Annotated in this window: 52 protein-coding genes (1 of these 52 cut by a window edge); 20 read left to right on the forward strand and 32 right to left on the reverse strand. The window is 62.7% G+C overall.

The window, feature by feature from the left end:
* The first annotated feature begins 420 nt into the window (after positions 1-420).
* Complete coding sequence (gene ilvD, locus P3T20_RS08280) at positions 421-2,283, forward strand: dihydroxy-acid dehydratase (protein ID WP_074263145.1); 1,863 nt, start codon at positions 421-423, stop codon at positions 2,281-2,283.
* A gap of 147 nt (positions 2,284-2,430) precedes the next feature.
* Here ilvD and P3T20_RS08285 read toward each other — a convergent pair whose 3' ends face one another.
* Both P3T20_RS08285 and P3T20_RS08290 read right to left on the reverse strand, forming a co-directional pair.
* Positions 2,431-2,877: an SRPBCC family protein gene (locus P3T20_RS08285; RefSeq protein ID WP_074263146.1), complete on the reverse strand. Its 447-nt coding sequence runs from the start codon at positions 2,875-2,877 to the stop codon at positions 2,431-2,433.
* A 212-nt stretch (positions 2,878-3,089) separates the two neighbouring features.
* Positions 3,090-3,902 carry a mechanosensitive ion channel family protein gene (locus tag P3T20_RS08290; protein ID WP_429286683.1) on the reverse strand — a complete coding sequence of 271 codons (813 nt, stop codon included), beginning with the start codon at positions 3,900-3,902 and terminating at the stop codon, positions 3,090-3,092.
* A gap of 336 nt (positions 3,903-4,238) precedes the next feature.
* Between P3T20_RS08290 and P3T20_RS08295 the strand changes: the two genes are divergently transcribed.
* Together P3T20_RS08295 and P3T20_RS08300 are read left to right on the forward strand one after the other, a co-directional pair.
* A complete protein-coding gene (locus P3T20_RS08295; RefSeq protein WP_074263148.1) occupies positions 4,239-4,577 on the forward strand; it encodes a DUF190 domain-containing protein in 339 nt (112 codons plus the stop codon).
* An 86-nt stretch (positions 4,578-4,663) separates the two neighbouring features.
* Complete coding sequence (locus tag P3T20_RS08300) at positions 4,664-5,005, forward strand: DUF190 domain-containing protein (RefSeq protein ID WP_074263149.1); 342 nt, start codon at positions 4,664-4,666, stop codon at positions 5,003-5,005.
* Here P3T20_RS08300 and P3T20_RS08305 read toward each other — a convergent pair.
* Positions 4,983-6,650, reverse strand: a complete 1,668-nt coding sequence (locus P3T20_RS08305) for a hypothetical protein (protein WP_429286684.1) — start codon at positions 6,648-6,650, stop codon at positions 4,983-4,985. The two genes, P3T20_RS08300 and P3T20_RS08305, sit on opposite strands and share 23 nt — an antisense overlap.
* Here P3T20_RS08305 and P3T20_RS08310 point away from each other — a divergent pair.
* The 4 genes from P3T20_RS08310 to P3T20_RS08325 all read left to right on the forward strand — a co-directional run bounded on the left by P3T20_RS08310 (position 6,631) and on the right by P3T20_RS08325 (position 9,921).
* Positions 6,631-6,924: a hypothetical protein gene (locus P3T20_RS08310; RefSeq protein ID WP_429286685.1), complete on the forward strand. Its 294-nt coding sequence runs from the start codon at positions 6,631-6,633 to the stop codon at positions 6,922-6,924. The genes P3T20_RS08305 and P3T20_RS08310 overlap by 20 nt on opposite strands.
* A gap of 768 nt (positions 6,925-7,692) precedes the next feature.
* Positions 7,693-8,265 (forward strand): TetR/AcrR family transcriptional regulator, encoded by a 573-nt coding sequence (locus P3T20_RS08315; protein ID WP_074265910.1) that lies wholly within the window; start codon positions 7,693-7,695, stop codon positions 8,263-8,265.
* A gap of 58 nt (positions 8,266-8,323) precedes the next feature.
* On the forward strand, positions 8,324-9,187 hold the full coding sequence (locus P3T20_RS08320; protein ID WP_429286686.1) for an SDR family NAD(P)-dependent oxidoreductase: 864 nt from the start codon (positions 8,324-8,326) through the stop codon (positions 9,185-9,187).
* Between the two features lie 17 nt (positions 9,188-9,204).
* Complete coding sequence (locus P3T20_RS08325) at positions 9,205-9,921, forward strand: epimerase (protein ID WP_429286687.1); 717 nt, start codon at positions 9,205-9,207, stop codon at positions 9,919-9,921.
* Positions 9,922-10,012: 91 nt separating this feature from the next.
* Here the strand turns inward: P3T20_RS08325 and P3T20_RS08330 are convergent, their stop codons facing one another.
* The gene (locus P3T20_RS08330; protein WP_429286688.1) at positions 10,013-11,416 is read right to left on the reverse strand and encodes a GGDEF domain-containing protein; all 1,404 of its coding nucleotides are present in this window, start codon (positions 11,414-11,416) and stop codon (positions 10,013-10,015) included.
* Between the two features lie 388 nt (positions 11,417-11,804).
* Here P3T20_RS08330 and P3T20_RS08335 point away from each other — a divergent pair, with 388 nt between their 5' ends.
* From P3T20_RS08335 to P3T20_RS08355, 5 genes are all read left to right on the forward strand, one after another.
* On the forward strand, positions 11,805-13,316 hold the full coding sequence (locus P3T20_RS08335; RefSeq protein ID WP_429286689.1) for a sensor domain-containing diguanylate cyclase: 1,512 nt from the start codon (positions 11,805-11,807) through the stop codon (positions 13,314-13,316).
* 132 nt (positions 13,317-13,448) lie between these two features.
* Positions 13,449-14,063 (forward strand): DUF2239 family protein, encoded by a 615-nt coding sequence (locus P3T20_RS08340; protein ID WP_429286690.1) that lies wholly within the window; start codon positions 13,449-13,451, stop codon positions 14,061-14,063.
* Positions 14,064-14,079: 16 nt separating this feature from the next.
* Positions 14,080-14,250, forward strand: a complete 171-nt coding sequence (locus P3T20_RS08345) for a hypothetical protein (protein WP_429286691.1) — start codon at positions 14,080-14,082, stop codon at positions 14,248-14,250.
* Between the two features lie 287 nt (positions 14,251-14,537).
* On the forward strand, positions 14,538-16,088 hold the full coding sequence (locus tag P3T20_RS08350) for a methyl-accepting chemotaxis protein (protein WP_429286692.1): 1,551 nt from the start codon (positions 14,538-14,540) through the stop codon (positions 16,086-16,088).
* A 226-nt stretch (positions 16,089-16,314) separates the two neighbouring features.
* Positions 16,315-17,622 (forward strand): solute carrier family 23 protein, encoded by a 1,308-nt coding sequence (locus tag P3T20_RS08355; protein WP_429286693.1) that lies wholly within the window; start codon positions 16,315-16,317, stop codon positions 17,620-17,622.
* 99 nt (positions 17,623-17,721) lie between these two features.
* On the opposite strand, the gene P3T20_RS08360 is transcribed toward P3T20_RS08355, so the two are convergent.
* Positions 17,722-19,386, reverse strand: coding sequence for a Na+/H+ antiporter (locus tag P3T20_RS08360; protein ID WP_429286694.1), 1,665 nt, complete (start codon positions 19,384-19,386; stop codon positions 17,722-17,724).
* A gap of 381 nt (positions 19,387-19,767) precedes the next feature.
* On the opposite strand from P3T20_RS08360, the gene P3T20_RS08365 reads away from it, so the two are divergent.
* Positions 19,768-21,036 carry a sensor domain-containing phosphodiesterase gene (locus tag P3T20_RS08365; RefSeq protein WP_429286695.1) on the forward strand — a complete coding sequence of 423 codons (1,269 nt, stop codon included), beginning with the start codon at positions 19,768-19,770 and terminating at the stop codon, positions 21,034-21,036.
* Positions 21,037-21,080: 44 nt separating this feature from the next.
* Positions 21,081-21,803, forward strand: coding sequence for a copper homeostasis protein CutC (locus P3T20_RS08370; RefSeq protein WP_429286696.1), 723 nt, complete (start codon positions 21,081-21,083; stop codon positions 21,801-21,803).
* Between the two features lie 45 nt (positions 21,804-21,848).
* On the opposite strand, the gene P3T20_RS08375 is transcribed toward P3T20_RS08370, so the two are convergent.
* The 9 genes from P3T20_RS08375 to P3T20_RS08415 form a co-directional block, all read right to left on the reverse strand.
* Complete coding sequence (locus P3T20_RS08375) at positions 21,849-25,442, reverse strand: indolepyruvate ferredoxin oxidoreductase family protein (protein ID WP_429286697.1); 3,594 nt, start codon at positions 25,440-25,442, stop codon at positions 21,849-21,851.
* 204 nt (positions 25,443-25,646) lie between these two features.
* Positions 25,647-26,633, reverse strand: a complete 987-nt coding sequence (locus tag P3T20_RS08380; protein WP_429286698.1) for an ion channel — start codon at positions 26,631-26,633, stop codon at positions 25,647-25,649.
* Between the two features lie 190 nt (positions 26,634-26,823).
* On the reverse strand, positions 26,824-27,069 hold the full coding sequence (locus tag P3T20_RS08385) for a hypothetical protein (protein ID WP_074263162.1): 246 nt from the start codon (positions 27,067-27,069) through the stop codon (positions 26,824-26,826).
* Between the two features lie 89 nt (positions 27,070-27,158).
* Positions 27,159-27,380 carry a hypothetical protein gene (locus P3T20_RS08390; RefSeq protein WP_074263163.1) on the reverse strand — a complete coding sequence of 74 codons (222 nt, stop codon included), beginning with the start codon at positions 27,378-27,380 and terminating at the stop codon, positions 27,159-27,161.
* A gap of 110 nt (positions 27,381-27,490) precedes the next feature.
* Positions 27,491-28,402, reverse strand: a complete 912-nt coding sequence (locus tag P3T20_RS08395; protein ID WP_074265912.1) for a carbohydrate kinase family protein — start codon at positions 28,400-28,402, stop codon at positions 27,491-27,493.
* 5 nt (positions 28,403-28,407) lie between these two features.
* A complete protein-coding gene (locus tag P3T20_RS08400) occupies positions 28,408-29,700 on the reverse strand; it encodes an AGE family epimerase/isomerase (protein ID WP_074263164.1) in 1,293 nt (430 codons plus the stop codon).
* Complete coding sequence (locus tag P3T20_RS08405; protein ID WP_074263165.1) at positions 29,697-30,683, reverse strand: LacI family DNA-binding transcriptional regulator; 987 nt, start codon at positions 30,681-30,683, stop codon at positions 29,697-29,699. Before P3T20_RS08405 ends, P3T20_RS08400 begins: the two co-directional genes overlap by 4 nt.
* A gap of 339 nt (positions 30,684-31,022) precedes the next feature.
* Positions 31,023-32,870, reverse strand: coding sequence for an EAL domain-containing protein (locus P3T20_RS08410; RefSeq protein ID WP_074263166.1), 1,848 nt, complete (start codon positions 32,868-32,870; stop codon positions 31,023-31,025).
* Positions 32,871-33,165: 295 nt separating this feature from the next.
* On the reverse strand, positions 33,166-34,191 hold the full coding sequence (locus tag P3T20_RS08415; RefSeq protein WP_074263167.1) for a bile acid:sodium symporter family protein: 1,026 nt from the start codon (positions 34,189-34,191) through the stop codon (positions 33,166-33,168).
* 485 nt (positions 34,192-34,676) lie between these two features.
* Between P3T20_RS08415 and P3T20_RS08420 the strand changes: the two genes are divergently transcribed.
* The 3 genes from P3T20_RS08420 to P3T20_RS08430 all read left to right on the forward strand — a co-directional run bounded on the left by P3T20_RS08420 (position 34,677) and on the right by P3T20_RS08430 (position 37,977).
* Complete coding sequence (locus P3T20_RS08420; RefSeq protein WP_254368752.1) at positions 34,677-35,213, forward strand: hypothetical protein; 537 nt, start codon at positions 34,677-34,679, stop codon at positions 35,211-35,213.
* 559 nt (positions 35,214-35,772) lie between these two features.
* Entirely contained in the window at positions 35,773-36,867 is a 1,095-nt protein-coding gene (locus tag P3T20_RS08425; RefSeq protein ID WP_074263168.1) for a porin, read from the forward strand.
* A 171-nt stretch (positions 36,868-37,038) separates the two neighbouring features.
* Positions 37,039-37,977, forward strand: a complete 939-nt coding sequence (locus tag P3T20_RS08430) for a LysR family transcriptional regulator (protein WP_074263169.1) — start codon at positions 37,039-37,041, stop codon at positions 37,975-37,977.
* A gap of 16 nt (positions 37,978-37,993) precedes the next feature.
* Here P3T20_RS08430 and P3T20_RS08435 read toward each other — a convergent pair whose 3' ends face one another.
* Positions 37,994-38,953 (reverse strand): NAD(P)H-dependent flavin oxidoreductase, encoded by a 960-nt coding sequence (locus tag P3T20_RS08435; protein ID WP_074263170.1) that lies wholly within the window; start codon positions 38,951-38,953, stop codon positions 37,994-37,996.
* 317 nt (positions 38,954-39,270) lie between these two features.
* Between P3T20_RS08435 and P3T20_RS08440 the strand changes: the two genes are divergently transcribed.
* Positions 39,271-40,161, forward strand: coding sequence for an alpha/beta fold hydrolase (locus P3T20_RS08440; RefSeq protein ID WP_074263171.1), 891 nt, complete (start codon positions 39,271-39,273; stop codon positions 40,159-40,161).
* A gap of 11 nt (positions 40,162-40,172) precedes the next feature.
* On the opposite strand, the gene P3T20_RS08445 is transcribed toward P3T20_RS08440, so the two are convergent.
* Complete coding sequence (locus tag P3T20_RS08445) at positions 40,173-40,643, reverse strand: Lrp/AsnC family transcriptional regulator (RefSeq protein WP_074263172.1); 471 nt, start codon at positions 40,641-40,643, stop codon at positions 40,173-40,175.
* Positions 40,644-40,755: 112 nt separating this feature from the next.
* Here P3T20_RS08445 and P3T20_RS08450 point away from each other — a divergent pair, with 112 nt between their 5' ends.
* Positions 40,756-41,670, forward strand: coding sequence for a DMT family transporter (locus tag P3T20_RS08450; RefSeq protein WP_074263173.1), 915 nt, complete (start codon positions 40,756-40,758; stop codon positions 41,668-41,670).
* 227 nt (positions 41,671-41,897) lie between these two features.
* On the opposite strand, the gene P3T20_RS08455 is transcribed toward P3T20_RS08450, so the two are convergent.
* The 7 genes from P3T20_RS08455 to P3T20_RS08485 are packed head-to-tail and all read right to left on the reverse strand — an operon-like array spanning position 41,898 to position 46,452.
* Positions 41,898-42,833 (reverse strand): MBL fold metallo-hydrolase, encoded by a 936-nt coding sequence (locus tag P3T20_RS08455; protein WP_074263174.1) that lies wholly within the window; start codon positions 42,831-42,833, stop codon positions 41,898-41,900.
* Positions 42,827-43,306, reverse strand: coding sequence for a MaoC family dehydratase (locus P3T20_RS08460; protein WP_074263175.1), 480 nt, complete (start codon positions 43,304-43,306; stop codon positions 42,827-42,829). The genes P3T20_RS08455 and P3T20_RS08460 overlap by 7 nt, the downstream gene beginning before the upstream one ends.
* Positions 43,303-43,536, reverse strand: a complete 234-nt coding sequence (locus tag P3T20_RS08465; RefSeq protein ID WP_074263176.1) for a DUF1289 domain-containing protein — start codon at positions 43,534-43,536, stop codon at positions 43,303-43,305. Before P3T20_RS08465 ends, P3T20_RS08460 begins: the two co-directional genes overlap by 4 nt.
* Positions 43,533-44,054, reverse strand: a complete 522-nt coding sequence (locus P3T20_RS08470; protein WP_074263177.1) for a YbaK/EbsC family protein — start codon at positions 44,052-44,054, stop codon at positions 43,533-43,535. The genes P3T20_RS08465 and P3T20_RS08470 overlap by 4 nt, the downstream gene beginning before the upstream one ends.
* 25 nt (positions 44,055-44,079) lie before the next feature.
* Positions 44,080-45,006, reverse strand: a complete 927-nt coding sequence (locus P3T20_RS08475) for a hydroxymethylglutaryl-CoA lyase (RefSeq protein WP_074263178.1) — start codon at positions 45,004-45,006, stop codon at positions 44,080-44,082.
* Positions 45,007-45,047: 41 nt separating this feature from the next.
* Positions 45,048-45,989, reverse strand: a complete 942-nt coding sequence (locus P3T20_RS08480) for a 2-hydroxyacid dehydrogenase (RefSeq protein ID WP_074263179.1) — start codon at positions 45,987-45,989, stop codon at positions 45,048-45,050.
* Positions 45,990-46,005: 16 nt separating this feature from the next.
* The gene (locus tag P3T20_RS08485) at positions 46,006-46,452 is read right to left on the reverse strand and encodes a VOC family protein (protein WP_074263180.1); all 447 of its coding nucleotides are present in this window, start codon (positions 46,450-46,452) and stop codon (positions 46,006-46,008) included.
* A 210-nt stretch (positions 46,453-46,662) separates the two neighbouring features.
* Between P3T20_RS08485 and P3T20_RS08490 the strand changes: the two genes are divergently transcribed.
* A complete protein-coding gene (locus tag P3T20_RS08490; protein ID WP_074263181.1) occupies positions 46,663-47,265 on the forward strand; it encodes an RBBP9/YdeN family alpha/beta hydrolase in 603 nt (200 codons plus the stop codon).
* A gap of 3 nt (positions 47,266-47,268) precedes the next feature.
* Here the strand turns inward: P3T20_RS08490 and bioB are convergent, their stop codons facing one another.
* The 9 genes from bioB to can all read right to left on the reverse strand — a co-directional run.
* On the reverse strand, positions 47,269-48,345 hold the full coding sequence (gene bioB / locus P3T20_RS08495) for a biotin synthase BioB (RefSeq protein WP_074263182.1): 1,077 nt from the start codon (positions 48,343-48,345) through the stop codon (positions 47,269-47,271).
* A gap of 34 nt (positions 48,346-48,379) precedes the next feature.
* Complete coding sequence (gene bioD / locus P3T20_RS08500) at positions 48,380-49,099, reverse strand: dethiobiotin synthase (RefSeq protein ID WP_074263183.1); 720 nt, start codon at positions 49,097-49,099, stop codon at positions 48,380-48,382.
* On the reverse strand, positions 49,096-50,280 hold the full coding sequence (gene bioF / locus P3T20_RS08505; protein WP_074265915.1) for an 8-amino-7-oxononanoate synthase: 1,185 nt from the start codon (positions 50,278-50,280) through the stop codon (positions 49,096-49,098). Before bioF ends, bioD begins: the two co-directional genes overlap by 4 nt.
* Entirely contained in the window at positions 50,280-51,662 is a 1,383-nt protein-coding gene (gene bioA, locus P3T20_RS08510; RefSeq protein ID WP_429286699.1) for an adenosylmethionine--8-amino-7-oxononanoate transaminase, read from the reverse strand. The genes bioF and bioA overlap by 1 nt, the downstream gene beginning before the upstream one ends.
* Before the next feature lie 1,108 nt (positions 51,663-52,770).
* Positions 52,771-54,063: a dienelactone hydrolase family protein gene (locus P3T20_RS08515; protein WP_074263184.1), complete on the reverse strand. Its 1,293-nt coding sequence runs from the start codon at positions 54,061-54,063 to the stop codon at positions 52,771-52,773.
* A 616-nt stretch (positions 54,064-54,679) separates the two neighbouring features.
* Positions 54,680-55,117, reverse strand: coding sequence for a YchJ family protein (locus P3T20_RS08520; protein ID WP_174567501.1), 438 nt, complete (start codon positions 55,115-55,117; stop codon positions 54,680-54,682).
* Between the two features lie 5 nt (positions 55,118-55,122).
* Positions 55,123-55,800: an SDR family oxidoreductase gene (locus tag P3T20_RS08525; RefSeq protein ID WP_074263186.1), complete on the reverse strand. Its 678-nt coding sequence runs from the start codon at positions 55,798-55,800 to the stop codon at positions 55,123-55,125.
* A 120-nt stretch (positions 55,801-55,920) separates the two neighbouring features.
* On the reverse strand, positions 55,921-57,126 hold the full coding sequence (locus P3T20_RS08530; RefSeq protein ID WP_074263187.1) for an acetyl-CoA C-acetyltransferase: 1,206 nt from the start codon (positions 57,124-57,126) through the stop codon (positions 55,921-55,923).
* A protein-coding gene (gene can / locus P3T20_RS08535; protein ID WP_074263188.1) for a carbonate dehydratase crosses the window boundary here: on the reverse strand, positions 57,119-57,301 show its end. It continues 594 nt past the right edge of the window; only the last 183 of its 777 coding nucleotides appear in the window; its start codon lies off the right edge, out of view — the gene reads right to left on this strand; its stop codon occupies positions 57,119-57,121. The genes P3T20_RS08530 and can overlap by 8 nt, the downstream gene beginning before the upstream one ends.

Raw genomic sequence — 57,301 nt, forward strand, 5'->3', positions numbered from 1 at the left:
GACCCAGACACCCACCGTATAACCCGCAAAGCTGGTCCAACGGGTGGGTCAGAATTCAGTGCAAATCGCGGGTCAGGATTCCATGCAAATCAACAGGCATGAGGGGCGGAGCCGCGTTCAAGGCACCGTTCAATTTCTCAGGGAAGGGCCAATTTGGGCAGGTCACCCTCTGTAGCGCGGCTCGACTCGTGGGACACCGATGCACGGATACACTGCCCACCTCTCCCGTCAATTAATACTCCCTGCGACCTAATCCCACCTCAAAAATATATTGGACGTCTCACCGCTCCTCTCGCACTATTCACACATTCCCGCTTTAAACCCGCGCAGGCCATCGCGAGCCACCGCCCGCACCGCCGCCTCGCTCGCATCACCCAACCCAAATTCCAATAACCCCCGTCCCCAAGCACAAACACAACCATGCCTGACTATCGATCAAAAACCTCGACCCACGGCCGCAACATGGCCGGCGCCCGCGCCTTGTGGCGTGCCACGGGCATGAAGGACGGCGACTTCGGCAAGCCGATCATCGCGGTGGTCAACTCCTTCACGCAGTTCGTCCCGGGCCACGTGCACCTGCGCGACCTCGGCGCACTGGTCGCAAAAGAAATCGAAGCAGCCGGCGGCGTCGCTAAAGAATTCAACACCATCGCCGTCGACGACGGCATCGCCATGGGCCACGGCGGCATGCTGTACTCGCTGCCGTCGCGCGAACTGATCGCTGACTCGGTCGAATACATGGTCAACGCGCATTGCGCCGACGCCATGGTCTGCATCTCCAATTGCGACAAGATCACCCCCGGCATGCTGATGGCTGCCATGCGCCTGAACATCCCCGTCGTGTTCGTCTCCGGCGGTCCGATGGAAGCGGGCAAGGTGAAGTCGCCAACGGACGGCCAGGTGATCGCCAAGATCGACCTGATCGACGCGATGATCAAGGCGGGCGACTCGAGGGTCAGCGACGCGGAAGTGGCGGAAATCGAACGCAGCGCCTGCCCGACGTGCGGCTCCTGCTCGGGCATGTTCACCGCGAATTCGATGAATTGCCTGACGGAAGCCATCGGCCTGGCGTTGCCCGGCAACGGTACGATCGTGGCCACGCATGCATGGCGTAAGGGTCTGTTCGAGCAGGCCGGCCGCCTGGTGGTGGACCTTTGCCGTCGCTACTATCAGGAAGACGACGCTTCGGTTCTGCCGCGCAGCATCGCCAGCAAGCAGGCATTCGAGAATGCCATGGCGCTCGACGTCGCTATGGGTGGTTCGACCAATACCGTGCTGCATCTGCTGGCAGCCGCGCAGGAAGGTGGCGTCGATTTCACGATGTCCGATATTGATCGCATCTCGCGCAAAGTGCCGTGTCTGTGCAAGGTAGCGCCCGCCACCGACAAATTCCATATCGAAGACGTGCATCGTGCCGGCGGCATTCCCGGCATTCTTGGCGAACTCGCGCGTGCGGAACTGCTGGACCTGTCGTGCGGCAACGTGCATAGCGGCACGCTGGGCAATGCGATCGCCAAATGGGACGTCGCCGGTGGCGCGGGCGAAGAAGCACAGAAGCTTTTCCGCGCGGCCCCGGGCGGCATTCCTACCACCGTCGCGTTCAGCCAGGAAGCCACCTTTACTTCGCTGGATACCGATCGCAAGACCGGCTGTATCCGCAGCAAGCAGAACGCATATTCGAAAGACGGCGGTCTCGCAGTGCTATACGGCAACCTCGCGGAGAAGGGCTGCATCGTCAAGACCGCGGGCGTCGACGAATCGCAATGGGTGTTCTCCGGCCGCGCGCGCGTCTTCGAGAGCCAGGACGATGCCGTCGAAGCCATTCTCGGCGACAAGGTTGTCGCGGGCGATGTGGTCGTGATCCGCTATGAAGGTCCCAAGGGCGGTCCCGGCATGCAGGAAATGCTTTACCCCACGTCCTATCTGAAATCCAAGGGGTTGGGCAAGAGCTGCGCGCTGTTTACCGACGGCCGTTTCTCGGGCGGTTCGTCCGGGCTGGTGATCGGTCACGCGTCGCCGGAAGCAGCTGAAGGCGGCACGATAGGTCTGGTGGAAGAGGGCGACGTAATCGAGATCGACATCCCCAATCGCAAGATGCACCTGGCTGTGTCGAATGAGGAACTCGCACGCCGTCGCGCAGCCATGGAGGCACGTGGCGCTCAGGCCTGGCTGCCGGCGAATCGTGAACGCGTGGTATCGCAAGCGTTGCAGGCTTACGCCGCGCTGGCGACCTCGGCCGATCGCGGCGCGGTGCGGGACATCTCGCAACTCAAGCGCAAGTGATACGCAAAGGCCCTGTCGTCAGTCACAACACGATCAGGTAAAGCGGTCGGGGCAAAGCGATGGATAGGCCGAGTACGGCCTATCCATCGTTTATCTTTGGGCCACCGCCGGCGCCACGCGAAAACAGCCCGTTCGCTCCGCTCGCCTTCACTGCCGAATCTCAGCTTCCACCAGCATGATCAGCAACGTAAGCGACTCTTGCCATCCGAGATAGCAGGCCTCAGCAGGAATCACTTCGGGTATCCCTTCCTGGATCACGTTCAGTTCGGTTCCGACAATCACGGGCCGTAGGGACACCGTTGTCTGCATCACGCCCGGCAAGTTTGGATCATCGAATCTGCCGGTGTATCGAATGCGTTCGTGCGGCACCAGTTCGAGATACTCCCCACCGAAAGAATGGCTGTCACCCGTCGTGAAATTCGTGAACGACGCATGGTAGCTGCCGCCCTCCCTGGCATCCAGTTGATGAACCTTGCAGGTAAATCCATTCGGTGGAAGCCACTTGGCTAAGGCATCTGCGTCCAGGAACGCACGGTAGATACGCTCGGACGTGGCACGGATCACGCGGTGAAGGCGGACAGTCTGGTTAGGCATCATTGGCTCCGGAAATGGAGGGAGGACCCCTCCGATCCTATACGACGCGTGAAGCGTCGTGGAATCGACATGCGCGATCCATTTAAGGTACACGGAACATTATTCGGGGCGCTTAAAACCAGCAGAAATAGGGATTTGAGGTATTTTTTCTAGGTTACGAAAGGGCGGTCTGGTTCAACGTCTCCAGGCACCAAACGACACGTCGACGCGATTCACTGCGCCGCAACCGCGCATCCAGCCTCCATGAGCGCCGTGCGGGCATGGCTGCGCAGATCGTCGCTGGCAAGCGGTGCATCCGGACTACGCACCCACGCCGCGATCCTGAGCTTTGCGCCGCCCGACTGCGGATAGCTCGCCACCGTAACAACCGGAGCAAGCGTCGTCCCGCTCAACACGCGCGGTTCGTCCGCCACCAGTTTTTTCAGTTCGCCAATCGCCGCATCGACGTCCTTGCGCTGCGCCAGGTCCACATCCACTTCAATACGCTGCGTGCCGCCGCTGCTGTAGTTGATGACAGGGTTACTCCAGATCGTGCTGTTCGGCACGAACACGGCATTGCCGTCGCTACGTTCGATGCGTGTGGTGAAGAGTCCAACCTCCCGCACGATGCCGGCGGCGGCTCCACTGCCTTCGATCACGTCACCGGCACGGAATGGCCGCAGCATCAGCAGCATGATGCCCGCGGCAATGTTCTGCAGCGTGCCCTGCAGCGCCAGCCCGATTGCGAGGCCGGCGGCGCCGAGTACCGCCAGCACGCTCGCGGTCGCAATGCCTACCTCGCTCAACGCCGCGATGAATACCACCACCCGCACCGCCCACGTTCCCATTGCCTTGAGCATGGGGCCGAGGGTGGGATCTGCCCGAGTGTGCGCAAAGGCCTTGGCGAACATCGAGCCGATCCGGTTCGAAAGCCACCAGCCGACGGCGATGATCAGGGCGGCAACGACCAGGTGCAGCATGTCGTGTGCGACCGTCACGATCAGTGACGGCTGGAAATGCAGGAGTCTTGTCAGGAAATCGTCCATCGCTCGATCTCGCTCTTTTCGCAGGGGATACATACCCTGACGCGCTTTACGCGAATATGTTCCCGCCTAAGGAGCGCGAACCTGTATACACGCCACGCATCGCGCGCGTTGCGCCATCTTGCGCGAGAAAAAGCGGAATCTTATGGTCAGCTCTACCGCGCGGTAAGCATTGCGCGTCAGGTTGACCGGTCCGCCCGAGAAGGGCAGTCGTTCTGAGTGACGCACTCAATGCACATAGCTGCTTCGATAGCCTGCATCGAGATCAATGCGTCCAATGCATAGTGCCGCACAATTTCCTATGCTTAAGACGTCACTTCGGCGCGTGCGGAGATCCCTATGAAAGGCAGTCAATTGACCGTGTTTGCGGACAACCAGAGTCGTCGCAAAGGTCATATGACGGTCGCAAGGTGGATACTCGATCAAACGACGCGGGCCGGCATCATCGGTGCGACGGTGATCGATGTGAGTGAGAGCGTCGATGTGCGCGGCAAGTATCATGCGGCGGGGTTCTTCGAGCTGATCGACCAGCCGGTGGTCGTCACGGTGGCCTCGGATGATGGACGTATCGATGCGCTGCTCGAGCGTCTGCGGGAAGGCGGTGTGCGACTCTTCTACACGCGCTGTCCGGTCGAATACGAAGTGCTTGGGGTGAGTGAGGCAGAAGGGCGCGAATAACGGATCTGGTTGTGCCTGCTAGCGGCTGCCGTGGGTAAGCCGCGATTGTGCAACGCGCTTAACGAACTTGATGACGTGGCAGCATCATGAACGGCTATCAACTGACGTTCTACACAGAGAAGAACCGCAAACACGGCCATCAGACCGTGTGCGAATGGCTGCTGCATCAGGTCCGCGAACTGGGCATCTGCGGTGCAACCGTCATCAGTTGTTCGGAGGGCATCGGCCATGCCGGAGCACGTCACGCTGCGCACGTGCTTCGGCTTACCGATCAGCCGCTCCAGATCATTCTCGCCGTGACCGAAGAGGAAGCCGGGAAACTGCTCGATCTCGTGCGGGCCGAGCGGGTGCACGTGTTCTACGTGCGCTTCCCGGTCGAATTCGACATCATCGCGGGCGACCCGCTCAGTTCGCAACATACCCCGTAGGCGTCGTGACATTCGCCTTGGCGACCGTCGCATTGTTCGACACCACATACACCGGCGCTTCGGTCAGATTCAGCGTCAACGTGCCGTTGGTGTAGCTCATCGTCAGCGGATTGCCCATCATGTCGATGACTTTCACATTGCCGCTGGTCCCTGGCGCATCCACGGTGAGGCTGTAAGGCACGCTATACGTCGAGCTGAATCCGCTGCTCGCGCTCCACACGTTGTTGTTGTGAGTCCAGAGCGCCGTGATCACTGCACCGTTGCCGAGTTGCTGGAAGGAGTACGCGTAGACACCGGATGGTGTGCCGTTCACCGGCCCCAGTGTGTTGGTGCCGTCCAGAACGTGCGTCAGCGCGCTCACTGCCATTGCGGCCGGCTTCGGGCTGATGTTGGTGGCACCGAACGCGCCTTGCGCGTCGGCGAGATCGAAGAACGTGCCGTAGCCCACCTCATTCGGGTAGTCCGCGCCATAGAACACGTAGGTCTGATCGACGCCTTCACCCAGCATGATGATGTGTGTGCGGGCAACCACCGCCGCTTGCGCGAACAGGACGTTGGCGGTCGGGTAGTTCGGGCCGTACGACGACCCAAGGTCATAGCTGATGCCGACTTCGGTCTGGAACAGCTTCATGCCGGGCTTATAGTCCGTTGCCATCTCCGTGCGCAGCGCGCGAATCTCGTTCATCAGCGCGTTGGCGGCGTTCGCAGGCGTCGGGTCCGTTGCAAGGCGCTCCGGCGGATGCGAAGGCGAAGTGCCCGCATCGTAGTAGCCGTGGGTCGAAATGCCGTCGATATAGTTGCCGAAGCCAAGCGACGCGATGCGCTGCAGGCGCGTGGTCGTAAGCGACGGGAACGCGTCGGTCGGCCCCATCACCACCGCATGCGGGTCGGTGGAGTGAATGCCCTGATACACCGATTGATACAGCGCGACGAAATTGGCGTCGGTGTCGTTCCATAACGAGTTCGGTTCCCACGTCACCTGGTAGTAGTTGTTCGACTGGGTGGGGAAATACGTAGTGCGAATCGTATTGGACTCCGTACCCACGCGGCTCATGTAGTTTTGATAGTACGAGAGGCTGGTCGGCGGGTTGGTGTCGTCCTCGAACGCACCGGTCGGGCTTGCCCAGGCCGGAATGCCGTCCAGACGGATCAGGCGCATTACCTTGCCCGACGTATAGAACGGGTCGAGGTTATTCGCGGCCGGGTTGAACGTGTTTGCCGCGTTTGGCTCCATCGTCGAGAGCTGGCGGCTGTCGATCGTCGACGAAATGCCGAGGTCGGCCAGCAACGGCCCGTTGTCGTTCTCACCCTGCATGCCGAAGCGATGCTCGTCCTGTGACGCATAGGTCACCGCGGGGACGGTGCCGGACAGATTGGGAAGGACACCGAACGAGGCGATACCGGTGGGACGTGTGCCCTCTGAAGGCAACTGGCCGCCGTTGGCGGCTAGCGTCGCGGAAGCCGCGAAATAGCCGGCGAGCGTCGAGGTGCAGTTGAGCGTAGTGGTGACCGGTCCGCTCGCGACGGCAAAACTGCCACTCGCCGCGACGTCGCCCAGCTGGTCGCTGACAGCCCAGTTCACTTTGTCCGCGGACGGTGCGTTGGTGGTGAAGGCAAGCTGGAACGTGCTACCCGACGCAAACATACGGGTGGCATCGGCGCTCGGCGTATCGGCGGAAATCAGGGCGCTACTTGCTGCTGTGTTCGAGCTGGTCGGCGATTGGCAGGACATTGTTTCGCCCGCGCTGGTGTTGGCGGTCAGCGAGGTGCTGGCGGTGCCGCTGGTGCTGGTGCCGTTGCTGGTGCTAGTGCCGTTATTGTTGACGGTGGCACTCGTTCCGCTGGATCCGCTGCCGGATCCGCCACCGCCGCCGCAGCCTGCGAGTACCAGTAGCAATGAGGAGAGCAATAACGAATGAGATTTCATCTGTGAGGCGAAAATTTAGGAATACTGATCCATCGGGCGTTTCGCGTCGTGCGAGGCGCTTCGTGGATCCAATTCGGGTTTGACGTCAGGCACGCGATGTCGAGGCTGAACCTCGTCCGACCGCTGCCCGCAGATATCGGGTTCGAGACGTGGGGGGACCGACAGTTAGCGCGTCATACGTGCGCCGGCGTGGCATTCGTATGAACGATCGAAGTAGCGCCGGATGTCGTCGCGGACGCATCTGGCGTGTAGCCAAACGTTTGCGCTGCTAGGCCGAAACCGCCGTGCAAAGTAAGGTAACTATCAACCCAATTGCGCGGTAGACCACATACTCGAACTTACCGATGTGTTAACGGCTCGTCTTTCGCGAAGTGAATCCTACCGAATTGATTTTTTTAGGTCTGCAAAAAATACGTAACGAGCTGTAACGTATGAACAATGACTGCTTTATGGGCCTAAAAATGCACTAAGGCCGTGAATAAAGGGTCAAGCGCTATTCATATCCTCCGCTATTAGAGATGTTTTGAGAGGAAACTGGTGCGCCACTTTTTATGTTGGATACCTAAATATAATGCCGGGTTCACGAGTGGCATTTTCATCATATTTCAACTCTCTTTCAGTCGATTTGAAACTGTCAGGTTATGGCCGCTTTTGGCTAGTGAAAAAGAGACTCGTGCCAGCTTCACATTTTTCTTGAAAAAGTCGCTCCTCGTGTTTATGATTGAGTGTTCACTCATTTATGAAGCCCGACCGTTCCCGCATGGCCCGTCCGAAAAGCGAAGACAAACGCAACGCCATTCTTGCTGCTGCTACCCAGGTGATCGCCGAACAGGGGCTCGGCGCCCCGACCGCGCGGATTGCCAAAGTCGCGGGGGTGGCAGAAGGCACGCTCTTCACTTATTTCGAAAGCAAGGACGTTCTGCTGAACGAGCTGTACCTCGACATCAAGGCAGGCATGGGAGAAGCAATGATGGGCGCCTACCCGAGGACGGGGAGCATCGAGAAGCGCGCCCGCTATGCGTGGCTGCAATACGTGAACTGGGGTGTCGCCTTCCCCGACAAGCGGCGGACTATCGCGCAACTGTCCGTGTCCGACCGTCTGAGCGAGCAGACACGGGCCGCGGGCATGCGCCCGTTCGCCGACATCAACGAGATGCTGGAGGCGAGCATCGCCAGCGGGGTTTTGCGGGATCAGCCGCCGGCCTTCGTGGCGGCGATCATGGGTTCGCTAGCGGAGACCACGATGGAGTTCATCGAACGCGATCCTGCTCACGCGGAGCGGTATCGCGAAGCAGGCCTGGAGGCGTTCTGGAACGCCATCGCCAAGAAGTGACATTTTTTTATGCAGTTAATGAGTGATTACATGCTCATCTAATCGGAAGGAGTACATCATGGCAAAAGTCTGGCTGGTTACCGGTAGCGCACGCGGACTCGGGCGCGATATTGTCGAAGCGGCATTGGCGGCGGGAGAGAGCGTCGTTGCGACAGCGCGCGATCCGCGTCAGCTCGACGATCTGGTCGCGCAGTATGGCGACCAGGTGCGCGCGGTCGCACTCGATGTCACGGATGCGGCCGCCGCGCGTGCAGCCGTGCAAGCGACGCTCGACGCGTTCGGGCGGCTCGACGTGGTTGTTAACAATGCGGGCTTCGGACATCTGTCGCCGTTCGAACAGGCGAGCGAGGAGGATTTTCGTGCGCAGATCGATACCAACTTCTACGGCGTGGTCAACGTGACGCGCGCGGCCATCCCCACCCTGCGCAAGCAGCGCAGTGGCCACATCATCCAGATTTCCTCGGTGGGCGGTCGTCTCGGCATGCCGGGGCTCGCGGCTTATCAGTCGGCGAAATGGGCCGTCGGCGGTTTCACCGAAGTGGTGAGCCAGGAGCTGGCGCCTATCGGCATCAAGCTCACAGCGCTCGAGCCGGGCGGCATGAAGACCGGGTGGGGCAACGAAGCAAGCAGCGCGCTACCCGAACTCCTGGAGGACTATGCTCCTTCTGTTGGCGCGATCGTCGGGCTGCTGGAACAGCACGTCGGCAACGAGACAAGCGATCCGAAGAAAGTGGCGCAGGTCGTGCTCAAGCTGGCTTATCACGATCAGCCGCCGGTGCATCTGCTGCTCGGCAGTGACGCGCTTCACTACGCGGGCGAAGCGGAAAAAGCGCGCGCAGCCAGTGGCGAAGCGTGGCGCGAAGTGAGCGTCGCGACTGACTATGCTGCGCCTGCGACGCTGCCCAACTTCCCGAAATCCTGAAGACAGGGAACATGGCTATGAGAGTCTTGCTGTTTGGGGCAACCGGGATGGTGGGGCAGGGCGTGCTGCGCGAATGCCTGCGTGCCCAGGACGTCGAGTCGGTTCAGACGGTGGGCCGTTCGCCCACCGGCCAACTGGACCCGCGTCTCACCGAGATCGTCCACCCGGACATGATGGACTACCGCACGATTGAGGCCTCGCTGCAGGGCTTCGATGCGTGTTTCTTTTGTCTTGGCGTGTCGTCGTTCGGCATGAAGGAAGCCGACTACACACGTCTCACCTACGACTTGACTCTCGCAGCCGCTCGCACGCTGGCGCGTCTGAATCCGCAGATGACTTTCATCTACGTCTCCGGTAGCGGTACCGATAGCAGTGAGCAGGGCCGCAGCATGTGGGCGCGTGTGAAGGGCAAGACGGAGAACGCGCTGAAGTCGCTGCCGTTCCGGGCGGTGTATCTGTTTCGGCCGGGTGTGATCGAGCCGCTGCACGGGATCCAGTCGAAGACGCGCATGTACCGGCTGATTTATCCGGCCTTGAAACCGGTGATGGCACTGATGCGCGTCCTCGCGCCGAAGCAGATCGTCACCACCGAAGAGATGGGGCTTGCGATGTTGGCACTGGCGCGACGTGGCGTGCCGGACCGGGCGGTGGTGGGACCGGCTGAGATAGGCGCGCTGTGCCGCACACCCGGCGGTCCGGGCGACGCACCGCCGCTCAAGCCGCACGCGGGATAATTTCCCGCAGCCCGCAGCCCGCAGCCCGCAGCCCGCAGCCCGCAGTTCACGGGGCACGGCTTGCGGCCCGCACCCGCACCGAACGTCGCGCCTAAGCGCCAATCACCCGGTTGCGGCCCAGATGCTTCGCACGATAAAGCCGCTCGTCCGCAGCCCGCAGGATCTCGTCGATCGTGTCGCCGTCGCGTCCGAACTGCGACACACCGATGCTCACGGTAAGGGCGACCGCGTTGCCGGACTGGCCGCCAAACACACCATTGGCGATCGCTTCACGGATCCGTTCACCAATCGACTGCCCGACGCTCAACACCACCTGGGGCAGCAGCACCATAAACTCCTCGCCGCCAACCCGAGCGACGCCGTCGTACGGCCGGATCGCCTCCAGACACCTTTGGACGAAGCCGCGCAGGATTTCGTCGCCGACCTGATGCCCGTACGAGTCGTTGATAGCCTTGAAGTGATCGAGGTCCAGCGCGAGAAGCGAGAACGGCGCACCGCCGCGTTTCGCGCGACCGATCTCAGCCTCGACCATTCCAATGAACTGTCGCCGGTTCGCTGCACCGGTCAGCGGATCGGTAGCTGCCAGATGCTCGAGCTTCAGATTGGTACGCTTCAGCTCCTGCAGAGCATTCTCCGTGCGTTCCATTTCTTCCGCGATGCGCGCCATCAACTCTTCCTGGCTGTAAATGGTTGCGAACGAGCGCGTTGTCCGGAACGCCTGCACGACCCCGTAACTGAGAAGGAAGAAGCCCGCGGCAAAAATGGCGTGAGCGAGCCACCATAGATGATTCCAGGGGCGCGCCAGAATGAATGCGAGCGAGGACAGTGCAAACGACGTCACCGAAATGCCGAAGATTTTCATCAGCGGTGAGCGGATGCGCCGCGCCAGCATGACCGCCAGGTTCACAGCAGAGAACACCAGCGCGCCGCCTTCCAGCGACAATCGCACCGCCAGCTCGCCCGCGATCGGCGAATAAGCGAGCACACCCACCGCGACGTCGATCAGCACGAACAGGACGATCCACTTCAGCCAGCGGCCCGGCTCGCGGCGCAAGTGCACCGGGTCCGGCGGTTGATGCCACGTCAGCAACGCGACGAGCAGCAGCACCGACATCGCGAGCCGCGATGCCGGGCCGTACAGGAGGAACAGCCAGATATTGTGATGTGCCATCCCGGTGAAGGCGCCGTGCAGGGCATAGATCAGCACGAAGGCGAGAAAGCCGAGCGTCAGCCAGCGCAGCAGCGGCTCGCCGGACGACTGATAGCACCGCCAGGCGACATACGAAACGAACAGTCCTTCGAGCGTCGCGGCCGCAATGGCGAATTCGTGGAAAACGTGGTTTTCGAAGAACAGCGCGGGATTCTGGAAGACGTAGACGTACGCGATCAGGTAGGCGGGGATCAGCGCAAAGCCTGCGATCAGCAGCCCCAGATAGATCCGGGTCGCCCACTGTACGGTTGCGGACGGCTCATCTGCCACAACGCTTGCTGTCATACGTAATCCTCCGGAGGCCTGAACAACTTGCCATGACGGACCTGCTGCCAGTTTGCGTACGCTGGACGGCCGCCGCTCAGCTATTCTTCAGCTTAATGAGCAGTATAAGCACCCTGCAGAAAACGACGCGAACCCGGAAACAACCGAACATACCTGATATCGGCCAAAAACGACGATGGTTTACTCCGTATAAACGCTGGACTGCCCTGACGACTTACCAGCAGTATGGCTGGGCCATGCGGCGTCGGCCTCTGTTACGCTAGCGTTTCAAGAAATTGCATGCGCCGCCGTAAGCCGTATTGTGCGAGCCGCGTTTTTCGTCACTTCGGCGGCGGTCACACCCAGACAACGCGCGTAGCCAACGCGCATGCTAGAAGCAGCGAGAGACATGGTGACGCGCCGCCCGAATATCGTGATTGCGATCAGTCTCGCGCTAGCCGGCGCGATCCTGGCGATCGCCATCTGGGTGCTGGCGCAGATGCGCGAGGATGCGTTGCGGCGCGCCCAGGACTCAGCTCAGAACGTCTCGCTGCTAATCGAGCGCGACGTGGCGCGTAACCTCGAACTGTATGACCTGTCGTTGCGCGCGGTCATCGCCGGGCTGCAACAGCCCGGTTTGATGGCCTTGCCGCCTGCGCTGCGCCAGATGGTCCTGTTCGACGGCGCCGCGAGCGCAAAGGACATGGGCTCGATGCTGGTCCTCGACGAGTCGGGTAACGCAATCCTTGATTCGCAGTCCGTTCCACCGCGGCACATCAACTCTACGGATCGCAGCTACTTCTTCGTCCACCGTAATTCGCCCAACGTCGGTCTCTACGTCAGCCCGCCGTTCGAATCCAGACTCGCCCACGACGGCCTGCGTATCGCACTGAGCCGGCGGATCTCGCGTCCGGACGGCAGCTTTGCCGGCGTGGTGGTGGGCACCTTGCGGATCGAGTACTTTCAGCGGCTCTTCGCCGGGATGAACCTTGGCAATAGCGGTTCAATGGCGCTGATGCTCAGCGACGGCACGATGCTGATGCGTCGACCGTACGACCCGAAGATCATCGGCATCAACCTGACCGGCACGCCGAACTACACGCGTTTTACCAAACAGGACAGCGGCGAATTCTTCGGCACTGCGGCGATCGACGGCGTCGAACGCTGGTACGCATTCCGCCATATCGACGGTTTTCCGCTGCTGCTCGACGTCGCGATTTCCACGCGCGATATCTACGCCGGCTGGCGGCGCAGGGCATGGATTATCGGCAGTCTGATCGGCGCGCTCGATGTGACGATCATCGCGCTCGCGATCCTGTTCTCGCAGCAGTTGAGGCGCCGTCTCGAAGCGGAGGAAACGTTGCGGGCGCTAGCTCGCACCGACGGGCTGACCGGGCTGAACAACCGACGCACGTTCGAGGAGCAAGCGGAGCGTGCCTGGCTGCAGATGCAACGCACGGGACGGCCGCTGTCGATACTCCTGATCGACGTCGACAACTTCAAGGGCTTCAACGATCTGTACGGTCATTCGGCCGGCGACGATGCGCTGGTGGCAGTGGCGCGCTGCATCGACAGCAATGCGCGACGCCCCGGCGATGTCGCGGCGCGCTACGGCGGCGAGGAATTCAGCGTGCTGCTGCCCGATACCGACAACCTCGGCGCCGCGCAAATCGCCGAGCAGATCCGCGCGGCCGTACAGGCGCTCGAGTTGCGCCACGTCGCCAGTGCACACCATGTGCTGACTATCAGTGTTGGCATCGCCAGTACGGCGAGTCATCACTTCGCCACTTATCGGGCGCTCGTCAACGCCTCGGATACCGCGCTTTACGAGGCCAAGGACGCGGGGCGCAATCGCAGCCTCTCGTACCCGGTCGCGGAGCGGGCTCCCAGCCCCGGGACGATCACGCAACCGGGCCGCTAGCCGGGCGACGCGGCATCACGGGATCGCATGAGCCTCGCCACCACCTACGGCAAGAAATTTTACCCGGGTGATATTGCATTTGTATTTTACCCGGATATAATTAACGAAAATCGACTGATGAGGATTTTCGTAATGACCCAGCAAACCACAACGTGCACTGCCTTCGAGGGCGTTCGGCGCATCGCGTCGGGCGCATTCGTGGATGTCGCGCTCGCCGTGAAGCAGGTGACCGAGCGCGGCGAGCAGGCGCCCGTGCTGATTTTCGACGACATGACGAGCCAGCCGGTCGAGTTCGACTTGCGTGGTACTGCAGATGAGGTGCGCGAGCGATTGACGCGCGAGCAGACGGGCGCACCCGTGAGCGACGAGTCGGCTGATCCGACCGATGCCAGTGCACCGCGTGGCCGTGGCCGTCCGAAGCTAGGCGTGGTGGCGCGCGAGGTGACACTGCTGCCGCGTCACTGGGACTGGCTCAATAGCCGGCCCGGCGGAGCGTCGGTGGCCTTGCGCAAACTTGTGGACGCCGCGCGTCTATCAGGCGAAGACACGGACCGCGTGCGTCGTGCCCAGGAAGCGGCCTATCGTTTCATGACCGCGCTAGCCGGCAATCTGCCCGGTTACGAGGAAGCGACGCGTGCGCTTTATGCCGCCGACGCGGCCCGCTTCGCGGCCTCCATCGCGCAGTGGCCAGGCGACGTACACGAGCACGCTGCGAAACTCGCATCAAGAGCATTCGGCGCCGTCTAGTCGCATGGCGGTTTGCATGTCGCATGCCGCACCTGAATCGCCGCAAACCGTCGCGGCTGACAACAACGTTCTGGTCGAATCGATAGACGAAAAAAAACCGCTCACACTGGGGGGCGTGAGCGGCAAGTCGGAGAGTTACAACATCGCATGCGCAAGTCATGGGATCACGCAGCAAGAACAAGTCTAGCGAGCAGCCGCTCCCCGATACATCAGACAAATCCCAATCCCCATAAGGCTCTGCGGCATGAGCCTTTCAACATCCTGTCCTGCTTATTCCCATGATTAGCAGGTCAAGTCTCCGCTAGCTCCGCCGTAAAAGAAGCTGACGCGTTATAGCGCGCACCGTCGACGCCGCAGCGGCGCGAAGCCCGGTCAGGAGTAGATGAGCGCCTCAGACCCGATGCTTCGCGCCGGGTCCTTCAAGAGGACAGGAGTTGTTGTAGCGGCCCGGCACTTTCTACAGAGGAGACAGGGATGAAGTGGTTCGAGCGTATGACGGTGTTGCAAAGCCTGCTGGTGTCGTTTGCCGCCGTGATCGGGTTCTGCGTGGTGGTGGGAGGCGCTGGTTTGATGACCTTGTCGTCCATGCACGACCTGACTGTGGAGATCGGCAGCCGTCATATGGACGGTCTCTACTGGATGGAAGAAGCGAACCGCAACAAGATCGACGCGGACCTCGCCGCAGCGAATCTGGGTTATGCGGCAAACGAAGCGGGACGTCAGCGTCTGGACGCCAATATCGTCGAATCGCTCAAGAACATGCACGATGCCTACGACCGCTATCGGGCGACGTTGTCGACCAGCAAAGGTCAGACGCTGCTCGACGAAGTGCTGCGCAAGTCGGCGGTGTGGGAAGAGATCGTGCATCAGCAGATCGGCCAGGAGCCGATTCCAGCAGGTGTCGATAACAACGAACTGGTGCGCCGCGCGATTGCCTCAAGCGAAGCCTTGCGCGACAGCATCGTCCAGGTGATCGACTATCGTCGTCAGCAAGCGAGCGATGCGCAGGCCGAGGCCGCCGCCAGCTACCGGCACATGCGCATTGTGCTGTCGTCGCTGGTGCTCGCAGCGCTGGTGGTCGGCATGCTGCTCGCGTGGCTGATCGCGCGGCGCCTTGGCCGGCAACTCGGCGGCGAACCTGGTTATGCCGCGCAGATCGCCAACCGGATCGCTGCCGGCGATCTGAGCGTGCGCGTCGAGACGCACGCAGACGATACCCGTAGCCTGCTGTTCGCACTGCGTAATATGCGCGAGCGGCTCGCTGGAATCGTCGCGGGCATCAGCGAATCGAGCGAATCGATCCTGCTGGCCTCGGGCGAAATCGCCCAGGGCAACACCGATCTCTCGCAGCGCACCGAAGAGCAGGCGGCATCGCTTGAAGAGACCGCCTCCAGCATGGAGCAGTTGACTGCTACCGTACGGCAGAACGCCGACAACGCGCAGCAGGCGAGCGGTGTCGCGCACGGCGCGTCGGAGGTGGCGGCGCGCGGCAGCGGTCTGGTAGGCGACGTGGTCGAGACGATGCGTGAACTGGCGGCAGGCTCGAAACGCATGACCGACATCATCGCGGTGATCGAAGGCATCGCTTTCCAGACCAATATCTTGGCGCTCAATGCCGCCGTCGAAGCGGCCCGCGCTGGCGAGCAGGGCCGCGGCTTCGCGGTGGTCGCGGGCGAAGTGCGTTCGCTTGCTCAGCGCAGCGCGCTCTCGGCCAAAGAGATCAAGGAACTGATCGAGACCTCGACGACGCGTGTCGGCAGCGGCGCGGCACTTGCCGAACGGGCCGGTCAGACGATGGCCGAAGTTACGCAAGCCGTGCAACGCGTGACGGACATCATGGGCGAAATCTCTGCTGCATCGCACGAACAGAGCACTGGCATCGAACAGGTGAATCGCGCCGTCGCGCAGATGGACGAGGTTACCCAGCAGAATGCCGCGCTGGTCGAGCAGGCGGCGGCTGCCGCAGCTTCGATGGCAGACCAGGCGCGCGAACTGAAGACCGCAGTGGCCGTGTTCGAACTCTAGACGCTGCGACGTTGAATTCGCCGCAGCGCGTCCACGACTCCGCTTGCCAGGGCCATGCGCTCTCCGTACACTCGCGCCTGATTCGAAAAATGCGTCGGATAACGCGTTGAACAAAGCATCCGCTAAGTGCCTGCTAAAAACGCGGCTGCTCTGCCAGGGGCATCACAGTCGCATCCGCATTCAACCCGCCCGACGCCAACCACGCCGATAGAGGAGACCTCCCGCCATGGCCGATTCCTACTTCCCCCGCTGGCGCACACAGCCGAGCGCCGCTGAGGGCCGCGTCGTCAACACCGATGAACGGCTCGCCTGGCCGCAGATGTTGGCGATGGGCATCCAGCACGTGGTCGCCATGTTTGGTTCGACCGTGCTCGCGCCGCTGCTGATGGGCTTCGACCCGAACCTGTGCATCTTCATGTCGGGGATCGGCACGCTGCTGTTTTTCGTGGTGGTGGGTGGCCGTGTGCCGAGCTATCTCGGCTCGAGTTTTGCCTTCATCGGCCTCGTGATCGCCGTGACCGGCTACGGTGGACACGGTCTGAACAGCAACATCCCGGTGGCGCTCGGCGGGATCGTCGCGTGCGGCGTGGTGTACGCGATCATCGGGCTGATCGTTTCGGCGGTCGGCACGAAGTGGATCGAGACGCTGATGCCGCCGCTCGTTACGGGCGCGATTGTCTGCGTGATCGGGTTGAACCTGGCGCCGATCGCCGTCAAGGGCGTGAGCGGCAGCAACTTCGATTCGTGGATGGCGCTCGTCACCGTGCTGTGCGTCGCGGCGGTCGCCGTGTTTGCACGCGGCATGCTGCAGCGCTTGCTGATCCTGGTCGGCCTGCTGGCCGCCTACGTGATGTACGCGATCGTCACGAACGGTCTCGGCATGGGCAAGCCGATCGACTTCTCGATTGTCGCCAACGCCGCGTGGTTCGGCATGCCGCATTTCACGGCACCGGTTTTCAACGCGCAGGCAATGACCTTGCTGGCGCCGATCGCGGTGATCCTCGTCGCAGAGAATCTCGGCCACATCAAGGCCGTAAGCGCGATGACCGGTCAGAATCTTGATCGCTACGTAGGCCGCGCATTCATTGGCGACGGTCTCGCCACCATCGTCTCCGGTTTCGCCGGCGGCACGGGTGTCACGACCTACGCGGAAAACATCGGCGTGATGGCCGTGACGAAAATCTACTCGACGCTGGTGTTCGTGATCGCCGCGCTGATTGCGCTGGTGCTCGGCTTTTCGCCGAAGTTCGGTGCGGTGATCCAGACGATTCCGGGACCGGTGCTGGGCGGCGTGTCGATTGTGGTGTTCGGGCTGATTGCGGTGACGGGCGCGCGCATCTGGGTGGTCAACAAGGTGGACTTCTCCGACAACCGCAATCTGATCGTCGCGGCCGTCACGCTTGTACTGGGCGCAGGGGACTTCTCGCTGAAGCTGGGCGGCTTTGCGCTTGGTGGCATTGGGACTGCTACCTTTGGCGCGATCATTCTTTACGCGCTGCTGCGCCGCAAGCCCGCACAGCAACCGGCTGTGTGAGCGCACGCTAGCCGCGTCAAAGCCAGGTGCGTCGCCCGGGAGGCGAGTGGATCAATCAGCGAGCCGACGACTGACCGAGTCATGAGCGCGCGCCTACGTTCACGCGCGCGCCACGCCGCGCGTGATCAGCGCCGTCTCCGACAGATCCACTTCGCGCATCAGCTTGTTAAGCGTTTCGTCGTTGATCTTCTGCGTGTTGCGCAGCGACAGTAGCACCGCGCGTTCCGCGCGAATCGCAGCCAGCTTCATCTGAAACTCCAGCGCCTCGGCGCGGCGGGCCTGCTCGCTCGGAGGCGTAGTCGCATCGCCGAGGGTTGCGAGACGGCGACGGTAGATATCCATCACGCGTGCCGTCACATCGGTCGCATAGGCCGCAGCCGATTCGTCGAGATCGGTGCTCGCGGTCTCGTGCAGGTCGTCGACGGCGCGAATCGCCGCTTGCGCCGCGAGCTTGCGGGCGTGCCGTTCCTCGGCCGCATGTGGATCGCGTCCGCGCCGCCAGCCCTGCAGCAGCAGCGGTAACCCCACCACCGCCACGAGCAGCGAGACGAGGATCACGCCCGCCGCGATGAAGATCGCCAGATTGCGTCCCGGCAGCGCCACCCCGTTGGGCAACGTCTCCGGCAGTGACAGCACACCGGCCATGGTCACTGCACCGCGCACGCCGGCCACCGTCGTGATCGTGACGGTCCGCAGGCCGGGCACCGCGTTAGCCATGCCCTGCTTCGCGGCGCCGCGGCTCGCATACCAGCGCAGCAGCCATACCCACACAAAGCGCAGCGCATACAGCGCAACCGCCACTGCGGCGATATAGCCAATCAGCAACAGCATCTGCTCATTGCTGGTCTCGTGTGCGTCGATCAACGCCCGGCCGAGGATATGCGGAAACTGTAGCCCGAGCAGAATGAACACCATGCCATTGAAGACGAATTCGATCATCGCCCATGTGCTGTTGGCCCGCACCCGCTCCGCGACCGGCCCCGCATGCGCGATGCTGGTGTAGTTCATCATCATCCCGGCGGCGACCGCTGCGAGTATTCCGGACCAGCCGAAATGCTCGGCAAACAGATAGGCCGCGAACGGGATCAGCAGTGTCATCACGACGCCCGGTGCCGGGTCGCCGTTCTCCATCACGCTCAGAAAACGCGCGGACACGAAGCTGAACAGCCAGCTCACCACGGCACCGGTCGTGAGCCCGCCGAGCGCGATGATCACGAAACTGATCGAGGCGTCGCGCAGCGAGAACACACCGGTCAACGCGGCTGCGATGGCGAACTTCAGCGCGACGAGGCCCGACGCATCGTTCATCAGCGCCTCACCTTCCAGGATGTGCATCAGTTGCCCCGGAATCCGGTTCTTGCCCGCGATGCCGGTCAGCGCGACCGCGTCGGTCGGCGAGAGCACGGCAGCGAGCGCGAAGGCGACGGGCAGCGAGATAGCCGGCACCAGCGCATGCACGAAATAGCCGACCGCCAGCACCGTCATGAAGACGAGTCCAAGCGCGAGCAGCAGGATCGCGCGACGCGCCATGAAGAACTCGCGCTTGGGGATGCGCCATCCGTCCGCGAACAAAAGCGGCGGAATGAAGAGCATCATGAAGATTTCCGAATCGAAGGTGACATGCAGCCCGAGCCTGGGCCACGCGAGCAGGGCGCCGACGACGATCTGTACGAGCGGGAGCGGCAACTTGACCGGCATCACGCGAACGGCACCGGAGGCGGCCACCGCAAGCAGGAGGATCAGGACAGTGAAGACAATTTCCATCTGGCTCGTTTAAGGAGAAGACAGCTGGTTTTGTGCGCAGGCCGCGGGCGCTCTGACCGAGGACATAAGGCCGAAGTTTAGCCCGAGGTCTCGATCCGGCGGCACGCCGTACCGGTTGAAGCGCGCTGCTCAGGACAATTCATGCTCCGCAAATAGCGTTTTTTGGGTAACGGCGATGCACCGAATCGGTGCGTTATGCGCCCGGACGCAACGCCGGCAGCTTTAGTCGGTGCAGCGCCGCATGCAAACTTCGCTTGAACGTGCGCCAGCGTGCGCACGGACCTTGCTTATGGAGTATCGATGACGCACATTTTGAGAACCGGCGCTGTGGGTGTTCGCCTCCGCGGTTGGACCGGCCCGGCTCTCGCGTGAGAGGAATGCATGACGATTGCGCAACAGGAAAGAACGGCCGCCGCACCGCACGGCTTCGAGGTGAGTGTGACCTCGGGGCTCGAGCGGTATTCGGTGCGGCACGGAGATCTGGAGCTGACGAGCGTGTTTCAGCCGATCTTCAGTTTGTCGCATATGCGCGCGGTCGGCTACGAAGGTTTGCTGCGCGCCCACGACGCGCTCGACCGGCCGGTGTCGCCGCTCGACGTGTTCGGCCAGGCGGCGCGGATTGGCGACGTGCTGCAGGTGGACCGGCTGGCGCAGGCGCTGCATCTGGAGAACTTCAAGGTGCTCGGCGCCGAGAAGGAGTGGTTGTTTCTCAATGTCCATCCGGGGGCGTTGACCGATCCGTACCACGCCGCCGCGCTGCTCGCGAATCTGCGGCGGCTCGATCTGTCGCCGCGGCGCATTGTGCTGGAGGTGCTGGAGCAACGCGCGGAAGACCTGGAACGGCTCGCGGATGCGGTGCGCAAGTTCCGTGAACTCGGCTTCCTGATTGCATTGGACGATTTCGGCGCGGGACATTCGAACGTCGAACGGATCTGGCAACTGAACCCCGACATCGTCAAGCTCGATCGCATCATGCTCTCGCATGCCGCACATCGAGCCGACATGGCGACAATTCTGCCGGGCCTCGTCGCGCTGCTGCACGAAGCGGGCAAGCTCGTGCTGATCGAAGGCGTGGAGACCGAGCACGAGGCGCAGATGGCGCTCGGCTGCAACGCCGATTTCGTGCAGGGTTTTTTCTTTGGCCGGCCGAACCCGGGTGCCGCGGACAGCGCGCAGGCCGTGACCTGCATCAGCGAAGTCACCGAGCGCTATCGCGACCAGACTGAAGCACGCGAGCGGCGCAATGCGAGCCGGCTGGCGCCGTATATCCGCGCGTTCGAACGCGCGGCGGAGCGGCTCGCGGCCGGCGAGCTGCTCGATGAGGTGTGCTGGAACTTCCTCGCGCTCGATCACGCGGCACGTTGCTTTTTGCTCGATGAGAAGGGCCGTCAGGCGGGACGCAACGTGGTGCTGCGCGCCGACCGGGCCTCGCATGAGACGCGCTTTTTACCGCTCGCCGATGCCCAGGGGGCGAACTGGTTGCGGCGGCCATATTTTCGCGCGGCGATCAATGCGCCGGACAGGGTGCATGTGACCCGGCCGTACCTGTCGATCAACGAGGCGTTGCCGTGCGTGACGCTGTCGGTGGTGACGCATGTCGGTGAGCAGACATGTGTGCTGTGCGGGGATATCGATTGGGTGGAGGAATAGCGGCCCTGAGATAATGTCGGTTTTAGCGACGCTGATTTGCCGCCATGTCCGAGTCCCACGTTCTGCTGGAAGTCATCGCCACCACGGTCGCCGATGCGCGGCTTGCCGCGCAGGCGGGAGCCGACCGGCTCGAGTTGATTACGGGGATGGGCGAAGGCGGCTTGACGCCCAGTCTCGGGTTGATCGAGGCCGTGACGGCGGCCGTCGATATTCCTGTGAATGTGATCGTGCGGCCGCACAGCCGTTCGTTCGTGTTCGACGACGATGACTTTGCGGTGATGTTGCGCGACGTGCGGGCGGTCGCCGCAGCGGGCGCGAACGGCGTGGTGATCGGGATGCTGACTCCTGACGGCGAGATTGACCGCGAGGGTTTAGCGCGGGCGATCGACGCGGCGGATGGTCTTGCGATCACGTTCCACCGTGCGTTCGATGAAACCCGCGATCTGCATGAGGCGCTCGATGTACTGCTCGGGTTCGACGCGGTCACAAATGTGCTGACCTCAGGCGGCAAGCCGTCGGTGCTGCAAGCCGAAGAGATGATTCGAACGCTGTTGCGGCAGGCGGCGGGTTCGCACTGCACCGTGCTGGCCGGCGCAGGGTTGACGGTGGATGCGTTGGCCGGATTCGTTCAGGCCACCCGCGTCAAGGCGGTGCACTTCGGCTCGGGCGTGCGGATTGGTGGGAATGGGCTGGCGCCGCTGGATCCGCAGAAGATTGCGCGTGTGAGGGCTGCACTGGAGGCGACGCAGGATCGTTCCCAGTCCTGATGTTTGCGACGAATCACCCCCGCGGCGCCCCACACCTTTTCAGATTCACTTCGCCACAACCACCGGAATCCCTCGCAAGGTTCCAGCACCCTTTGCCTCTTCCAGCGCCTGCTTGACCGCAGCGCCCGTCGCCGCTTCGATCTGCAGCCTCGCAGCCAGTTCGCGTTCGGAACGCTTCACACCGGCCAGGTTCGCCAGCTTCACATGCCCGTATCCACGCACACGAGCATGCAGATCCGCTAGCTTGACGATCTCCTCGACATTACCTGCCTCGAGCTTCGCAAACGCTCGTTGCAGGGTGGTTTCGTAATCGTCCGCCAGTTCGCGTTCCATCCGGCGTTCCAGGGTGCGGCCAAACGGATCGAGCATCGTGCCGCGCAGCCCACGGAATTTCGCCATCGTGCCAAGCACCGGCCACAGCCATTGACCGAATGTCTTCTTCACCGGATTCGCGCCATGCCTGGGACTCGACATCGTGGGCGGAGCGAGGTTGAATTTCACACCGAAGTCCTTGCCCGCGACGCCTTCGAATTGCGCTTCCAGCGACGCCCGGAACGCGCTATCCGTATGCAGGCGCGCCACTTCGTATTCGTCCTTCACAGCCAGCAGACGATAGAAAGTCGTCGCAACTGCACGCGTTACACGCTCACCTGATGAAGCTCCACCGACACTCGCCTCGGCACGCCGTGCCGCATCCACCAGCGCGCGATAGCGCTTCACATAAGCCTCGCCGCCATACACGGCAAGACGCGCTTCGCGATGCGCGACCAGTTCATCCACCGTATCGATGCGCACCGGTTGTAGCGCACCGTGCCGAGCTTGCCACAATGCTTCGAGTGCCGCGGGATCAGCCGCCGCGAGGCGGCCGATCGAAAACGCCAGCTGATTCATCTGCACTGCGACATTGTTCAATTCAATCGCGCGCATCATCGCGGCGAACGACACCGGCACCAAGCCGAGCTGCCACGCAAAACCGAGCATCAGGATGTTCGCGCCGATCGTATCGCCAAGGAAACGGGTGGCGAGGGCCTGCGCATCGCATGCCGACATACGCTCTTCACCTGCCGCATGACGCATCTTGTCGATCAGCGCGCCGGCGTGCAGGTTCGCGTCCGGGTTCTGCACGAAGGTTGCATTCGGAATCGCATGGGTATTCACGACAATTCGTGTGCGACCGTGACGGACAGTCTGTAGCGCATCGGAACTCGCCCCTACAACCATGTCACACGCCAGCAGCACGTCGGCCTGCTGCGTATCGATACGCACCTGATTGAGCCATTCATCTCGTGCTGCAAAGCGCACGAACGAAAGCACCGAGCCGCCTTTCTGCGCAAAGCCCATGAAGTCGAGTACCGAAGCGCTCTTGCCCTCCAGATGCGCAGCCATGCTGATCAGTGCACCCACCGTCACGACGCCCGTGCCACCGACGCCCGTCACGAGAATGTCGTACGGCGCGGCGTCGAGCTGGGTGGCCGGCACCGGCAGGGCATCGACGCGCGCAGCCAACGCCGCTGCATCGAATGCCACGCCCGCGGCCTTCTTGAGCTTGCCGCCTTCGATCGTCACAAAGCTCGGACAGAAGCCGTTCACGCAGGAAAAGTCCTTGTTGCACGACGACTGGTCGATGCGACGCTTACGGCCGAGCGCAGTTTCGACCGGTTCGACCGACAGGCAGTTCGATTGCACGCCGCAATCGCCGCATCCTTCGCAAACCTCTTCGTTGATAAACAGGCGTTTGTCCGGATCGGGAAACTCACCTTTCTTCCTGCGACGACGCTTTTCGGCCGCACAGGTCTGGTCGTAGATCAGCACGGTGACGCCGTCGATATCGCGCAACACACGCTGCACCGCATCGAGTTCGCTGCGATGATGAAACGTAGTGCCCTTCGGGAACAGGTCGTGATGACCGTCGTACTTTTCCGGCTCGTCGCTGACCACGACGAAGCGCGACACGCCTTCCGCTTCCACCTGACGCGCGATTTGCGGCACTGAGATGCTGCCGTCGACCGGCTGACCGCCCGTCATCGCGACCGCATCGTTATAGAGAATCTTGTAAGTGATGGTCGCTTTCGCCGCGACCGCCTGGCGGATCGCCAGAATGCCCGAGTGGAAATACGTGCCGTCACCGAGGTTCTGGAAGACGTGACGCGTTTTCGTGAACATCGAATGCGAGGCCCAGTCGACGCCTTCGCCGCCCATCTGGATCAGGCCGGTGGTGTCGCGTTCCATCCACGAGGCCATAAAGTGGCAGCCGATACCCGCTTGCGCGATCGAGCCTTCCGGCACCTTCGTCGACGTGTTGTGCGGGCAGCCGGAGCAGAAGTACGGCGTGCGCTTCACGGCATCGGCGGCGTTCGAGAGAATCTGTGGCGCGACCAGATCGACCACGCGCTCACGGCGATCGAGCGCGGGCTTGTGCCGCGCGAGCCAGTCCGCGAACACCGGCAGGATGCGCGAGGGCCGCAACTCACCAAGCGACGACAGCAGTAACGATCCATCCTGCGCATGCCTGCCGATCACCACCGGACGCGCGCCGTCCTGCCGGTTGTACAGATAGTCCTTGATCTGCTGTTCGATGACCGGACCCTTTTCCTCGATCACGAGCACTTCGGAGAGACCTTCGATTAACGTGTCGATGCGCGTCATCTCCAGCGGGAACGACAGCCCAACCTTGTAGATCCGCACGCCTGCCGCTTCGAGATCGCCGACGGTGAGGTCGAGCCGGCGCAGCGCTTCCATCAGGTCCAGATGCGCCTTGCCGCAGGTGACGATGCCCACGTTCGCATGCGGACTCGGTGCGATCCATTTGTCGATGCTGTTGCTGCGTGCAAAATGGCGCACTGCATCGAGCTTGGCCGCAAGCCGTGCTTCGATGGTGAGACTCGGCAGATCGGGCCAGCGGTTGTGCAGGCCGCCGGCGGGTTCGACGAAATCTTGCGGAGCGGTCCATTGCGTTTGCAGCGCATCGAGATCGACCGTCGAGCCCGATTCGACGGTTTCCGAAATTGCCTTGTAGCCCACCCATGCGCCCGAGAAGCGCGACAGCGCCCAGCCATACAGCCCGAACTCCAGCATGTCGGCCACGTTGGACGGATTCACCACCGGCATATGCCAGGCCATCATTGCAAAGTCGCTTTGATGCGGCATCGACGACGACACACAGCCGTGATCGTCGCCCGCGACCACCAGCACGCCACCATGCGGCGACGAGCCGTAGGCGTTGCCATGCTTGAGCGCGTCGCCGGCGCGGTCGACGCCAGGACCCTTGCCGTACCACATCGCAAACACACCTTCGACGGTGCGCTCCGGATCCGATTCGACCCGCTGCGTGCCGAGCACGGCGGTGCCGCCGAGTTCTTCGTTGATCGCCGGCAGGAAGCGGACATCGCTCGCTGCGAGCAGTTTGTTCGCCTTCCACAATTGCTGATCGACCATACCGAGCGGCGAGCCGCGATAGCCGCTGATGAAGCCCGCCGTATTCATGCCACGCGCCTTGTCGAGCGCGCGTTGCATCAACACGAGACGCACCAGCGCCTGCGTGCCGGTCAGAAAAATGCGGCCGCGGGTGGCAGTGAGGTTATCGGTCAGCTTGTAATCGGCGAGGGCGGGCGTGCCTTCGATGGGCAAGCGGGCGGTCATGGCGAGTCTCCGTTTTTATGCGTTCGCGCGAAGTGGATGGGGACCATAAAGGCTTCGCGTCGAAAGAGACTCTATTTTTTAGCGCCGATTGGAGAAAATTATTGCTAGTTTCCAGGTTTGCTCACGCAAAGCAGTGAAGTACTTCGCGAATTCGGCCGGTTTTGAGATAGATCTGCCATCGATCCCAACGGGGCCTTATTTACCCTACGCGCCCGGCACCGCCCGTGGGTCGATCGCGGCGGCCGGGACCGGCGGCGCCATGGGTTCAAGCGGTTCGACTTCGTCGAAGTGGACGTAATCGATATGGCTAACCCCTTCTTCTTCGCGCAGCAGGTCCACGTACTTGTACTGCCAGCGAATCGCGTCAGCTTCCCAGGTGTGACGCGCCTGCATGGTTTGCGCGGTCTGGTCGTCCGCGCCTTCGATGGAAATCAGCAAGGACGCTTCGCGCGCCTTCATCGACTCGGCCGTCTCACCGAACAACGGGCTCGTCTCGTCGATGATATGCATCAAGGTCCAGCTAAACAGAAACGCGGGATGCTGATCGCGCACCAGCGTCAGGTCATAGAGCTTGCGCAACGTGTAGCCCTCGGGAGAGGTTTCGACGCGCATCAGGCGCATTCTGCCGTGCGCCTCGGCGATCAGGTTCTGCCGGCCGTTCGCCGCGCGCGCCATCAGCGTCATGTGGCCGTCGATAGGCCGCACTACGGCGTAGCGCGAAAACATGATCCTGGCGCGCGGCCGCGAGAAGCGCGCGAAGATCAGGCCGGTCGCCAAGGCGATGCCCGACATGCCGACGAAAATTTCGAGCGTGGCGATCCAGTGGGCATAGACCGTCTGCGGATGCATGTCGCCGTAGCCGACTGTCGCGAGCGTTTCGACGCTGAAGAAGAACGCGCCGCCGAAGCCGGCGGGAAACTGATTGGCAATCGGCTTCGTGCCGAGCATGTAGAGCGAAGCGAACGTGGCGTTGAGCAGCAGGAACATCAACGCCAGCGACACGAAGAACACGGGCCATTTGACCACTAGCGCGCTGTGGTAAATGTCCTGCCAGAAGCGGACCGGCATGCCGTGCGCAATGATCGTGCGCGAACCGAATGGAATCTCGCGGCTGCCACGAGGCAGCCGCTTGCGCGACGTGGCCTCGGCGTCCGCAGCGGCCGAGTGGGTGCCCGCGCCGGTGCCGGGCATGGAGCCGGGGCCTGGGGTCGGGCCTGAGCTTGGGCCGGTCGTGCGGTCTGACGTATTGGTGGCCATTGCGTGTTTGTCGGCATGAAAACGCGCAAAGCGTAGCACGCCGCACGGCGTGCCCTTGCAGATTTTGGGCGCTTCACCGCGCGTCGCAATGCGGCCTCAGTCCGCCTCGCGCGAACTCACGCCATCACGGGAAAGTGCGCGGTTTCGGAATTCCCGCGCCGTGTTCGATATCCGTGACCGCCTGTTGATGGGCCGCTTCAATCGCTTCGGTTTCACCGGCGTAGCCGGCGTCGCCGCCGACCGTTTTCCACGCCTGCACCGCGCGTTCGAGATGACGGATTTCAAATTCCGCATCCCATCGCGCACCTTGTAACTCGAGGGGGCGCACGTGGATCGAGTACACGCCATAGAGGAAGAGCTGTTCAGCCATTATCGCCTCCAGCCGGTTGTTTCCAGAAAAGCGCCACGCAGCGCGAACGTGCTGCCGGCACCAACGGCACCAGCATGTGGGGTGCCTGCCTAGAATTCGATTTCGCCGAGGATGCGATGAGCCAGCGCTTTGGCCTCTTCGAGGGCTTCTTCCTCGGTGGTCGAGGTGGCCTCGACTTCGTAGACTGTGTTCTCCAGCTCGCCGCCCTCGTCGCGCGAGAGCGTGACGAAACCGCGGTACGCTCCACCGTCTGCCGGCTGCACCGTGGCAACGGCCGTGTAGAGTCCTTTGGTGTAGGTGACGTCCTCCATGATGCTTCTCCAGCAAGGGGGAGATTCCATCCTAGCACGCCGATTCGGGACTCACCGGCCATCTGTGTGACACCCTGGATTGCGCGCCGAATCTGGGCGCGCCGCGCAGCTCACCCCTGCAGCAACGCCACCACCTCATCGAGCGACGGCGAGTGCGCTCCGGCATGACGGCAAGCGGCCGCGCCGGCTGCCAGCGCGAAGGCGAGATGCTCCGACCAGCCGCGTTGTGGCGCCGTCATCAGGCTGAACAGCAGGCCGCCAATCGACGCGTCGCCCGCGCCGACCGTATCCGCCACTTCGACACGCGGCGGTTGGGCTTCGATGATCGTGTCGCCTTCGATCAGCGTGGCCTTCTCCGAGCCACGCGTGACGAGCACGGTCGCCTTCGGATTCATCGCTCGCAGCTGGGCGAGCGCGTCGGCTTCGCTGGTCTTGAACAGCAGGCCCAGGTCTTCGTCCGAAACCTTGATGAGGTCGGCGAGCGCGGCCATCTTGCGCAGCGTCGGCTCATAGCCGTGCGCCATCAGATTGCGGTAATTCGGGTCGAAGCTGATCTTCACGCCGCGTTCGCGCAACTGCGCGGCGAGCGTGGCGAGCGTGTTGCCGAGCGGCTGGCGCACGAGACTGATGCAGCCGAAGTGCGCCCACTTCACCTGGCTCATCCAGCCTTCCGGCAGCTTCGAGGGATCGAAGGCCAGGTCGGCGCCGTTCTCACCCATGAAGAAGTACGCCGGCGGGTGCGTCTGATGAACGATCGCCAGCAGCGGCGGTCGTTCTACGCGCTGCATGAAGCGCATGTCGAGACCGGCAGCGACGCTGGCGTCCCAGAGCTCGTCGGAGAAATTGTCGGTGCCGAGCGAGCCGACGCAGGCGGTCCGCAGGCCGAGCCGCGCGACCGCGCGGGCGACGTTCCAGCCCGCGCCGCCTGGGCGCGATAGCCATTGCGAGTCGCCGGTGCGCACGAGGTCGGTCAGGATGTCGCCGGGCGAAACGAAGAGGGGAAGTTCAGTGCTCGCGCTCATGGTGCTCACCGTGCGGATTCAGTTGTGTTGGATGGGGCGTGCGGCAATGCATGCATCAGCACTTCGTAGCATGCACCCATCGTGTGATAGTCGGTCTTGCCGGCCGGGCTTTTTTCATCGCTGTACTTGCGATTGTCGCAGGTCAGGATGCGATACCACGCGCCGTATTTGTGGTCGACGAAGTGCGTCCAGCTATAGCGCCAGATCTCGTCGTACCAGTCCCAGAAGCGCTCGTTGCCGGTGCGCTTGCCGAGCAGCGCGGCGGTCGCGAAGGTCTCAGCCTGGACCCAGAAATACTTGTCGTGATCGCAGACCGTGCCGTCCGGGCCGAAGCCGTAGTAGAGGCCGCCGTGATCGTCGTCCCAGGCGTGCGTCATGGCCGCGTCGAAGAGTTCGATGGCGCGCGGCAACAGCCACGGCAGCGGGCGATGGCGTTCGAGGATCAGCAGCAGCTTGGCCCACTCTGTCTGGTGACCGGGCTGGAAACCCCACGGACGGAAAATGTTCGAACTGTCTTCCTCGTTGTAGTGCCAGTCCACCGACCAGTCTGCGTGGAAATGTTCCCACACGAGACCCTGTGAGAGCTTGGCCTGACGCAGCGTGATGTTCGACGCCACACGTTCCGCACGATCCAGATACACCAGATGGCCGGTTGCTTCATAGGCGGCGAGCAACGCCTCGGTGGTGTGCATGTTGGCGTTCTGGCCGCGGTACGAGCTCACGCGCCAGTCGGGCGTCGCTTCGTCGGCGTAGAGGCCGGCGGCGGCATCCCAGAAGCGGTGCTCCATCAGCTCGAAGGTGGCGCCGATCATCGGCTTCGCTTCTTCGATGCCGGCCATCGCGGCATGCGAATAGGCCAGCAGCACGAAGGCGAGTCCATAGCAATGACGGGTGGCGTCGAGTACGTGCTTGGTGCCGTCGCGCCAGTCGAACTCCCAGTCGTAGCCCTTGAGTTCGGCGTCCCAGTGCACGTCGCGCAGGAAATTCAGACCGTGGCGCGCGTATTCGAGGTGCTGCGGATCGCCGAACTCGCGATACGCCATCGCGTAGTTGAACACGTAGCGGCAACTGCTGACCAGGTGGCGCGTCGTGCGGTTGTAGATCGAACCGTCGTCGCTGAAGAAGTGATAAAAGCCGCCGCTCGGGTCGAACACGTTGGGCGCGTAGAAGCGCAAGGTGTCCTGGATGTGCGAGAGCAGAAATTCGCGCTCGCGGAAGCTGGCGACAGCGGGCGCCTTGGGCGACGCGGCGCCTGCGTGATCGGGATGGTCGGGATGAAGCTGATCGGATTGTGTCATGGTGTTTTCACCGAGGTACTGGCACGTGCGATGAGATGAACGGGCAGGTGGACTTCGAGTTGCGTGGGCGACTCTTCAAGCAGCAGTTCGACGCCGCGCCGGCCGAGCGCTTCCTTGTCGACGGCGATCGTCGACAGTGGCGGGGTGGCGTGAGCGGCGGCAGGGATGTCGTCAAAACCGATGATCGCGATGTCCTGCGGAACGCGCAGGCCACGTGCGAGGCAGACGCGCAGCGCAGCAAGCGCGGCGGCGTCGTTGTAGGCAAATACGGCGTCGGGACGCTCGCCGGGTGCATCGAGTACGCGTTGCATGGCGAGCGCGGCGCCGGTGTCGGGGTCGAGCCCGGCGTCGATGGTCACTTCAAGCGAGGGGTCGAACAGCAGACCCGCTTCGAAGAACGCGCGCCGGTAGCCGAGCGCACGCTGCGCGATGCTGAAATGGGCGAGCGAGCCGCCGATGAAGGCGATGCGCTTGTAGCGGTGCTGGAACAGATGGCGCATCGCCAGCGCCGCGCCGGCCGCGTTGTCGAGGTTGACTGACCGCAGCCCCGGCGCCCACAGGTCGATCAGCACGAGCGGGCGCTGCATGGCGACGAGCGTAGTGAGCGTTTCAGGCTCGACGAAGCCGGCGACGGCGACCGCGTCGGGCGCGTGCAGGCGCATCTGCTGGATCACGTCTTCCGTGGGTCCTGCAGTCAGCACGGACGGCACGATGCCGCGCTCGCGGCAGGCATCTTCGACACCGTGCAGCACGTGCGAGAAGAACGGGCTGGCGGCGAAATTATTGTGCTGGCGGTGCAGCAGAAAGGTCAGCCGGCGGATGCGCGGGCGCAACTGGGCCGCGTCGTAACCGAGCTGACGCGCGGCCTCGACGACCCGCAGGCGGGTGGCGTCGGAGAGGCCTGGCTGATTCTTCAGCGCGCGGGAGACGGTGCCGATCGACACGCTGGCGGCGCGGGCGACATCGCGGATGGTTGTGGCCATCTGGGTGGGCGGCGAGCGTAGTGCTGGCCGCTGGCTAAGTTGATTTCGGGGGATTGTATAGTAAAACTGGCGGAAATATCCCTGCACTCACGCGAATCGGTACGCGTAAATACCCGTATATAAGGAATAAAGGCGGTTTCATTGTGTTTAGTAAAATCAACTAAACATGAGGCTGAATTTCCGGGAAAGGTGAGTTTTTAGGGGTGAATAGTAGGAATCCGAAGCATTTTCCGGTGGGTTGAAGAGCCGCAACCGACAACGCGAGGCTACGGAAGCGGTGCTCTTGCGAAGCCGGTGCCCGGGGCGCCCCTCGGTCGCGCAGGCGTGGCGGCCGTCGTCTCAGTCGAACGCCGCGTGGCGCGCGTCGGTGTGCCCCTGCAACAGCGCGTCGCTCTCATCCGCCCCGATCAGCACGAATCCGCCCGGGTCCTGCTTCGCGCGCCGCTTTGCGAGCGCCGCCACCGAGGCAACTTCCTCGCTGCTATACAGCGTCGGACCGACATGGGACTCAATGTGCACGCAGCCGATCGCCATGGTCACAAAGCTGAAGAAGGTCGCATTGCCACGCCGGTCTTCGCCGTGGATGCCGCCCGCGAGCCGGTCCTCGGGCGCGTAGAAGCGTTGCGCGCCTTCGTTGAACAGCTGGATCGCGCGCAATACGCGCTCGCGCCAGTCGTCGCTCTGGAACAGGATCAGGAAGTCGTCGCCGCCCACGTGGCCGAGAAAGTCACGGGTCGGATCGCACACGTCGGCCAGCACGGCGGCCGCGAACTTCAGCACTTCGTCGCCCTGCCAGTAGCCGTACTGGTCGTTAAAGGGCTTGAAATGGTTCAGGTCGACATAGCAGGCGTAGAACCCCGCGTCGTGGCCGAGCAGCCGCGTGATGTGCGAGCTGATCGGAATGTTGCCGGGCAGGAAGGTCAGCGGATTCGCGTAGCGCGCCGCTTCGATGCGCACTTCGGTGACCGCACGCACCAGGTTCTCGCCGGTGCCGAGGCCCGCGTATTTACCGTTGTCGGTGATGACGAAGCCATCGGCGAGATACCGCTGGTCGTCGCTCGCTAGCAGCTTGGCCATCTGTTCGACCGTCATCGATTTTTCGATGATCACCGGCGATGCGTTCGCAAACAGCAGGCAGGGGCGCTTGCCGAACAGCTCGCGGTGGTACGGCAACGCGTAGCGCTCCATGAAGGCGCGCCGGTTGATCAACGCCACTGGCTCGTCGTTTTCGACCACGGCGACCGCGTGCAGATCAGGCAAGCGGTTGAACAGTTCGAGCACCTCGTTGTTGGTGGCCTCGCGCGGCAACGCAGGCGCATGCACCATCATCTTGGCCGACGCCATGCCGCCCGAAGGTGATGCGCTGACCGCGCGCGTCGCTTCCGGAAACACGGCAATGTGCCCGGCGCGAATCGCCTTGCGGGCGTCGTCCGTCACCATGCGGGCAGGCTTTGCATTAGGGCGGCCGAAGAAATAACCCTGCCCGCAGTTGATGCCCATGTCGCGCAGCACGATCAGATCCGCTTCGTTTTCGATGCCCTCGGCTACCAGCTTTGCGCCGCTCGCGCTGGCGAACTGCTGCATGGCGCGCACGGCCTCGAACTTCAGCGGGTCACTCGCGATGTCGTGAATAAAAAACCGGTCGATCTTCACGACGTCCGGCCGCAGGCGCACCCACAGATTCATGCTGGCATTCGCGGTGCCATAGTCGTCGAGCGCGAATTGCGCGCCGGCTGTGCGCAAGCTCGTCAGTGCCGACAGGAACTGGCCGATGTCGGGAATCGCGCTTTGTTCCGTCAGCTCGATCACGATGCGCTCTGGGTCCACGCCCGCTTGCCGCAGCAGCCCGAGGGTATCCTCGCGTGCCTCGGCGAGCTGGCGCAGCGCACCCGCGCTGAAATTCAGAAACAGCTTGCCCTCGCAGGCCGACTGCGCGAATGCCCGCACGCAGATGAGCGCGGCGGCGCGCTCCAGTTCGAGCACGCGGCCCTCGGTGTTTGCCAAGGCGAACAACGCGAATGGTGTCTCCAGCGGCGAGCCGGCAGGTCCGCGAATCAGCCCTTCGTAGCCCAGGATCGCCCCGTCGTCGAAATCCACGATCGGTTGAAATACTGCGGACAAATCACGCCGGGCGATCAAATCCTCGATGCTGGGCGCGGCAGAACGAGGGGGCGAGCGAAGTGGCATGGCATTCGGCCAAAGCGGTGAACCGTCGGCTTATCGGCAACGCCGCAGGGAAATTAAGTGAATTTTTAATGACAAGACGCACTGACGTGGTGCGCCCGCGCCGTATCCTGGCGCGGGTCGGAATGGAATCCGGTTCACCCGGCCGTCTTGTTTGCATTGCGCCTATGCCATCAGGCCAGGGCGACGGCGCGAGCATTTCGGCGTGAAATAGCGGAAAAGCCGCGCGAAGGCGGCTTTGTTCAGACAGGCTCAGGGAGGGCGCTTTATGAATCTTTTGTTCGACAGGTTTGGCGCGTTAGCGTCGCGCAACGGCCGCCGCGGGGTGGTCCTCTGCGGCCGCGCGAGTTTCAGCGCTCGTATCGCGCGCGCCCCAGCGCTGCGCGAGAGCGGCGCATACCATCAGCTGGATCTGGTGAAACAGCATCAGCGGCAGCACGGCAGCCCCCACCGCGTGCGAAGCAAAGATGACCTTTGCCATCGGCACGCCGGAGGCGAGACTCTTTTTCGAACCGCAGAAGATGATGGTGATCTGGTCCGCGCGATTAAAGCCGAGCCGTTTGCTCGTGAACATCGTGACGGCCAGCGCAAGCGCCAGCAGTACAGCATTGATGAGCACGAGGCCACCCAGTGCGCCCAGCGAGGTATGGCGCCACAGGCCTTCCGTGACGGCCTCGCTGAAGGCGCCGTACACCACCAGCAGGATCGAACCCTGATCGACGAACTTCGTCACGCTGCGATGGCGCTCAATCCACTTGCCGAGAATCGGCCGCAGCAACTGCCCCGCCACGAACGGCACCAGCAGTTGCAGCACGATATTCCAGACCGTGTGCCATGCGGACGTGCCGCCGGCCGCCTGGTTCGTGACGACCAGGCTGACGAGCGCCGGCGTAATGAAGATACCGAGCAGGCTCGAAGCCGAGGCGCTGCACACGGCAGCCGGCACATTGCCTTTGGCAATCGAAGTGAACGCGATGGACGACTGGACCGTCGATGGCAGCGTACAGAGGAAGAGGACGCCGGCGTAGAGCGCAGGCGTAACAAGGGGCGAAAGGAGCGGTTTGAGCGCGAGCCCGAGCAATGGAAACAGCGCAAACGTGCTTAGCAGGACGACGATATGCAGACGCCAATGGGTCGCGCCCGCCACGATCGCTTCGCGTGAGAGCTTGGCGCCGTGCAGAAAAAACAGCAGCCCGACGGCGAAATTCGTCAGCCAGTTGAACCAGACGGCTGCCTGCCCGTGCACGGGCAGCAGGCTGGCGAAGATCACCGTGCCGACGAGGCACAATGTGAAGTTATCGGGAAGCAGTTTCGGGCGAGCCATTTCGCAATCTCAACTCAATTCGGGTGATGCGGGTAACGCGGAAATACAGACACGCGTGCGTGGCGGCACGTGGCGTTCGCTGTAGGGGGAAGGGACCATTAATAGCGGATCGTGATTAAAAAATCAAATTCATTTGCGGAATCGATTGATGAGGATTGCGCTTCTGAGGCGTGTCGAAACCCGCCTGGCGGAGCGGCTGCGCGGGGGTATTTCGGGGCGTTCCAGCTGGTAATCAGGAGGCCCTGATTTGCCCCTTGCGCAAGACGTTTGTCGCGCAAAAACGTCGCAGTAACATGGTGTTACAACGCAGTGTCAGGCCTAACACTTTTTGGCTCGACACCCCTCCGACCGACCCATAAATTACTGCTCAAAGGCCAATGGGATGCATAAGTTGCGGATCGACCGCAGCGGGTACGCAAATCCTGGAACAAGCCTCGCCGCAGCTCGAACGGCGGGCTTCAGGCGGGTCTTCGGGCAGGTGAATCATGGTGGACGCAGGGTTGTGGAGAACCAGGCATTGGGTGTTGGGCGCAGTCTTGACTGTGCTGTGTTCGCTCGCCTGTGCCAGAGGGCCGCAAGTACCGCATGGCGGTGGCTTCGGCGGCGGGTTCGCTCATGCCGGCGCTCAGCATAATGCGCGTGCTTACGACGCTCGCGCCGAGCGTGGCGCATCAGTTGAGCGCAACGCCCGGGTCGCGCGCAGCGCGGGTACACCGCATGGCGGCTACACCAACGGGCAATCATCACGCGTTGCCGGCAACGGCGCCGGTGGCTACGGCGGCTACAGGGGCGACGCCCGCGCGGATCCGCGCGGCGGATTCCAGTACGCCGGCGCGATTACCACCGTGAGCACCGAGGTTCGCTCGGTGCCACGTCCGCCCGAGGACGAAACGATGGTGCGCGCCGGTTCGATCCGCGCCGACGTTGCGCGCTATAACGAAGAGCGCGGCGCCACTCGACCCGTCCCGCGCCCGCCGGAGTATATGAACCGGCCGCCGGGGCAGTCGCCCTACCGCAACTAGCCTTTTCCTGAACGCTCCTCGTTGACTCCTGCGCGCTCCGCTCGCTCGAGACCGGTCGTCCTGCGCGCCGTCACGAGAACGGCATCGCCAGCCACTTTCTCCTGCTTTCAATCTGTCAGCTAACCTGCGCCCGGTCATACCGTGCGTTGTCTGCCCGTCCAAGTGACGTATGCACGCCACACTTTCATGACAGCACGACGCACGGCACCTTACTGAACCTTCAAATTTTGTCCTTCACCGGGCCGGCCGTCATCGGCGCGGTCCCTGATCCGTTATCTGTCTTTGCGCTGCAGTCCTGGCGGGCCTTGCAGCCCGTTGCGGGGCGAGATATCCCGTGGTGCGGGCGAAAGCCAATCGCGCTTTATCAGTCCGATAAACGACAAAACTAATCGGACCGATATACCGGCAATAACAACCCATATTTTTGTCCACAAAAATGGTCCGCAAAGATGGTCCCGCCCAGATTAACTCGTTGATCTAACGGACGACCGAGAAACCGTTAGCGCGAGCTTCCCCGCCGCACAGCAGCCACACCCTTTTGACAAAGACAGGAGAACCCATGAATACAAATTTCCGCCGTGCGCTCAATACGACTCTCAAGACCAGCGTCATCGCTTGCCTGCTGGCCGGGGGCGCATCGTCGGCGTTCGCGCAATCGAGCGTGCAACTTTATGGTCAGGTCGACGAATGGGTCGGCGACCAGAAATTCCCGGACGGCAAGGGCGCAGCAGAAGTGTCGGGCGGCGGTATGTCGACCTCCTACTGGGGCTTGAAGGGGGCGGAGGATCTGGGCAACGGCTACAAGGCGATCTTCACTCTGGAAGGCTTCTTCCTCGCGCAGAACGGCGCTTACGGCCGCTTCACGGGCGATACGTTCTTTTCGCGTAACGCGTATGTCGGTATCGAATCGCCGTACGGCACGGTCACGGCCGGACGTCTGACCACGCCGCTGTTCGTCTCGACGATCCTGTTCAACCCGTTCGTCGACTCGTACGAATTCTCGCCGATGGTGTGGCATACGTACCTCGGCCTCGGCACCTTCCCGACGTACAACACTGACCAGGGTGTGGCCGGCGATTCGGGCTGGAACAATGCGGTGGAATATTCGTCACCGAACTTCAACGGCTTTAGCGCCAACGTCATGTATGCCCTGGGCAATACGGCGGGTGAGAACGGCGCGAAGAAGTGGAGCGCCCAGTTCCTGTACTTCCACGGCGCGTTCGCGGCAACCGGCGTTTATCAGTACGTGAACTTCAACGACGCCCCGGGCGATCTGACCAGCCTCGCACAAAGCGTGGGGCTCGCGAGCATGAAGAGCCAGAGCGTCGCTCAGTTGGGCCTGTCCTACGACCTGAAGTACGTCAAGTTCTTCGGCCAGTACATGTACACGTACAACGCACAGGACATCGGCAGCTGGCACGTGAACACCGCACAAGGCGGCGTGACGGTTCCAGCGGGCCCCGGCTCGATCATGGCGTCGTTCGCGTACTCGCGCGACGGCAGCGGTCTGGACCAGACGCGTCAGACGGCTGCAATTGGATATGACTATCCGCTGTCCAAGCGCACCGATGTCTACGCGGCTTATATGTACGATCACTTCACCAGCCAGACCTCGGGCCAGACCTACGGCGTGGGTATCCGCACGAAGTTCTGACCGGTTCGGGTCGCCACGCGTTTCGTTGTGCTTTGCAAACCCCGCCTTCGGAAGAAGGCGGGGTTTATCTTTTTAGCTTTATTAATTGGCACCTCAGGCGGAGGTTTGCTGACGCTGCTTTGATAAAGACGGCAAAATGGCGTCGATTGATTCCTCTCGTGAGCGATTGCCATGGATACCCTCGTCAGCATGAAAGTGTTTCGCCATGTCGTCGAAGTGGGCAGCTTCGTCGGCGCGGCCGAGCGCATGGAGATGTCCGCGGCGATGGCGAGCAAACACGTGATGCATCTGGAACAGCAGCTCGGCGCGCGCCTGCTCAATCGCACCACGCGGCGCGTCGCCCCGACCGAGGCGGGGCGCGAGTACTACGAGCGTTTGAGTCAGGTGCTGACCGAACTCGACGAAGCCGGGCAGGCGGTCGGCGCCGCGAGTATCGTGCCGCAGGGGCGTCTGCGGGTGTCGTCGCTATCGGCGTTCGGTCTGAGTCACGTGATGAGCGCAGTGGCCGACTATGCGGCGCAGTATCCGCAGGTCACCGTGGATATGACCTTGTCGGACCGCGTAGTCGAATTGATCGACGAGGGTTTCGATGTCGCGATCCGGGCCTCGCCGCACGGCCTGAAGTCGTCCTCGCTGATCGCGCGGCAGATTGCTACCGCGCACCTCGTCCTGTGCGCTTCGCCGGAGTATCTGCGCCGGCATGGCACGCCGAAGAAACGGGCCGATCTGTCGCGGCACAACTATCTGCAGTACGCCGGTGTATCGGCGCCGGATTTCGTTACGTCCAACGGCGATGGCGGGGCGCGCGTCAGTCTGTCCGGCAACCTGATCGTCAATCAGCTGGAAGCGCAGCGCGTGCTTGTGCTGCAAGGCGCGGGGATCGCCATGCTCGGGACCGAGGTGATCGGCGACGATCTCGCTACCGGCCGTCTGCTGCCGCTGCTGGTTGCCGAGTCGCTGCCGCGCGAGCTGCCCATTCACCTCGTGTATGCGAGCCGGCGCCATCTATCGGCGAAGGTGCGCTCGTTCGTCGATTTTTTTGCGGCGCGTTTTGCCAACGAGGCGCTGTGGCCATCGCTCGAGCAGATCAAGGCGCTGGCCGTCAGCTAAGCGCCGCGCTCACCGGTCAACGCGCGATCCCGAGCCGCGCCTTCGCGTCGTCGTATTCCTTCTTCAGACGCTCGACCAGTTCGCCGACGCTCGGCACGTCGTCCATCAGACCGACGCCCTGGCCTGCGCCCCAGATGTCTTTCCACGCCTTGGCCTTGTCGCTGCCGAAATTCATCGCGGTCTTGTCCGAAGCCGGCAGCGCATCCGGATCGAGTCCGGCATTGACGATGCTTTCGCGGATGTAGTTGCCGTGCACACCGGTGAACAGGTTGGTGTAGATGATGTCCGAGGCGCTCGAGTTGACGATCGCATGCTTGTAGCTTTCCACCGCATGCGCTTCCTGGGTCGCGATAAAGCGCGTGCCCATATATGCGAGGTCTGCGCCCATCGCTTGCGCAGCGAGGATCGAGCCGCCGTTGGCAATCGCGCCGGACAGCACGATCGGGCCGTCGAAAATACGCCGCACTTCACCCACCAGCGCAAACGGGGAGGTCGTGCCTGCGTGGCCGCCCGCCCCCGCTGCGACCAGAATCAGGCCGTCGACACCCGCTTCCAGCGCCTTCTGAGCGTGACGGATGTTGATCACGTCGTGCAGCACGATGCCGCCGTAGCTATGCACCGCGTCGACGATTTCCTTGGCCGGTGCACGCAGGCTGGTGATGAAAATCGGCACCTTATGTTCGACGCATACGCGCACGTCGTGCTCGAGCCGCACGTTCGACTGATGGACGATCTGGTTGACGGCGATCGGCCCGATCACGGCGTCCGGATGGGCTGCCTTGTGTTCGGCGAGCGACGCCTGGATCTGCGTGAGCCATTCGTCGAGCAACTCGGCAGGCCGTGCATTCAAGGCCGGGAACGAGCCGACGATCCCGGCCTTGCATTGCGCGAGAACCAGATCGGGGTAACTGACGATGAACATCGGCGAGGCAACAACGGGCAGCGCAAGGTGCTGCAGGACGGCGGGCAATGCCATGGCGCAAGTCTCCTATCAGGCGAGCCGGCGTGCGTCGAACGCCCGGCATATGTGAAGTGTAGTGGCACAGGACGCAGCGTGAGTCGGTGATGGCTGCTGCGCGTGTTGTGCGACTTGCGTTCGGAATCCAGCGGGCTCCATGAAGCCCGCGCAGTTTTCGAACGATCGTTCGATTATAGGCGAATGGCCGCCCGATTGCAGCGATGGTGCAGTTGGAGGAAGTGTTCAGGTTCTACGCTTACGTGCCCTATACCACCCCGTATGGACACACAGCGCTCCTACAATGCTTTCACGAACAACGACAAGAGACTCTCGCTATGCCCTTCGAGGATTTCACGCCCTTCCGGGTCGCCGCGGGCGACGTCGACATTTACGGGGTCAAGGGCGGGGCAGGGCCGCCTCTCTTGCTGTTGCATGGCCATCCGCAGACGCACCTGATCTGGCATCGGTGCGCCGCGCAACTCGCACAGCATTTCACCGTGATCGCCACCGACCTGCGTGGCTACGGCGCCTCGGCGAAACCGGCCAGCGACGCCACTCACGCGGCATATTCCAAACGGGCGATGGCGGCGGATCAGGTCGCGGTGATGCGTCACTTCGGCCATGAACGCTTTCTGGTCTGCGCCCATGATCGCGGCGCACGGGTCGCACACCGGATGGCGCTCGATCATCCGGAAGCGGTCGAACGTCTGATGCTGCTCGATATTGCGCCGACGCTCGCCATGTACGAAGCCACCGACCGCACCTTTGCCACGCTGTATTTCCACTGGTTCTTCCTGATCCAGCCGGAGCCGCTGCCGGAGACGCTGATCGGCGCCAATCCGGACGTCTACGTCGAACGTGTGATGGGCAGCCGCCACGCCGGATTGACGCCGTTCGCCCCCGAGGCGCTCGACGCCTATCGCAGCTCGCTGCGGCAGCCAGGTGCGGTGCATGCGATGTGCGAGGACTACCGCGCGTCGGCGACCATCGACCTCGACCATGATCGCGCTGACATCGAACGTGGCCACAAGATTGGCTGCCCGCTGCGCGTGCTGTGGGGCGAGGAGGGTGTGATCGAGAAGTGTTTCGAGCCGCTCGCGGAATGGCGCCGGGTGGCGCGCGATGTCAGCGGGCGGGCGTTGCCGTGCGGGCATTACATCCCCGAGGAAGCGCCAGCGGAACTGGTCCCGGAGATGCTCTCCTTTTTCGAGGCCGTCGAGCAGTAGCCGGGTCGCGCTCAGCCTAGCGGCGGCAGCCTGCGCGCGACCGGCGTCGACTTGATGATGGCGGTGCTGGTTTCCGCGCGCTCCGTCACCTTCGACAGGATTTCGTCGAGCTGCTCGATCGAATGCAGGTACAGACGGCAGACAAAACAGTCGTCGCCGGTCACCTTGTCGCACTCCACGAACTCCGGAATACGGCGGATCACGTCTTCGACCAGATGTAACTGTCCGGGCAACGGCTTCACCCGCACGATTGCCTGCAGCGTGTAGCCGAGCGCGCGCGGATCGATCTGCACGGTGAAGCGCTCGATTACACCTTGAGTCTCGAGCCGCCGCAGACGTTCGGCGGTACTGGGTGCGGACAAGCCGACCCGCCGCGCCAGTTCGCTGACCGGCTGGCGGGCATCTTCCGCGAGCGCCGCCAGCAGCGCCCGATCGGTATCGTCGAGCGTAGCGGGGGGATTGGTTGTAAGGCGATTTGCCATGATTGCCTTCGATTCTTAGGTCCGCGCAATTGAATGCCTAAGTTTAGCCATATATTCAATCATCCGGATTAAATACACTGACTCTCAGGTGATCAATCCTGGGAGAGCGAAGATGGCTGCCGATGAAATGCGCGGGAGCGCCACCGGCCGCGGGGCGGCGGAGATGACCGTGGCGATGCTGATGTCAGGGACAATCGGCTGGCTGGTCGTGTCGTCGCAACAGAGCGCGTTCAACGTGGTGTTTTTTCGTTGCGTGTTCGGTGGCGCCACTTTGGCCCTCGTCTGCGCCGCGTTAGGGCTGTTCCGCCGCAATCTTTTCTCCTGGCGCATGCTGGGTCTCGCAGCGCTCGGCGGTGTAGCGATCGTCATCAACTGGGTGCTGCTGTTTGCCGCGTATTCGCGCGCGTCGATTTCGATGGCCACCGCTGTCTACAACACGCAGCCATTCATGCTGGTCGCGCTCGGTGCGGTCGTGTTCCGCGAACGCATCACTGCCTCGACGATTGCATGGCTGCTGGTGGCGTTCGGTGGCCTCGTGCTGGTCGTGCGGGTTGAGCCCGCCGTGCTCGCGATGCCGGGCCGGTACCTTGAAGGAATTGCCTATGCGGTTGGTGCGGCGGCCATGTACGCGGTGTCGTCGATCATCACCAAACATCTGAAAGGCACGCCACCGCATCTGATCGCGCTGATTCAGGTGGGGCTTGGCGTGCTGATGCTCGCTCCGTTCGTACGCTTCGATGCGCTGCCTACCACGGGCGCACATTGGCTTGAACTCATGACGCTCGGCATCGTGAACACCGGCATCATGTATGTGCTGCTCTACGGGGCGATCCAGAAGTTGCCGACTGCGATGACCGGCGCACTCTCGTTCATCTATCCGGTTGTCGCGATCATTGTCGATCGCGTTGCATTCGGCCAGAAGCTCGCATGGGTGCAGGTGTTCGGCGCCGTGCTGATTCTGCTAGCCGCTGCGGGCGTCAACCTCGGCTGGCGCCTCGTACCGCAGCGCCGTTATTCACCGACCTGAGTCGCCGTGCCCCCGTGCCGTGGGATGATAGTGTCAACCTTTTGTAGGGAAATCACCGATGCGGCCAAAAAACCCGCGCAGGTATCATTTGCACAGACGATGATCACGTCGACCGAATTCTGCCGCTCGCCATTTATGGCGAGCGGCTTTCTTTTTTTGCGCGGCGGCTTTTGACGTTTGTTGAGCGGCGATGCCTACGTTCCCCTTAACGCTTTCTTCGGAGCTGATCACGCGCTACTTGTGACGGTGCCGCGTGCGACAACGCGCTCACCGTCCACCGCCAACGGACCTCCCTGCACTGCCAGTTCTTCGATCAGTCCACGCAAAAGAGCCGGCCATTCGCCGCGCGGTCTGAGCATGGCGGCAGCGGCGCGCATCGTGCTGGCGCTGTCGAGCATGCGTGCGAGCGCATCGAAGGTCATGGTCCGCACTTCGAGCAGTTTGAACACGATCAGCACCTTCAATGCATTCTTCGCGTTGCGCGCCGGATCGGCACGCAACCATGCGACCCGCGAAAACGCCCGCTCCAGCGCCTGCGCAACGTTCGTGAACGGCGCGCCGTGACCCGGAATCACCATGCGGACGTCTAACGTGGCGATAGTTTCCAGCACGGCCTGTTCTTCCGCAAAGCCGCTTTCGCCATCGAGTTCCGGAAAGATCACGCCGAAACCGTTTTCCCATAGCGCGTCTGCACTGATCAGCAGGCGTTCTTCCGCGCAATAGAGCATCAGCGAGTGTGGATCGTGTCCGGGTGCGCCGAGCACCTCCCAGTCGAGCGCGCCGAGCCTGAGGCGCATGCCGGGCGCGATTGTTTCGGTGAAGGTGAAGCGCTCGCAGGTCTGGCCCGTGCCGCGAAACGTCAGGTGAGCTTCATCCCAGTTGCGCACCGCCTCCGTCTCAGCAGCGGGGATGGCTGTGCGGCATGACCATGCTGCCTGCAGTAACGCGTTGCCGCCGCAGTGGTCGGAGTGCAGATGGGTGTTGACGATCAGATCGAGCGGTCGTTCGCCGAGTGCCGCCTGCACCAGGGCCAGCGTTTGAGTCGCATGAGTCGCGTAACCCGTATCGACGAAGGCGGCGCAGGCATCGTCAACCAGCAGCACGTTGTTCGACGACAACCAGCCGCGCTCGAACACCTGGATCGACGCCGGCAGATTCATGATGGGTTGGACTCCTGAGCGGACTCTGCGGAATCACCCTGCGTGGGTTTCGCCATCACGAGAATCGTCGAGGTGCCGAGCAGCACCGTCTCGCCGCGCTGGTTCACAACCGAGCCGTCGAGTTGCGTCAGGTCGCCGTTCAGGCTCGGCTTCCACCAGGCGTCACGGACGCGCCACGTCATCGTCAACGTGTCCTGCGCATGGACCGCTTTCTTCAGCTTGATATCGAACTCGAGGCCTAGTGGCTGCGCGTACTGCGAAAAATGCGTCGCCAGCATCGCCATGAAATGCGCGGAAGGCTGTGTGCCGGAAGCGATCAGGCCTCCGAAGCGGCTTTGCTCAGCGTAAGCGTCGTCGTGATGCAGCGGGTTCAGATCGTTGACGAGCGTCGCGAACGATTTGACCGAGTCTGGTGACAACGTCAGCGTGCAGCTACAACTCTCCCCGATCGTCACGATGCGCGGCGCCGCATTCATTTCGCAGCCTGCCGGTTTTGCGCCATCCACTGCGCGTGGCGATGGTCGAGCGCGTCCCATACCGCGCTTTTGGTGACATCGTCATAGGTGGACCAGCACGCGATTTCATCGATGGTGCGCAGACATCCTTCGCACCAGCCACTCACTTCGTCCATCCGGCACACGTTGATGCACGGCGACGGCACGGGTGCGACCGCGTCCTGTTGGTCCACGGTGCCCGCCGTCGTCATTCGGCTTCTCGTAGCGCCACGTCGGCGACCGGCGCGCCGGTCAGAGCGACCAGCTCTTGCGGCGAGAGATTGAAGACCGCATGCGGGTGGCCGGCTGCGGCCCAAAGAGTGTCGAGCGTAAGCAGGTCTGCATCGATCAGCGTAACCGGCGGCGTGGCGTGGCCGATCGGGCAGACGCCGCCAATCGCATAGCCGGTCTTTTCGCGCACGAACTTCGCATCGGCGCGTCCAATCTCGCCGACCTGTGCCGCGACCTTTTTCTCATCGACGCGGTTCGCGCCGCTTGCCACCACCAGCACCGGTGCGTCGTCTTCGCGGCGGCGAAACAGGATCGATTTGGCGATCTGCGCGACCTCGCAACCGAGTCCTGCAGCGGCTTCGGCTGAAGTCTTGCCGGTTTCCGGCAGCATCACGATCTGTCCGGTGTGGCCGCGCTCACGCAGCAGCAATGCGACACGGCGTGCCGAATCCGGCAGCGCGTTGAGATCGTCGGCGTGGGGAGGAACGTTGTCGGTCATGAAGCGCTTTCCAGTGGATGAGAGGTCAAACGCAGGAACCTTGTTCGCTGCGTGTTTTGGCGAGCAAGGCTTTGCCAGCGCGCGAGTTGTTCGGCTTGCCGATCGAGGTCGAGATGAAATCGCCGATCGCGACGACCTGAGCGAGATCAATACCGGTCTCGATACCCAGGCCCTGCAGTAAATACAGCACGTCTTCGGTGGCAACGTTACCGGTGGCGCCCTTCGCATACGGGCAACCGCCAAGCCCCGCTACCGATGCGTGAAAAATCTCGATCCCTTCGAGCAGCGCGGCGTAGATGTTGGCGAGTGCCTGGCCGTAGGTGTCGTGGAAATGCCCCGACAGTTGCTCGCGTGGAAACACTTCGGTGACCGCAGCAAAGACTTCGCGCGTGCGTCTGGGCGTGCCCACGCCGATCGTGTCGGCGATATCGATCTCGTCGCAACCGAGCGCCGCAAACCGCTCCACCACGTCGATCACCGACGACACCGGTACCTCGCCCTGATACGGACAGCCAAGCGCGCACGATACGCTGCCGCGAATCCGCACACCATGCTCCCTGGCGGCCTGAGCAACGGGTTCGAAGCGCGCGATGCTCTCGGCGATGCTGCAGTTGATGTTCCGCTGCGAAAACGCCTCGCTGGCTGCACCGAAGATCACGATTTCGTCGGCGCGTGCCGCGAGAGCGCCTTCGAAGCCGCGCAGATTCGGCGTCAGCACCGAATAGATCGTGCCGGGACGGCGTTCGATGCCGGCCATGACGTCAGCGCCATCGGCCATCTGCGGCACCCACTTGGGCGACACGAACGAGGCCGACTCGACGTTGCGAAAACCCGCCGCAGACAGGCGGTTGACCAGTTCGATCTTGACCGCGGTGGGAACGAAGTCCTTTTCGTTCTGCAGTCCGTCGCGTGGGCCGACTTCGACGACTTTGACGGCTTGTGGCATGGCCATGATGGGTCTCCTGCCGCACGAGGCGGCGTTGTATCGGGAATTCAGTAGCCGCGATCGATGTCGACGACCCCGCTCACCGGCTCGCCGCGCATCAGCGCGATCATCTTATGCGCGACCTGGGCGACGCTCTCTGCGCGCAAGGTCTGCGCCGAGCTATGCGGGGTGATCGTGATGCGAGGTTCCTGCCAGAACAGATGATCGACGGGCAGCGGTTCCTCGCGGAACACGTCCAGCGTAGCGCCAGCAATCTGACCGTCGGCTAGCGCGTCGAGCAGATCCTGTTCAACCAGATGCGCACCGCGCGCGACGTTGATCAGATAGGCGCCATGCGCGAGCTTCGAGAAGGTGCGCCGGTTCAGCATGTCATGCGTCTCGGGAGTGTGCGGCAGCAGATTCACCAGCACCTTGACGTCACTGAGGAACGCCTCGAACTGCGCCTCGCCAGCAAAAGTCTGCACGCCTTCGATTTGCCGCGCGCTGCGACTATAGCCACGCACAGGCATGCCAAACGGGACCAGCGCGCGGGCCACGTGGGTACCGAGCACACCCAGGCCGAGCACGCCGACGGTGAAGGTGTCGCGCGGATGGGGATCGAGCACTTTCCAGCGGCGTTCCGCTTGCAGCGTTTCATATTCGTCGAAGCGGCGCAGGTAGCGCAGCACGGCATGCGTCACGTACTCGGCCATTTGCGGGGCCATGCCGCCGTCTTCGAGACGAACGAGTTGCGCGGACCGCGGCAGGGTGCCGGGATGCGCGCGCTCGAGTGCGAGAATCGCATCGACACCCGCGCCGAGATTGAAGATGGCGCGCAGCCCCTTGCGGTCTGCCAGCATCTCGCGCGGCGGCCGCCAGACGACGGCGAAGTCAGCCGGCGCGGTGTCGCCCGGTTGCCATTCACGCAGTTCGGCCTCGGGCAGCGCACGGGTGAAATCGTGTAGCCAGGACGCGGCTTCAGGCTGAGGCGTGTAGAAAAGTATCTTCATGCGATCGGTGCGTGCATCACTTGGCGAACAGGCGGCTGATGTCCTTGAAGGCCTTGAATTCGAGCGCGTTGCCGCAAGGGTCGAGGAAGAACATGGTGGCCTGTTCACCGACTTCGCCTTTGAAACGGATATGCGGCTCGATGATGAACGCGGTGCCGGCTGCCTTGAGCCTGTCTGCGAGTGCGTGCCAGTCGTCCGTGCTTAGCACGACGCCGAAATGGCGCACGGGAACGTCATCGCCATCTACAGCATTGACGCCGGCACGGCCGGTTTCATTGGGCGCGAGATGCGCGACAAGTTGGTGGCCAAAAAAATCGAAATCGACCCATTCCGGCGAACTGCGTCCTTCCGGACAGCCGAGCAGGTCGCCGTAGAAGGCGCGTGCGTTTTCCAGGCTGGTGACCGGAAACGCCAGATGGAACGGCTGCAGCGCTCGTGGCTGGACAGATGACGCTTGCGACATGGGGCCTCCTACGTTTTTGGATAGGCTTCATTCTACTTTTTCGAGGCCAATCGCGTGCGGATTGGGCCTAGGCGTCCGGATGAGCGCCCCCATGCGTCCCCGGCGCGTGTCCCGGATTGGACGCCCAATAAGCAAATGAGAAAAAGTTGGTTCGTGTCCGCAGGGCCCCGCTCCACAATAGGTTTCCGGATTCCGGCAGCGAGGAGAATCATGCTTTCATGCAGCAAATCGACGTGGCCGCCACGGCTCGTGACTGTACCGGGCCTGCACGGCAGCGAGGGCGCGCATTGGCAGACCTGGCTCGAACGGCAGTTCGCCCGCTCGCTGCGCGTTGAACAGGCGGATTGGGACGCACCGGATCTGGCGGGCTGGGCGCGCTCGGTGCGCGAACTGCTCGCGCGCGAACGCGGGCCGTTCGTGCTGGCGGCGCACAGTTTCGGTTGCCTTGCGGCGGCGCATGCGTTGCAGCAGGCGTCGTATGTGGGCGACGTGGCGGGCGTGCTGTTTGTCGCGCCGGCCAGCCCAGAAAAATTCACCTTCGCTGGACACTTCGAGGCGCGCCGGCTCGGGGTGCCGTCGATCCTGATCGGCAGCGAGACCGATCCATGGATGCCGCTGGCCGGTTCACGCGAGCTGGCGCAGCGGTTTGGCAGCGCGTTTGTGAATCTTGGGGATGCCGGGCATATCAACACGGCGGCAGGCTTTGGGCCGTGGCCGCGGGCGAAGTATTTCGTCGATACGCTCGTGCATTGCGCCGCGCCGCTGAGGTTTCGCGAGGAGCCAGTGGAGGCGGTGAGGCACGCGCTGGTTTGACGCTCAATTCGCAGCGGAAGAATGCCCGTCGCAACCATGTTCGCAGCCGCTCTTGTCCAACGGCATCTGTTGCGCAGCCTCCGCCCGAATCCCAAGACGCTCAAGCAGCTTGCGATCCGCCTCAGCCTGCGGATTGCTGGTAGTCAACAATTGATCGCCGTAGAAAATCGAATTCGCACCTGCCAGGAAGCACATCGCCTGCAATGCCTCATTCATCTGCTCGCGTCCGGCCGACAAACGCACCATCGCGCGCGGCATCGTGATACGCGCAACGGCGATCGTGCGCACGAATTCGAACGGATCAAGCGCTTCAGTGCCGGTGAGCGGTGTGCCCTCGACCTGCACCAGATTGTTGATCGGCACCGATTCCGGATACGGGTCCATGTTGGCCAGTTGCGTGATCAGGCCCGCACGTTCGCGGCGCGATTCGCCTAGACCCACAATGCCGCCGCAACACACGTTGATACCTGCATCGCGGACGCGTTCCAACGTGTCGAGACGGTCCTGATAGGTACGCGTCGAGATGATCTGGCCGTAAAACTCCGGCGAAGTATCGAGGTTATGGTTGTAGTAATCGAGACCCGCGTCGCGTAGCCCTTGCGCCTGGTGCGTCTCGAGCATGCCGAGCGTCACGCAGGTTTCGAGGCCCATCGCTTTCACGCCGCGGATCATGTCCTTGATCGGCTCGAGGTGACGGTCCTTCGGATTACGCCAGGCCGCGCCCATGCAGAAGCGCGTCGCGCCGTTGTCTTTGGCAACGCGTGCAGCGGCGAGCACCTCGTCGACCGGCATCAGCTTGTCTGCCTTAAGTCCCGTGTCGTGATGCACCGACTGCGGGCAGTATGCGCAGTCTTCCTCGCAGCCGCCGGTCTTGATGGACAGTAGCGTCGATAGCTGTACGGTGTTCGCATCGAAATGCTCACGGTGCACCTGCTGCGCACGGAACATCAGATCGTTGAACGGCAGTTCGTACAACGCAATGATGTCGGCGACGCGATAGCGTGCGGCCGGCGCCGCTGCGGTGGCGGCGTTGGCAACGGTCGAGTCTGTTTGCGGGCGGTCGAGGTGAAGCTGGGTCATATCGTCAATCCTCATGGATGGAGATGAAGTGGGTTCAGAGCCGCGCTGCACGCAGCGTCTGCAATAGCATGGAGGTGTTGATGGCATCAGCTGCCGCATCGGCCGAAATCGGCTTCAGATGCGGGACGATGCCAAGCAACGGTGTGTCGTACTGGCGATCGAGCCGGCTACGGATCGCGGCAATGTTTTCGTCCGCGAAGCCCATCTCCGGATCGACGCGGTTTGCGACCCAGCCCGCCAGATGCAAGCCGCGCGCGGCGATCGCTTCAGCGGTGAGCAACGCGTGGCTGATACAGCCGAGCCGCATGCCGACCACAAGCACGACCGGCAGGTTCAGCGCACAGGCGAGATCCGCTGTGTCCTGCGTATCGGTAAGCGGCACGCGGAACCCGCCGACGCCTTCCACGACCACCACGTCTGCAAGCTGCAGTGCCTGCGCGTGACAATCGACGATGCGGCCGATATCGAGCGTGACGTTTTCCTGAGCGGCGACGATATGCGGTGCGGCCGGCGCTTTCAGAAGATACGGTGTACGAAGGTCTGGGGGAAGAAGCACGCTGGATGCAGCGTCGAGCTGATCAGCGTCTTCGTTGTGCCACACGCCGTCCATCTCGAAGGCACCTGCGGCGATCGGCTTCATCGCAGCAGCGCGCAATCCTTCGCGCGCGAAGCCGCGCAGCAGTGCCGCCGAGACCAAAGTCTTGCCGATTTCCGTATCGGTGCCGGTGACGAACACGGAGCGCGCCGCACTCATGCCGCACCTCTACCAAGCCGCTGCAAGCCTGCTTCAAGGCGATCGAGATCCGCCTGCGAGTGAGCGGCCGACAACGAGACGCGCAGCCGCGACGTGCCGGCCGGCACGGTGGGCGGACGGATCGCTGGCACCCAAAGACCGTCACGCTCGAGCGTGGCGGCGATTTCAAGCGTTGCATCGTTCGCACCGATGATGAGCGGTTGAACGGCAGTGTGTGAATCGACCGGCAACCACGGCGTGGCTTTAAGCATCGCACGGGTGCGTTCGATCAGTTTCTGCAGATGCGCGCGCCGCGCATCGCCTTCATCGCCACTGATGATGCGCAGGCTCGCCGACACAGCATGCGCAGCAGCCGGCACCGAAGCGGTGGTAAAAATATACGGACGTGCCCGCTGCACCAGCCATTCGATGACGGTCTCATGGGCCACGACGAAAGCGCCCGACACACCGGCTGCTTTGCCGAGCGTGCCGATGGAAATCAGGTTGGGCGAGCGCAGCGCTTCATGAGCGATGGCGCCGCGCCCTTGCGGTCCGAGCACGCCGAAGCCATGTGCATCGTCGAGGACGAGCCACGCGCCGTGCTGCTCAGCGAGTTCGAGCAAACGCGCTAGAGGGGCGACGTCGCCGTCCATGCTGAACACCGTATCGGAGACGATCAGCTTTACGGTCGCGTCCGATGCTTCCAGCATGGCACTCAAGGCTTCGGTGTCGGCGTGCGGATAGACCTGCACGTCGGCGCGCGAAAGCCGCGCGCCATCAATCAACGAGGCGTGATTGAGAGCATCGGAGAAAAGCGTGGTGCCACGTCCCGCGAGCGCGGTAAGCGTGGCGAGATTCGCCATATAGCCAGTGCTGAAGTACAGCGCGCGCGGCGCATCGACAAAGCCTCCGACGAAACCCGCCAGATCGTCCTCGAGTTTGGCGTGTGCACGCGAATGGCCGCCGAGCAGATGCGAGCCACCGCTGCCCGAACCATAGCGCCGCGCGCCTTCAGCAATCGCAGCCACCAGCAGAGGATGCGCGGCGAGGCCGAGATAGTCATTGCTGGCAAAGCCGATCATCTCGCGGCCGTCGACGGTCATGTGTGCGGCACACGGCGTATCGGCGATGCGGCGACGGCGCCGCAGGCCCTGCGCGTCGAGGTCCTGCAGGCCTTGCTGGAGCATGTCGAGCAACGGCATCATACGGCCTCCGCGAGCGTGGCGTCGAAGGTCTCAAGGGTTCTCGCGGCGAGCAACGCGAGTTCGTCGTCGCTAAGGATGTACGGAGGCATCAGATATACGGTGGTCGAAATCGGCCGCAACAGCAGTTCGCGCTGCAAGGCGTTCTGAAAGAAGCGGCGTGAGAATGTTTTGGCGTGTTGTGCATTGGTGATCACTGCATCGAACGCGAAGATCGTGCCGCACTGACGCAGATTGCGTACGTGCGGATGTTCAGCAAGCGGTGCGAGCGCCGCTCGCAGCGTGGCGGATTTCTTTGCGTTGACCGCGAGCACGTCATCGCTGGCGAACAGATCCAGGGTGGCGAGCGCGGCGCGACAGGCGAGAGGATTACCCGTGTACGAATGCGAATGCAGGAAGCCGCGGGCCGTATCGTCGTCGTAGAAAGCCTGGAAGATTTCATCGCGCGACAGCACGATAGACAGCGGCAGATAGCCGCCGCTGATACCTTTCGACAGACAGAGGAAATCCGGCCAGATGCCGGCCTGTTCGCAGGCGAAGAAGGTGCCGGTGCGACCGCAGCCGACGGCGATTTCATCGGCGATCAGATGCACGCCGTATTGATCGCAGAGCGCCCGCAGACCGGCGATATACGACGGATCGTGCATGGCCATGCCGGCGGCGCACTGCACGAGCGGCTCGATGATCAGCGCGGCGATCTTCGTGCTGCGTGACTCGAACAGGGCGCGCACGCTCTCGAGCGCACGACGCGCGACGTCGGCTGCGCTTTCGCCGGGTTGCGCTTGCCGCGCGTCAGGCGATGCGACGACATGAGCATGACGGATCAGCGGATCGTAGGCATCCTTGAACAAGGCGACATCGGTGACGGCGAGAGCGCCGATGGTCTCGCCGTGATAACTGTTAGCAATGCAGACGAATTCCTGCTTGTCGGCGAAGCCGCGATTGCGCCAGGAGTGGAAGCTCATCTTCAGGGCAATTTCGACGGCCGAGGCGCCATCGGATGCGAAGAATGCGTGCCCGAGGGTATTTTGCGTGAAGGTAGCGAGGCGCTCGGCGAGTTCAATGGCGGGCTCGTGGGTGCAGCCGGCGAGCATGGCGTGTTCGAGCGTATCGAGCTGGTCTTTGAGCGCAGCGTTGATACGGGGGTTAGCGTGACCAAACAGGTTGACCCACCAGGAGCTGATGGCATCGAGATAGCGATGACCGTCGCGGTCATAGAGCCAGGGGCCGGCGCCGCGGGCGATGGGGATGAGCGGCAGGCGCTCGTGGTGTTTCATCTGGGTGCAGGGATGCCAGACGGCGCGCAGGCTGCGGGCGACCCAGTCGGTGGCGTGGTCGGCGCCTTCGGTGCCTTGGATGCCTTCAGTTGCTCGTGTGTTCAAAACTGCTCCGGTACTGTGCGGCGAGGGTGCTCGTTCTCGCTACGCGGTGTGGCTTTTTGCGCTGCGCGCGGCCGGTTTTGGGGGCCGGACGCTTGTGGTTTGGTGCGGTTTGTTTGTTGCCTTGCGGCGGTCGGGGGTGAGATTAGCGCGTTCTTTATGTTCATGCACTACCCTCTGCGCGGGGCTTTTTTGATCCTACGCGTGCAGTTCGGGGACGTTGTTGGCAGGTTTTATCTGATCTTCACAGATGAGGGTTTTTGCACGTAGATGACGGCGGCAAAGTCATGGGGGGTGGGTGCGAAAAATGTGGTTCGTCGGGATGGGTTTTTGCCTGCGGCGGGCTTTTTTGGGGGTATGGGTCGGGTTTTGCCTGCGGCGCCTCGGTTTTTGGGTTTTACTGGGGGTGTTGGCCTTTCCTTGCTGTCTTATCGGTCTATTAGCTTCGCCCCTGTGCGGGGCGGCACTTACTTTCTTTGCCGCCGCAAAGAAAGTAAGCAAAGAAAGCGGGCTTCCAACCGCCAGCCTGTAGGTGTCCACCACTGACATGAAGTCGTAGTGGTCCGCGCACGAAATCGTCCCTCGCACACTTCCCCCTGGTGACAAAGGACTCATCCATCCCGATTCCGCACCTCGTGCGTCACCGGTAGGGTTCACCAAGGTGTGCTGCTTGTGTTGGTGGTTTTCTATTAGTTTGTTATGCGAAGTATTGCTGAGAAAAATTTCAGCAGCCAATACTCAGCACCGCCTAATACTTACGCGAGGCATTCGAGCACGTATGACGGCGAGGTGTTCCCGCCACGTTTTGCAGAAGGGGTTATGCCCGTCGGCGGGCGCGTAGCGCAACGCTGGAGCAGATGAGTGCTTTGTCACTAAGGGGTGCGGTGCGAGGGCACGTTGCGTGCGCGGACCACTCTGGGATAGTTTAGGCGGTGGACACCTACAGGCTAGCGGTTAGAAGCCCGCTTTCTTTGCTTACTTTCTTTGCGGCGGCAAAGAAAGTAAGTGCCGCCCCGCACAGGGGCATCACTAATAGACCACTAAGAATGCAAGGAAAGGCCAAAGCAGCAAGACCAAGGACAAGCGCCGCGCAGGCAAACAAACCCCGCCCTCATTCCCGACTAGCCAAGGCCCTCTTATCCTCTCCCTTAACCCCACCGGAGGATGAGCCTTGGGCACTAGCTGTCTGCGAAGACCCCCCGTCACTCCAGACAACAGAATCATTCACAGCATAAAGCCGACAAGGCGCCGAACTCTGCTTCTGGCAATTAGCCACAGCAACCGACATCGGATCATCCCCACCCTCAGCCCAGGACCACGCTCCCGAGTCAGAAACAGCAAAAGCCCGGCTAGGATATTGATGCAAGAAATTCCGATACCCATTGCGCCCAGCTTCGTCGACAAACGGCACAGCGGTCACCGCATCCAGAGCCGCATACCCGCTAGCCTTAGGCGGCTCCGGATCCGCTACCCGATACTGCACGCCAGTGGGCATCCCCACCCGCGCCAGGAAGGCCTCGACTGCAGGCCACCAGACCCGCACACCATCGCGGTCGCCAACCAGCCGGTGCGCGTCGTTCTTGTATGCGCCAAAGTCCACCATCTTCGCTTCCGCGCCATGTGCCGAATACGCGGCGTACATGCTCGCGACCAGCGGCGACGACCAGATCGAATCGTTATCGCCATACAGCCACAGCGAAGGCACGTGAGTCTTCTCACCGTACGCGCTAAACGCGTGAGTCAGATTGTCCTGCCAGCCGGTACACGCGTCCTGCCGCAAACCGCCCGAGAAATTGATCAACGCCCGCACGCCCGGCGCGGCCTCGGTGCCGTAGGCGATCGTCGCGAGGCCGCCGTGCGACGTGCCCGCTACCACGATGTGCTGTGCGTCGACATACGGCTGCTTTGACATGTACCCGATCGTGGCGGCTACATCGCCTGCCTGGCCCAAACCGTTACGCTCGACGTCGCAGCCGTCCTGTTCGTACGTGCCGCCCGATTGCGCGAAGCCCTGCCGGTTAGGCGCCACCACCACGTAACCGCGGCGCACGAATTCGCGGGCGAACGGCAGCGGATCGCTACGCGATTGCTGGCGCGGGTCGCCCGGCATCTTGCCGTGGTTGAAGACGATCATCGGGAAGGGGCCCGCGCCGTCCGGCTTGTAGATCGTCGTTTCGAGCGTGATCGTGCCGGCGGCGTCCACGGGCACACGGATGATCTGCTGATTCAGGCTGACGGGGGGCAGGTAGGTATCGTCGTCGAGTGCGATGCGTGGGACTTCGGCGCGTGTGAGCGGCCCGGCAGCCTGCGAATCGGCCAGTGGATCGGCGTGTGCAAACGACACGGCACATCCCGCCCATGTACACAGCATTGCACCGACCGTCAGAAACTCTCTGCAACCCATTCGCAGTACCTGCCTTGAAGTACGTCCTTAAAACCAACATCGCCTGCGACTCTTTTCGTTTCGCTGTCGTTTGCCTTTCGGCAAGATTTGCGGCAACAAAAAGACACTCGCGTGTGTAGCGCGCCTGACGCACGCACGCGGTTCGAGATCGCACGGGATAACCCACCAGCCTGGCCGACGCGACCCCACGCGCCGATGATGAGCAACACACGATGCCACGTGAAACAACGCTCGACGCACGGAGGATCAAGGCGCCAGCGCAGTTTCCGGACATCTGTGCGGGGACGGTTTGGACCGCACCCTCGCACCATGTCGCTGCAAAACCTTCAGAGCGATCCTGGCACGACAAATTGTGTTTGTGCAATTCAGGAGAACCCGCGAGAAAAAATTCGTAGTGCTCGATACGTCGCGGGTGTGTCGAATCCCAACGCGCACAGCGCCGTTCGGGACGACCGGGCGAAATGACCGATGTGGTGGGCTTCCAACAAATTCGCGCTGCCGTTTTAAGGGGCGTATGTGAGGGCGAAATTAATGCGCGCGGGCTACGCGCGAGCGGGCCGCTTTAACGCGCTGAAATATTACGGACCCTTACTGCGCGGTGTCTGACGTGGTGGTGCTAGGTATCGCTGAGGTCGCCGTCGACATAGCGCCAGCGGCCATCGTCGCCGCGCAAGAAGCGGCTCAGTTCGTGCAAACGGTGAGCCCGTCCGCCGACCTTGTAACGTGCGACGAATTCGACTTCGGCGTGGTTGTCGTCTTGCGAAGCGAAGCGTTTGATCTGCAGACCTAGCCAGCGCGGCGCGTCGGAGGCGTCGGGATTTGCGTCGAGTTCAGCAGGGCAGGTATGCGGCGCCCACGTGGCGCGCAGATAGTCGTTCGCACCGAGCACGTATGCACTGTAGCGCGAGCGCATCAGTTCGAGCGCGTTGGGGGCGGCCTCGCCGCCGTCGATGAAGCGGCCACAGCAAAGCGCGAAGCGCGGCGGTCTGGCGCCGCTGCGCTGATCGGGCGCTGCGCCGCCGCAGGGGCAATCGGTGGGTCGTTGCGTCGTCAAGGATTTCACCAGTCGAGCGAGGTACCGTCGTATTGGAAGAATCGGCCGTTAAACGACTCGTGTGACGCCGCGGCCTGAGCGAGGACCTGGCGCATGCCGCTCACGCTGCGCTCGGGATCGATCGCCGCCTGTGCACCGCCCATATCGGTGCGTACCCAGCCTGGATGCAACGCGACGCATGCCGCGCGCCGCGTCTGCAATGAGGCGATCTTCAGCGCGTCGTTGAGCGCCGCCTTGCTCACGCGATACAGCCAGCCCGTGGTGCCACTCGCCTCGGTGATGCTGCCCATCTTGCTCGACAGCACCGCGAGGACGCCGTTGGCGTCCTCGACGAGCGGCAGCAGGATCGGAATCAGTTGCATGGGGCCGCGCACATTGGTCACCATCACTTCGTCGAAGTCCTCGGCGGTGACGGTCTCCACGCCGTCCGTACGCGGACCGTAGACGCCCGACACCAGCAATGCCGCATCGAGCCGCTCGCCATCGAGCTTCCAGCCAAGCGCAGCGATCTCGGTGGGCACGGTGATGTCGAGTGAGAACGTCTCCGCGCCGAGCGCTTCAAGTGCCTCGAGCGATGCCTCGTCGCGTGCGGTGGCAAGCACGCGCCAACCAGCCTTTTTGTACTGGTGCGCGAATTCGCGGCCGATGCCGCGTGACGCACCGACGATCAATACTGTTTTCATACGATTACCTCGAGGTACAAAACGGATCTAAAGCGGGTTCAGGGCGGACCGTATGCTGGACTGGGTGCATGCGCCGTGCCCGCTTTGGGGACGAGAAGGACACAGCGCACCCGCAACGCCTTACACCAGTTCAATCCCCATCGCGGTTGCCTCACCCCCGCCGATGCACAGCGTCGCGACACCGCGCTTCAGGCCGCGGTGCTTCAACGCACCGATCAGGGTGACCAGGATCCGCGCACCCGACGCGCCGATCGGATGGCCCAGCGCGCAGGCGCCGCCGTTCACGTTGACCTTCTCGTGCGGCAGACGGTGTTCTTTCATCGCGGCCATCGTCACAACGGCGAACGCTTCGTTCACCTCGTACAGGTCCACTTCGTTCGCACTCCAACCGTTCTTCTCGAACAGTTTGCGGATCGCGCCCACCGGCGCGGTGGTGAACTTCGCCGGTTCCTGAGCGAAGGTCGAATGACCGACCACACGCGCGAGCGGCGTGACACCCAGCCGCTTCGCTGTCGATTCACGCATCATCACCAACGCTGCAGCGCCATCCGAGATAGAAGACGAGTTCGCGGCCGTCACCGTTCCGGTCTTGCTGAACGCAGGCTTGAGCGTCGCGATTTTCTCGAGGTTCGCCTTGAACGGCTGCTCGTCGCGTTCGATCGTCACGTCGCCCTTGCGGCTCTCCACCTTCACGGGCGCGATTTCCCATGCAAACGAACCGTCTTCGTTGGCTCGCTTCGCGCGCTTGAGCGACTCCACGGCGAAGGCATCTTGCGCCTCACGCGTGAAGTCGAATGACGTCGCGCATTCCTCGGCGAAGGTGCCCATCAGGCGGCCCTTTTCGTAGGCGTCTTCGAGACCGTCGTAGAACATATGGTCGATCACCTGGCCGTGGCCCATGCGCATGCCGCCACGCGCCTTCGGCAGCAGGTAAGGCGCGTTGGTCATGCTTTCCATGCCGCCCGCGACGATCACATCCACCGAGCCCGCGGCCAGCATGTCGTGCGCGAACATGGCCGCGCGCATGCCGGAGCCGCACATCTTGTTCACCGTCGTGCTGCCGGTGGAGAGCGGTAAACCCGCGCCGAGCGCTGCCTGACGAGCGGGCGCCTGGCCGAGACCGGCAGGCAGCACGCAGCCCATCACCACTTCGTCGACCTGTCCCGGCTCCAGACCTGCGCGCTTGACGGCCGCTTCGATCGCGATCGCGCCAAGTTGCGGCGCGGTCAGCGTCGCGAAGTCGCCCTGGAACGCCGCCATCGGCGTACGGGCGACGGAAACGATCACAATCGGATCGGCCTGGTTGTCACGCTTTGTCTCACTCATGTTTTAGCTCCTTGATCACACCTTCGACGACGGCCGGCACCTCGCCGAGCCTGGCCGCGTCGGACGCGACCACGTCGTTGTCTGCCCGATGCGCGCCGCTCGCCGATACAGCCGCGACGCACTTCGAATACGTTTCATCGAGCTCATCCGGCGCGCCGATCATCATGCCGAGATT

It is taken from the genome of Paraburkholderia sp. GAS206C (genome assembly GCF_050435645.1).
GTDB lineage: Bacteria > Pseudomonadota > Gammaproteobacteria > Burkholderiales > Burkholderiaceae > Paraburkholderia > Paraburkholderia phenazinium_B.

Bases quoted from the DNA above. Each gene is read 5' to 3' on its own strand.
- ilvD (WP_074263145.1), top strand. From the start codon at position 421: ATGCCTGACTATCGATCAAAAACCTCGACCCACGGCCGCAACATGGCC.
- P3T20_RS08285 (WP_074263146.1), bottom strand. From the start codon at position 2,877: ATGCCTAACCAGACTGTCCGCCTTCACCGCGTGATCCGTGCCACGTCC.
- P3T20_RS08290 (WP_429286683.1), bottom strand. From the start codon at position 3,902: ATGGACGATTTCCTGACAAGACTCCTGCATTTCCAGCCGTCACTGATC.
- P3T20_RS08295 (WP_074263148.1), top strand. From the start codon at position 4,239: ATGAAAGGCAGTCAATTGACCGTGTTTGCGGACAACCAGAGTCGTCGC.
- P3T20_RS08300 (WP_074263149.1), top strand. From the start codon at position 4,664: ATGAACGGCTATCAACTGACGTTCTACACAGAGAAGAACCGCAAACAC.
- P3T20_RS08305 (WP_429286684.1), bottom strand. From the start codon at position 6,650: ATGTTTGCGTCGGGTAGCACGTTCCAGCTTGCCTTCACCACCAACGCA.
- P3T20_RS08315 (WP_074265910.1), top strand. From the start codon at position 7,693: ATGGCCCGTCCGAAAAGCGAAGACAAACGCAACGCCATTCTTGCTGCT.
- P3T20_RS08320 (WP_429286686.1), top strand. From the start codon at position 8,324: ATGGCAAAAGTCTGGCTGGTTACCGGTAGCGCACGCGGACTCGGGCGC.
- P3T20_RS08325 (WP_429286687.1), top strand. From the start codon at position 9,205: ATGAGAGTCTTGCTGTTTGGGGCAACCGGGATGGTGGGGCAGGGCGTG.
- P3T20_RS08330 (WP_429286688.1), bottom strand. From the start codon at position 11,416: ATGACAGCAAGCGTTGTGGCAGATGAGCCGTCCGCAACCGTACAGTGG.
- P3T20_RS08335 (WP_429286689.1), top strand. From the start codon at position 11,805: ATGGTGACGCGCCGCCCGAATATCGTGATTGCGATCAGTCTCGCGCTA.
- P3T20_RS08340 (WP_429286690.1), top strand. From the start codon at position 13,449: ATGACCCAGCAAACCACAACGTGCACTGCCTTCGAGGGCGTTCGGCGC.
- P3T20_RS08345 (WP_429286691.1), top strand. From the start codon at position 14,080: ATGTCGCATGCCGCACCTGAATCGCCGCAAACCGTCGCGGCTGACAAC.
- P3T20_RS08350 (WP_429286692.1), top strand. From the start codon at position 14,538: ATGAAGTGGTTCGAGCGTATGACGGTGTTGCAAAGCCTGCTGGTGTCG.
- P3T20_RS08355 (WP_429286693.1), top strand. From the start codon at position 16,315: ATGGCCGATTCCTACTTCCCCCGCTGGCGCACACAGCCGAGCGCCGCT.
- P3T20_RS08360 (WP_429286694.1), bottom strand. From the start codon at position 19,386: ATGGAAATTGTCTTCACTGTCCTGATCCTCCTGCTTGCGGTGGCCGCC.
- P3T20_RS08365 (WP_429286695.1), top strand. From the start codon at position 19,768: ATGACGATTGCGCAACAGGAAAGAACGGCCGCCGCACCGCACGGCTTC.
- P3T20_RS08370 (WP_429286696.1), top strand. From the start codon at position 21,081: ATGTCCGAGTCCCACGTTCTGCTGGAAGTCATCGCCACCACGGTCGCC.
- P3T20_RS08375 (WP_429286697.1), bottom strand. From the start codon at position 25,442: ATGACCGCCCGCTTGCCCATCGAAGGCACGCCCGCCCTCGCCGATTAC.
- P3T20_RS08380 (WP_429286698.1), bottom strand. From the start codon at position 26,633: ATGCCCGGCACCGGCGCGGGCACCCACTCGGCCGCTGCGGACGCCGAG.
- P3T20_RS08385 (WP_074263162.1), bottom strand. From the start codon at position 27,069: ATGGCTGAACAGCTCTTCCTCTATGGCGTGTACTCGATCCACGTGCGC.
- P3T20_RS08390 (WP_074263163.1), bottom strand. From the start codon at position 27,380: ATGGAGGACGTCACCTACACCAAAGGACTCTACACGGCCGTTGCCACG.
- P3T20_RS08395 (WP_074265912.1), bottom strand. From the start codon at position 28,402: ATGAGCGCGAGCACTGAACTTCCCCTCTTCGTTTCGCCCGGCGACATC.
- P3T20_RS08400 (WP_074263164.1), bottom strand. From the start codon at position 29,700: ATGACACAATCCGATCAGCTTCATCCCGACCATCCCGATCACGCAGGC.
- P3T20_RS08405 (WP_074263165.1), bottom strand. From the start codon at position 30,683: ATGGCCACAACCATCCGCGATGTCGCCCGCGCCGCCAGCGTGTCGATC.
- P3T20_RS08410 (WP_074263166.1), bottom strand. From the start codon at position 32,870: ATGCCACTTCGCTCGCCCCCTCGTTCTGCCGCGCCCAGCATCGAGGAT.
- P3T20_RS08415 (WP_074263167.1), bottom strand. From the start codon at position 34,191: ATGGCTCGCCCGAAACTGCTTCCCGATAACTTCACATTGTGCCTCGTC.
- P3T20_RS08420 (WP_254368752.1), top strand. From the start codon at position 34,677: ATGGTGGACGCAGGGTTGTGGAGAACCAGGCATTGGGTGTTGGGCGCA.
- P3T20_RS08425 (WP_074263168.1), top strand. From the start codon at position 35,773: ATGAATACAAATTTCCGCCGTGCGCTCAATACGACTCTCAAGACCAGC.
- P3T20_RS08430 (WP_074263169.1), top strand. From the start codon at position 37,039: ATGGATACCCTCGTCAGCATGAAAGTGTTTCGCCATGTCGTCGAAGTG.
- P3T20_RS08435 (WP_074263170.1), bottom strand. From the start codon at position 38,953: ATGGCATTGCCCGCCGTCCTGCAGCACCTTGCGCTGCCCGTTGTTGCC.
- P3T20_RS08440 (WP_074263171.1), top strand. From the start codon at position 39,271: ATGCCCTTCGAGGATTTCACGCCCTTCCGGGTCGCCGCGGGCGACGTC.
- P3T20_RS08445 (WP_074263172.1), bottom strand. From the start codon at position 40,643: ATGGCAAATCGCCTTACAACCAATCCCCCCGCTACGCTCGACGATACC.
- P3T20_RS08450 (WP_074263173.1), top strand. From the start codon at position 40,756: ATGGCTGCCGATGAAATGCGCGGGAGCGCCACCGGCCGCGGGGCGGCG.
- P3T20_RS08460 (WP_074263175.1), bottom strand. From the start codon at position 43,306: ATGAATGCGGCGCCGCGCATCGTGACGATCGGGGAGAGTTGTAGCTGC.
- P3T20_RS08465 (WP_074263176.1), bottom strand. From the start codon at position 43,536: ATGACGACGGCGGGCACCGTGGACCAACAGGACGCGGTCGCACCCGTG.
- P3T20_RS08470 (WP_074263177.1), bottom strand. From the start codon at position 44,054: ATGACCGACAACGTTCCTCCCCACGCCGACGATCTCAACGCGCTGCCG.
- P3T20_RS08475 (WP_074263178.1), bottom strand. From the start codon at position 45,006: ATGGCCATGCCACAAGCCGTCAAAGTCGTCGAAGTCGGCCCACGCGAC.
- P3T20_RS08480 (WP_074263179.1), bottom strand. From the start codon at position 45,989: ATGAAGATACTTTTCTACACGCCTCAGCCTGAAGCCGCGTCCTGGCTA.
- P3T20_RS08485 (WP_074263180.1), bottom strand. From the start codon at position 46,452: ATGTCGCAAGCGTCATCTGTCCAGCCACGAGCGCTGCAGCCGTTCCAT.
- P3T20_RS08490 (WP_074263181.1), top strand. From the start codon at position 46,663: ATGCTTTCATGCAGCAAATCGACGTGGCCGCCACGGCTCGTGACTGTA.
- bioB (WP_074263182.1), bottom strand. From the start codon at position 48,345: ATGACCCAGCTTCACCTCGACCGCCCGCAAACAGACTCGACCGTTGCC.
- bioD (WP_074263183.1), bottom strand. From the start codon at position 49,099: ATGAGTGCGGCGCGCTCCGTGTTCGTCACCGGCACCGATACGGAAATC.
- bioF (WP_074265915.1), bottom strand. From the start codon at position 50,280: ATGCCGTTGCTCGACATGCTCCAGCAAGGCCTGCAGGACCTCGACGCG.
- P3T20_RS08515 (WP_074263184.1), bottom strand. From the start codon at position 54,063: ATGGGTTGCAGAGAGTTTCTGACGGTCGGTGCAATGCTGTGTACATGG.
- P3T20_RS08525 (WP_074263186.1), bottom strand. From the start codon at position 55,800: ATGAAAACAGTATTGATCGTCGGTGCGTCACGCGGCATCGGCCGCGAA.
- P3T20_RS08530 (WP_074263187.1), bottom strand. From the start codon at position 57,126: ATGAGTGAGACAAAGCGTGACAACCAGGCCGATCCGATTGTGATCGTT.